The organism is Tamilnaduibacter salinus (assembly GCF_003096655.1).
GTDB classification, from domain to species: domain Bacteria; phylum Pseudomonadota; class Gammaproteobacteria; order Pseudomonadales; family Oleiphilaceae; genus Tamilnaduibacter; species Tamilnaduibacter salinus.
In genome coordinates, this window is the sequence record NZ_QEKQ01000005.1 from 57672 (window position 1) to 113723 (window position 56052).

Consider the following 56052-nt stretch of genomic DNA (forward strand, 5'->3'; position numbering starts at 1 on the left):
CCTTCAACGAACAGGATGAAGCCAACTACATCGCCGATACCATCAGTGCCTGGGTCGATGAAGGCAACCTGCGTCAGGAAAGCGCCATACTCTACCGTTCCAACGCCCAGTCCCGGGTGCTGGAGGAATCGCTGCTGCGCCAGGGCATTCCCTATCGCGTCTACGGTGGTCTGCGGTTCTACGACCGACAGGAAATCCGCAATGCCCTTGGGTACCTGCGACTGGTCCTGTATCCGGACGATGATGCCGCGTTTGAACGGGTGGTGAACATCCCCACCCGGGGCATCGGCGCCAAGAGCCTCGCCGAGATTCGCCGGACGGCCTCGGAAGGGGCGCTGTCACTCTGGCAGGCCTCGCTCCGCATGCTGGAAGCGGGCGCACTCAAGGGGCGCGCGAAGACGGGGTTGCAACAGTTCATGACGCTCATTGAGGCGTTGGACGAGGATCGCGACAAGCTGACGCTGCAGGAGCTGACCCAGCGAGCCGTGCGCGACAGTGGCTTGCGGGATTACCACGCCAGCGAAAAAGGCGAGAAGGGCCAGGCGCGGGTCGAGAACCTGGACGAACTCGTCAACGCCGTGGGTGAATTTGATGTGGACGATGGCATGGACCCATTGACGGAGTTCATCGCCCAGGCGGCTCTGGACGCCGGTGAGGCTCAGGCGGAGGACGATGAGGACAGTGTTCAGCTGATGACGCTGCACTCGGCCAAGGGGCTGGAATTTCCACTGGTGTTCCTGGCGGGCGTCGAGGAAGGTCTGTTCCCGCACAGCATGTCGCTGGAAGAGCCTGGCCGCATGGAAGAGGAGCGGCGGCTCGCCTACGTGGGCATGACGCGGGCCATGAAGCGCCTGGTGATGACCTACGCCGAGTCACGCCGTCTGTACGGCCAGGAGAAGTTCCACGCCCTGTCGCGTTTTGTCCGTGAGATCCCGCCGGACTGCCTCCAGGAGGTGCGCCTGCGCAATACCGTCAGCCGGCCCGCCATGGTCCAGCGCCCGAACGAGGGCATGGGCGGCGGTGATCCGCTGGCGGAGGCGGGCTTCCAGCTGGGCCAGCGTGTCCACCATCGCAAGTTCGGTGAGGGCATCATCATGAACTGTGAGGGCAGCGGTCACCATACGCGCGTCCAGGTGAACTTTGACGAAGGAGCGAAGTGGCTCGTTCTGGCCTATGCTCCTCTGGAACGGCTATAGATTATCCGCGACTTTAGCCGTAGGACCCCCATTCCGCGTGTCCAAACCCGTACACTGACCAACGGGTGCACTGTACAACAATCAAAAAACAGGGAGGCAACATGACAACCCGTCTACTGATGACCTCGTTACTGGTCGGCTCGCTGAGTCTTGGTCTGGCCGGTTGTTCCGGTGGCGCTGACAATGGCGAAACGACCGGCAGCAACCAATCGTCCGAAGACGGCACAACGTCAACGGAGATGGCGTCCGGCGATTCCGGCGAGAAAACCTACGAGTGGAAACTGGTCACCACCTGGCCCAAGAACTTCCCGGGGCTGGGTACCGCGCCCGAGCGCCTGGCCGACAATCTGCGTGAAATGACCGATGGCCAGATCGACATCACCGTCTACGGTGCCGGAGACCTGGTGCCGGCGCTGGAGGTGTTCAGTGCTGTTTCACAGGGCACGGCTGAGATGGGGCACGGCGCCGGTTATTACTGGAAGGGCAAAGTGCCGGCGGCGCAGTTTTTCTCGACCGTTCCTTTCGGCCTGACGGCGCAGGAGTACAATGGCTGGATGTTCTATGGCGGCGGACTGGAGCTCTACCGCGAGGCCTATGAGCCGTTCGGCGTCATCCCCTGGCCGGGTGGTAATACCGGTGTCCAGATGGGAGGCTGGTTCAACAAGGAAATCAACAGCGTTGAGGACCTGAAAGGCCTGAAGATGCGGATTCCGGGGATCGGTGGCGACGTGCTGGAAAAGGCCGGCGGTACGCCGGTGAACCTCCCGGGGGGCGAAATCTTCACGGCGCTTCAGACCGGTACCATCGACGCCACTGAGTGGGTCGGGCCCTATAATGATCTGTCCTTCGGCCTGCACCAGATCGCCGAGTACTACTACTATCCGGGCTGGCATGAGCCGGGTACGGCGCTGGAGTTGATCGTCAACGAGGAGGCCTACAACAGTCTGCCGGATCACCTCCAGAAGACCGTCGATATCGCGGTTCGTGAGATGAACGCCGACATGCTGGCCGAGTACACCGCCCGCAACAACGAGGCACTGAAAGAGCTGGTCGACGAGAAGGGCGTGAAACTGCGCCGCTTCCCGGACGACGCGCTCAAGCGCCTGCGTAACATGTCGGAGGAAGCGGTGAAGGCACTGGCCGAAAAGGATGACATGGCCGCCAAGGCCTACGAGTCCTATAAGTCATTCCGTGACAAGGTGGTGCCGTACACGGAAATTTCCGAGCAGACCTACATCGAGGCCCGCTCAGCGGAGTAAGCGCCGGGACCGGCGGCGGGCTCCTCCTGCCGCCGGTTCAGGTCCGGCTGCTCCGGTCCCCTTTCACTTCCCGGATTCGCCCGTGGTCGTCGATGGCGACATAGACGAACAGGGCTTCGGTGACCTTCCGCATCCGGTCGGCATCCCGGTCCCGCGTCCAGACTTCCACATTGATCTTCATCGAACTGGTTCCGATATCCACCAGTTCGCTGTAGAACGCCACCTGGGACCCCACCCTCAGGGGTGAAAGAAACTCCATCCGGTCGATTGCGACCGTGGCGTTGCGCCCACGGGAAATGCGCTCGGCGGTCGTGGCAGCGGCCATGTCCATCTGCCGGACCAGCCAGCCGGCGTAAAGGTCGCCGTTGGCGTTGGTGTCAGCAGGCATCGGGACCACCTGGAGCGCGAGTTCGCCCCGTGGCCTGGGCTTGTCATCATCGTGCAGGGTCATGATTGCGTTCCCCGGTTAACCGTAAAGCAGATTGGGTAAGTAGGTGGCCAGTTCCGGCAGGAGTGCCAGCAACAGCAGCATGATGAGCTGAATGGCGATGTATGGCATCACACCGCGATAGATCTGGCTGGTCGTGACGCTGGCCGGCGCGACGCCCCGCAGGTAGAACAGCGAGAAGCCAAACGGTGGCGTCAGGAAAGACGTCTGCAGGTTCAGGGCGATCATGATCCCGAGCCACACCGGGTCCAGCCCCATCTGCAGGAGCACCGGGGCGACGATGGGAACCACCACGAACGTGATCTCGATAAAATCCAGGATGAAGCCCAGCAGGAAGATTACAATCATTGTGACAATCATGGCCCCGACCACGCCGCCGGGCATGTCGTTGAAAATGCCGTGAATCAGCTCGTCCCCACCGTAACCCCGGAAAACCAGTGAGAAGATCGTCGCGCCGACGAGAATCAGGAACACCATGCAGGTGACCCGGGTGGTCTGTCGGCAGACATCCCGCAGCACCGGATGCGTCAGTCGACCGCGCATCGCCGCCAGGCCGCAGGCGCCCAGCGCCCCGACACCGGCGGCCTCGGTGGGTGTCGCGATGCCTGTCAGGATGGACCCGAGCACGGCCACAATCAGCACCAGTGGCGGGGCCAGATTCTGCCAGAGCGAGCCCGCGGCATCGGCTTTCTCGGTGTCAGTGCGGTTGTCCGCCGGGGCGGCTTCGGGTTTGAGGAATGCGATGGTGACGATGTAGACCACATACAGAAGCACCAGTATCAGCCCCGGAATGAGGGCGCCAACGAAGAGGTCGCCGACCGATACGGTGTCCGGGCTGAAGATTCCCTGATTGCGCTGGGCCCGCTGATAGGCGCTGGACATGACATCGCCGAGCAGTACCAGGGCAATGGAGGGGGGGATGATCTGGCCCAGGGTGCCGGTGGCGCAGATGGTGCCTGTGGCCAGCGACGGGCTGTAGCCGCGCCGCAGCATGGTGGGCAGTGAAATCAGGCCCATGGTGACCACGGTGGCACCCACGATGCCGGTGCTGGCGGCCAGCAGCATGCCCACCACCGCCACGGAGACGCCGAGCCCACCCCGGACGCGACGGAATACCTCGCCCATGCTCTCCAGCAGACTTTCGGCAATTTTCGATTGCTGGAGCATGCACCCCATGAAGATGAACAGGGGCACGGCGATCAGCGTCTGGTTGGTCATCAGGCCAAACAGGCGGTTGGGGGTGGCGCCCATAAAGGATGCGTCATAGATGCCGAACAGCATGCCGCCGCCGGCAAACGCCAGCGCGGTGCCGGCCAGGGAGAAGGCCACGGGATAGCCGGCCATCAGCACCACGCAGACGACGCCGAACATGATCAGGGGCATGAACTCGATCACGGCGCTCACAGGCGGTCCTCCACGTCACCCGGTTGTTCCTTCCGGCGCCAGCCCAACAGAACGGCACCGTTTCGTAACACCTCCGCTCCCCCTTGAATGAACAGCAGTGCGCACATGACGGGGATCAGTGTCTTCAGGAGAAAGATCGCCGGGATGCCGCTGCTCTCCGGGGAGGTTTCCAGAATGGCCCAGGAATCGAGCACGTACCCCCAACTGGACAGGGCAATGTAGATCACCACCGGCAGCATCAGCAGCAGGGTGCCGAGCAGGTCCACCAGCGCTTTCCCGCGCCCGGGCATGCGCTGGTAGAGAATGTCCACGCGCACGTGGTCGTTGTGTTTGAGGGTGTAGGCACTGGCCAGCATGAACAGCGTGGCATGCAGGTACATCACGCTCTCCTGCAGAAAGATGGAGGACTGATCGAACAGATAGCGCATGATCACGACGGCGAATGTGAGGAGCACCATGGCGACGTTCAGCCAGGCCAGCAGACGTCCGGAATGTTCCGTAAAGGCGTCCAGGCTGTCCAGCAGACGCAACGGGGCAGGGGAGTCGGTTTTCATGGATCGGTATTCTTGTGCTGCGCAGTATGGGGCCCATGGTAGCCCGTTTGGGTGTCTCTGCAAGCCGTTTTAGACGTAATGGGGAGCCGGCCGCGGTTGCGATTCGAAGGGGGCGGACGGGCCGCTCGCGAGCAGCGGTCGGGGAGGAAACGCTATGCTGTCATATAACTGTCATACAGGGTCATTAGCCTGCATGACATCGGCTTATCAGTTGCCGTGCCATGGAGGCGCCACGGGAGGGACATCCTTTCGGTCGCCTTCGGGCGCCGGCGGACACCGGATCGGTGACGCCGGCCGCCTGGACACATCAGTGCATTAGGAGGCTCAACGTGAAAAAACTGAATACAGCTCTTGCCAGCGTCGTTGTCGCTGGCGCCATGACGGCCGTCGCAACGCCGGCAGCCGCGCGGGATACCATCAGTATTGTGGGTTCCTCGACCGTCTACCCTTTCGCAACAGTGGTTGCCGAGCGGTTCGGTCGTAGTTCCGATTTTCCCACCCCGAAGCTGGAATCGACCGGTTCTGGCGGTGGCATGAAACTGTTCTGCCAGGGTGTTGGTACTCAGAACCCGGACATCACCAACGCCTCCCGTCGGATGAAGCCCAGCGAGTTCAAGCTGTGCCAGAACAACGGCGTGGAAGAGATCACGGAATTCCGCATTGGCAGTGATGGCATCGTGATCGCCAGCTCTCAGGACGCCGAGAACCTGGATATCTCCCTTGAACAGCTGTTCCTGGCGCTGGCGGAGAAAGTCCCGAGCGACGATGGTTCTGAGCTGGTTATGAACCCGAATCAGACCTGGAGCGACGTGGATAGCAGTCTTCCGGATGCCAAAATCCGGGTAATGGGTCCGCCCCCGACCTCCGGTACGCGTGACGCGTTCGTCGAGCTCGCCATGCAGGGTGGCTGCGAGGAAATGCCTATCTTCGCGAACATGGAAGAAGAGGCGATGGAAGAAGCCTGCCACAGCATCCGCGAAGATGGTGCATTTGTTGAAGCGGGTGAGAACGACAACCTGATCGTTCAGAAGCTCATGGGCGATACCGAAGCTTACGGCATCTTTGGCTACAGCTTCCTGGAAGAAAACCGTGGCAAGCTGCAGGCGGCTGTGATCAATGGCAAGAAGCCGACGGTCGAGAACATCGCCAAGGATGACTACCCGATTGCCCGTTCACTGTGGTTCTACGTCAAGCAAGCGCACATTGGTGTGGTTCCGGGTATCCAGGAGTATGTGGCCGAGTTCACCAGCGCCGGCGCCATGGGTCCGAACGGCTATCTGAAGGATGTCGGACTGATTGTTCCGACTCGTGACCAGCTCATGGAACTGGCCAAAAAAGCTGAGGCCATGCCGTCCATGACCGGTAACGAGCTCTGATTGCCAGAGCGTGTTGCTGGACGAACAGTGCGCGGGCCATGCCCGCGCTCTGTTTTCGTCTTTTCAAACAGAACACGATACAATCCGCCGCGTTTCTGACGGCAGAAGAGAGTCGCCATGCAACCGGGTAACCTGCTGCTACTCACCGCAGTTCTGATCCTGATCGCCTACGGGTTGGGGTACGCCCGATCCCGTGCTCTTGCCATGCCGCTGGGCGGCATCAAGCATCTCAAATCCCTGCCGGGTTATTACGGCACTCGGGCAGCCATCTGGTGTGGCGTGCCCGCGCTGATTCTACTGGCGTTGTGGGTCACCTTCGAAGGTCGGATTATTCAGTACCTGGTGGTCTCCGGGCTGCCGGCGGAGGTCCGTCCGGATTCGGCCGGCAAAGCCAGCCTCATGCTCACCAAGATCCAGAACGTGGCAAACGGATCGCTGCCGGCGGGCTTTGTGGAAGAACCGATTGCCAAAGCCGCGGAGACGCTGACCCGTCTTCAGGCTCAAAGCAGCTGGCTGAGAACCGCGCTCGTCATCTCGGTGGCGGTGCTGTTCGGTGTCTGGGGCTGGTTCCGCATTCACCCGGCGGCCAATGCCCGGCGCAAGGTGGAAACCACGCTGCGCTGGTTCCTGTTCGGCTGCGCTGCCATCGCCATCCTGACCACCGTCGGCATTGTCTTCTCCGTCGCTGTGGAAACCGTGCGTTTCTTCGACCGGGTGCCGATCACCGATTTCCTGTTCGGCGCTCACTGGAGTCCGCAGACGGCCCTGCGCGAAGACCAGGTCGGAGCGGATGGCTCGTTCGGCGTTATTCCGCTGTTTTTGGGCACGATGCTGATTTCGGCCATTGCCATGCTGGTGGCGGTGCCGGTCGGTCTGTTTTCCGCGATTTACCTGTCCGAATATGCCAGTAAGCGGGTCCGTAGCACGGTCAAGCCCCTGCTGGAGATGCTCGCGGGCGTCCCAACCGTGGTCTATGGCTTTTTTGCGGCGCTCACCGTGGCGCCCTTTATCAGCGATCTGGCCGCTGCCATTGGTCTGGAGGCCTCTTCCGAGAGTGCGCTGGCCGCCGGTCTGGTCATGGGCGTGATGATCATTCCGTTCGTGTCGTCACTCTCGGACGACGTTATCAACGCCGTTCCGCAGACGCTGCGCGACGGATCGCTCGCGATGGGTGCCACCCAGTCCGAGACCATGAGTAAGGTCATCTTTCCGGCCGCGCTGCCGGGCATCATGGGCGGTATTCTTCTGGCCGTCTCCCGGGCGATCGGTGAAACCATGATCGTCGTGATGGCGGCCGGCCTGGCCGCCAACCTGACGGCGAACCCTCTCGATGCCGTGACGACCGTCACGGTGCAGATTGTCACCCTACTGACGGGCGACCAGGAGTTCGACAGTGCCAAGACGCTGGCGGCGTTTGCCCTCGGGGCCCTGCTGTTCCTCGTGACGCTGATGCTGAACGTGGTGGCCCTCAAAATCGTGCGCAAATATCGGGAACAGTATGACTGATCAACCTTCTCAGGCAGAACAGGTCCGTCGCTCGCTCAAGCGGCGGTACCGTAAGGAACGGCGGTTCCGGTCTTACGGCATCGCCGCCATCGCGGTGGCCCTCCTCGCCCTGGCGATCCTGTTCATCGACATCATTGGCAAGGGCTACAGTGGCTTTCTCAAAAGCACTGTGACGCTGGAGGTAACACTCGACAGTGACGTCATGATGCTCGAGGACCCGACCGACAAAACGGCGCGTCGCATGGCTGATTTTGTGGCACCGTTGCAGCAGGCGCTGATGGCGGAGTTGCCCCCGGAGGCGCAGGATCAGCCCCGGGCTGTCCGCGGGCTGATTAACAATTACGCGTCCGACGCGCTGAAAAAGGCGGTGGCCGCCAACCCGGAGTGGATGGGCTCGACCCGGACAATGACGTTCCTCGCCAGTACGGATGTGGACGTCTACATGAAGCACCAGAGCGACGACCGATACTCAATCAAGCTCAGCGAGCAGCAACAGGGCTGGGTGGACGAGCTGGCCGAACGCGGCGTCATCGATCTGAGCTTCAACGACGTCCTGTTCACCAATGGCGACTCGCGTAACCCCTCGCAGGCCGGCGTTCTGGGCGCAATCATGGGGTCGCTGTTCACCATGCTGGTGACGCTGGCGCTGTCGTTCCCGATCGGTGTGGCAGCGGCGATCTATCTGGAGGAATTTGCGCCCCAGAACAAGGTCACTGATTTTATTGAGGTGAACATCAATAATCTGGCCGCCGTGCCATCGATCATATTCGGTCTGCTGGGCCTGGCGGTGTTCATCAACCTGTTTGGTCTGCCGCGCTCGGTCCCGGTCGTGGGTGGCCTGGTGCTGACCCTGATGACCCTGCCGACGATCATTATCTCCAGCCGGGCCGCCATCAAGAGTGTGCCGCCCTCGGTACGGGAGGCGGCTGAAGGCATCGGGGCATCGAAGATGCAGGTCGTGATGCACCACGTGTTGCCCCTGGCCCTGCCGGGTATGATGACCGGTTCGATTATCGGCATGGCCCAGGCGCTGGGGGAAACGGCACCACTGCTGTTGATCGGCATGGTGGCCTTTATCGTGGATGTGCCGGGTGGGTTCCTCGATTCCGCCACGGTTCTGCCGGTACAGGTTTACCTCTGGTCCGGCAGCCCGGAGCTGGCCTTTATTGAACGCGCGTCAGCGGCGATTATGGTGCTGCTGACGTTCCTGATCGGTATGAATGCACTGGCTGTCTGGCTACGCCGTCGCCTTGAGCGCCGGTGGTAAAGGAGTCTCGAATCATGAATACGATGAACGCAACAGGTATCAATGCCGCGACGACGGAGGGTGGCCAAACCGCCGATGCGACGGAAGACCGCCCCTATGGCCCCACACGTGGACAGCCGTTTGCCGATGAAGCGAGGTTCAAGCTCCGGGACGTCAGTGTGTATTATGGCGAGACCGCCGCGATCAAGAAGGTCAGCCTGGACGTCGCCCGCAACGAGGTCATCTCGTTCATTGGCCCGTCCGGGTGTGGCAAGTCCACGTTCCTTCGAACCCTGAATCGCATGAATGACAGCATCGACGGCTGTCGTGTTGAGGGACAGTTGACGCTGGATGGTGAGGATATCTACAGCGACAGCCGCGATGTGGTCGAACTCCGGGCCCGGGTCGGCATGGTGTTCCAGAAGCCGAACCCGTTCCCCAAGTCGATTTATGACAACGTGGCCTACGGGCCGCGCATTCACGGGCTGGCTAATCGGAAGTCCGAATTGGACGATATTGTTGAGCGCAGCCTGCGCGGTTCCGGCCTGTGGGAAGAGGTCAAAGACCGGCTGGACGCGCCGGCCACGGGCTTTTCCGGCGGCCAGCAGCAGCGGCTGTGCATTGCGCGAGCAATTGCCGTGAGCCCGGAAGTGGTGTTGATGGATGAGCCCTGCTCCGCTCTGGACCCCATTGCAACGGCAAAGGTGGAAGAGTTGATTTCCGAGCTCTCCGAGAGCTATACCATTGTTATCGTCACGCACTCGATGCAGCAGGCGGCCCGGGTGTCCGACCGCACGGCCTATTTCCACCTCGGCCATCTGGTTGAGGTGGACGAGACCAACCAGGTCTTCACGTCGCCGCAGCATGAGCTGACGGAATCCTACATCACGGGTCGCTTCGGCTGACCACCCTGCTGGACGGAGAACCACGATGAGTGACCAGGACGATATCTACGGCGATCACATCTCGCATCAGTTCAACGACGAGCTGGCCAGGCTCAAGGAAGATTTTCTGCACATGGGTGGCATGGTCGAGCAGCAGGTGGCCGACGCCATCCAGGCCCTGACGAACGGGGATGGCGAGCTTGCCAGCCAGGTGCGTCAGAAAGACAAGAAAGTGGATCGACTGGAGCTGGAGATCGACGAGGAGGCCACCCGGATCATCGCCCGTCGTCAGCCGACCGCGCGCGACCTGCGCCTGGTGATCTCCGTGATCAAGATGGTCGCGGATCTGGAGCGGATCGGCGATGAAGCGAAGAAAACCGCCAAGCTCGCCATGCGGCTCGCGGAAGAAGGTCAGGCGCCACGCGGCTATGTCGAGGTGCGCAACATCGGCCGTCATGTCGGCCAGATGCTGCACGACGCGCTGGATTCCTTTGCCCGCCTGGACTCGGAACAGGCGCTGGAGATCATCCGCGAGGATGCGCGGGTGGATGAGGAGTATCAGGGCGCCGCACGCACCCTGCTGACGTTCATGATGGAAGATCCACGCAATATCTCTCGCTGCATGTCCGTCATGTGGGTGCTGCGGGCACTGGAGCGTGTCGGGGATCATGCCTGTAACATCGCCGAGCACGTGATTTTCATGGTCAAGGGTGAGGACGTGCGCCATGCCTCCATGGAGGAAGCGGAGCGCGTGGTCGGCGGACCCTGAAAGCCCGTAGAACCGGAAGAGCCCCCGGTGGACGGTCTGCGTCGACCGGGGGCTTTTTCGTGTCAGACTGACTTCGGTGTGTCGGAATAGGGCGGCCACCCCAGCGTCTTACCGGCCAACAGATGCAGATGGATGTGGTAGACGCTCTGCCCCGCCTGCTCGTTGCAGTTCATCACCACCCGATAACCGTCCTCGTCAAAGCCCATCTCCTTCGCCAGCTTGGCGGCCACAACGAAAAGATGGCCGACGGTGTCCTTATCGTCCTCGCCAACGTCATTGATCGTCTCGATGCGGCGCTTGGGGATGATCAGCAGGTGTACCGGTGCCTGGGGGTTAATGTCCTTGAATGCCAGGGACTGCTCATCCTCGTAGACAATGGTGGCCGGGATCTCCCGATTGATGATCTTGTCGAAAATCGTCTCAGACATGACGCGTCCTTTTTTTGGGTGACCGTGTGTCAGTGTGTGCTCAGCCGCTGCCCGGGCAGTTTCTCCAGGGCACGGGCCAGTGGTTCCGGAAGCCGTTCGTCGATCCCCATGGCGTAGCGGGCGACGGTCTGCTTGGCCAAGGGGACCCGATCGGCCAGCGCCAGCCCCAGGTTGCGGGCCAGGTGCAACGGCGGTAACCGGTTGCTGAACGCATGGTAAAACACGTCCATGGCCAGCATCATACGGCGGTTGGCCGGGCGGCGTTCGGCTTCGTAATCATCCAGTATGGCGGTGTCGGCAAGCGACAGACCCTGCCAGCGTGCGTTGATCAGCCGCGACTGCAGGGCTTCGGCATCCTGGAAGCCGAGGTTGACGCCCTGACCGGCCAGCGGGTTGATGGTGTGGGCGGCGTCACCCACCAGCACCACGCCCCGGTGGTGGTACCGTTGGGCATGCTGGCGGGCCAGCGGGAAGCTGCCGCGACCGCCCAGTGCGGTCAACCGTGGAAGCTCGTCCGGAAAGGCGGACTGAACGGCGGCGAGGAACCCCTCGGCGTCCAGCTGCTTCAACCGGCCCAGCGTCTCGGGATGGTCGTACCACACCAGCGAGGCCCAGCTGCCACCGTCCTGGCTGGCATGGAGCGGCAGGAAGGCCCTGGGGCCGGTGGGGTGGAATGCCTGCCAGGTAATGTCCTGCGGTGGACCGTCGTATCGGACGCTGGCAACCAGCGCCTGCTGGGCATACTGGTCTCTATGGGTGGCAATGCCCGCCAGATCCCGGACCCGGGAGCCCGCCCCGTCAGCCCCCACCACGAGTGTTCCCTCAATGGGGCTGCCGTCATCCAGTGTCAGTACGGCGCCCTTGCCGGTCTGCGCCAGGGCGTCTGGTGATACGCCGAAATAGCCGGTGACCCCGGGCGCGTTCATCGCGGCGGATTGCAGAGCCTGCAGGGTGACGGCGTTTTCGACGATGTGGCCCAGATGGGGACGGCCAATATCCCTGGAATCGAACACCGTTTCACCACGGGCCCGCGGCAGCAGTCCCGACAGTGGGTGGCGGGTGTCATCGCGAACGGCAAGGCGCCGATAGGGCGTCAGACGCATGTCGGCCATCGCGGACCAGACGCCCAGCCGGCGCAGGTAGGTTTCGGTACCGGCACTGAGGGCGGAGACCCGAAGATCGGGCGCATCCTCTCCGAGCCAGTCGGAGGGCGGCTGACGGTCCACCAGCGCCACCTCAAAACCGGACTGCCCCAGCCCGGCCGCCAGGGCAGCACCGACCATGCCGGCCCCGACAATGATGACATCCACCTGCTGTGTCATGATTCGCCCCCTGTGTCCTGACCGCTCATCTTACGGTCAGGCACCCGGGGCCGCAAACAGCGCTCAGGATGCCTTGCGCATCCAGGCCGGACGGGCCTGCCCCGGTCTGGAGAAGCCTTCGCGAATCACCATCGGGTGGACGAGGGCCAGAAAATCCTCGGTACGCATGCGGATCGATTCAGTGTGACTGCCCGCCGCGAAGGCAATCTCCTCCTGCAGCGTCAGTGCTTCGCAGCAGTAGACGGTCATGCCGTAGAGGTTACCGAATGGCGGCATCGCGCCGACTTCACACTGCGGAAAGCGGTCCCGGAACTCGTCCTCGTCCGCAAGCTGGACAAAGTCGGTGTCGAGGATGTCACAGAGGCGGTCCCAGCGGATGCGCCGGGTGGCCGGCATGACCAGCATGGCCATGTTGCCGTCCAGCTCCAGAATCACCGTTTTGACCGCCTGATCCCCGGTGATTTTTGCGTGGTGCGCCAACTCCTGCGCGGTGAAGGCGGGTGGATGGGTGAGGCAGGTATAGGCCACACCATGTTTTTCAAGACATTGCTTTAATTGCTTTACCGGCATCGTGACCACCTCCATCCGGCAACACAACCCGGGCTCTTACCCCCTAGGGGCGAGAGCCGCCCGTCTTACCGGGAAGCGTAGTCGAGGTTTGTCGAAGTGGGAAAGTGGGAGGTGGAATTTGCGATGGCCGTCCCGTAAATCCGATGAACGGTCACCTGACAGGGATGACCGGCCGCCCGGAAGAGGGCGGCCGATCTCGCGGCTCACTCGTTGTTGTGGACATGCACATCCCGCTGGGGGAAGGGGATCGTGATGCCCTCTGCGTCAAAGGCCTTCTTGACCTTTTCCTGCATGTCCCAATAGACGGGCCATACATCACCATTCGCCGTCCAGCCCCGCACGATCAGGTTGACGGAATGGTCGCCCAGGCCACCGACGACGACCAGCGGTTCCGGGTCTTTCCGGATCTGTTCATGCTCGTCGACGAGGCGTTGGCAAATGGCCTTGGCCTTGTCGATGTCATCGTGATAGCCGATACCGAAGCTCATGTCGCAACGGCGGATGTCGTAGGCCGTCATGTTGATGAGACTCGAATTGGACAGGTTGCCATTGGGAATCACTACCCGGAGGTTGTCGAATGTGTTCACGACCGTGTAAAGAATCTGGATTTCGTCGACAGTCCCCAGGTAGCCCTGGGCCTCGATGACGTCCCCTACCTTGAACGGCTTGAAGATCAGGATCAGCACACCGCCGGCGAAATTGGCAAGACTGCCCTGAAGCGCCAGGCCCACGGCCAGACCAGCCGCACCCATGATAGCCACGAAGGACGTGGTGGCGATGCCGACCATGGAGGCGACAGAGATGAACAGCAGGATCTTGAGAATAACGCTCACCAGCCCGCCCAGAAATTTGCCGAGGGTCGGGTCTTTTTCGGTGAGTTTGTTGTGGAGCGCTCCCGTGAAGCGGTTAATCAGCCAGAGGCCGATGACCAGAGTGACAATGGCCAGTACGACCTTGGGGGCGTAGGCCACGACCATGCCCATCGCCATATCCATAAGTTCGGCGACCTGACCATCGCCCGAGAAGAGGTTGTCCATAGTGGCTCCTTGCTGTGGAAGTGTGACATCGGTTCGGGCCCGGGCCGGGAGACCCGTTCAGTGGCGCCCCTTTTTATAGCAGATACGGTGTTAGTCGACACAGGGCAGCATGGGCCGCGGTTCGACCGCACGCTCACGACATGGAGTGGGCAACGGTTCGGTCCGCCATCGCCGCCGGTGCTTCGCTGGCAGCCCATTGTCGCAGCCGTTCCGCCGAGTCCTGCGCCAGTATGCGGCCCTCACGCTGACCGAGCTGGTAATCGTACATGGGATCGTAGTAATCCCGCAGCAGGGCAATGATCCAGTCGCGGTGATCACTGACATCCCCCGAGTCCTGCTGACGGTCAAGCGCCCGTTCCATGATCGCCCGCAGAGCCTGGTGACGGGCACCGCCGAGCCGTTTGCGGATCCGGTCCAGAGCGCTCAGCAGATGTTCCCGGAAGTTCATCCAGCCGGCATCGTGGCCATCACGATCCACGAACGCGGTGACCATATCCGTCACATAGTCCTGCAGGATGATACCGACCCGCTCGTCAAGCGGGCGCTCGAGGATCACCATGGGGGCCTGTGCCATGCGCTCGCGGAGCCCGTCCGGCAGGCGGCAGCGGCCGATGAGACCGCTCTCGTCCTCAAGAAATGCCGGCCCCTGACCATGGTGCCAGGCTTTCATCATGGCGACGGTCAGGCGGTTCTCGAAGTCGATCTGACTCGGTTGCGGGGTCAGCGTTCGGCCAAAACTGGAGCCCCGGTGATTGGCCATGCCTTCCAGGTCCACAGGGTTGGGCAGTTCATCGAGTAACCGGGTCTTGCCGGTACCGGTGCGGCCGCTGACCAGGATGATCGGCATCCGCTGACAGATGGCTTCCAGTTCGTCGATCAGAAAGCGGCGCAGGGCCTTATAGCCACCCTTGATCAAGGGGTAGTCCATGCCGGCCTCGGCCATCCACTCCTGGACAATGCGCGAGCGCAGCCCGCCCCGGAAGCAGAACAGGTATCCGTCCGGGTTGCTGTTGGCGAACCGGACCCATTGATTGACCCGCTCCTGCCGGAGGTCATCGCGAACGAGCTGGTGGCCCAGGTCGATGGCCGAGGACTGTCCCTGCTCCTTGTAGCGAATCCCCACCCGGTGTCGCTCCTCATCGTTCATCAACGGCGCGTTGATGGCGAGCGGGAAGGAACCTTTCTGGAATTCGGTCGGGGCCCGGACATCCATCAGCGGCACGTCGTTCAGGAACAGCGCCCGGAAATCATCAGTATCGGCTCGGCGTGTCATAGTCGTTGGGATCGGACATGGATGTGGTCGCCAGTATACAGAAACACCAGCGACCCGGTTAAAATGGGCGCCATGTCGACTCAGCCACCGCCCCTTCTCAATCGCTGCCTGCAGCAGACGCTCCGTCGCGGACGGGTTCACCGCAGTGCGCCCGCCGGCTGCACGGCGATCCCCCTGTGGCTGTTTGATCCGGCGGTGCTGGAGGGCCCGCTGGACCACGATGAGGCCCAGGCCGTTGTGGCCGAACCGGCCTATTGGTCATTCTGCTGGGCGAGTGGGCAGGTGCTGGCACGTTATCTTCTGGCGCATCCGGAGCTGGTGCGGGGCCGGCGCGTGATCGATTTCGGCAGTGGCTCCGGCATCGTTGCCATTGCGGCGGCTCTGGCCGGGGCGCGTGAGGTCGTGGCCTGCGATCTGGACGAGGATGCCCTGATGGCGGTGGAGGCGAATGCGGCGCTGAACGGCGTCCGGGTGAGTCTCTGCCCTGACTGGCGCCGGCGTGAGGGCGTGTTTGATGTGGTGACGGCGGCCGATGTGCTTTACGACCCGGAAAACCGGCCACTGCTTGGCGATTTCAGGGCGACAGCGCCGCGCGTCCTGCTGGCCGATTCCCGGGTCCGGAATCTGGGGGATGATGCGTATCATCTGCAGACGGTCGAGGAGGCCCGGACCTGGCCGGATCTGAATGAATTCGAGGAATTCAATCGGGTGCGGATCTATCAGGCCGAAGAAGACTGAAAACCTGTACTGGGAAGCACATCAAGGGACACTAGTGTCGCGTCTGGTTAATTCGCTGATCGACTGAGCGCCTGAACGCTTTGAGAGCAAGGCGCGGTAGCGACGGTTTGGTGGTTCCAAATCGAGCTGCCGCAACACCGCTATCAAAGCGTTCAGGCGCTCCCGGAGGGCGCACCCCCGACGCCTCTGGACCTGCGTTGCCACCCCTTGATGTGGAACCACCACACCGGCGGGCTGGCGCCTTGGCCAGAGGCGTCAGAGGTGCGCAGTCGATCAACGAATTAACCAGACGAGACACTAGGGAAACGCCACGGTCCGGATTAACGCCACCACCGTCTGCCCCCGTGCCAGTGCCAGCTCGTCACTCGATTTGCGGGTCAGCCGGGCCCGAAGGGGCTGGTCGCCGATGCGCAGCCGGACCTCCACGACCGCCTCCTGACCGGGCAGGGCGGCGATGTCCTCAATGATCGCGGTCAATTGGTTGCGGTAACTCAATTCCATGTGCCGGCGGCGTGCCAGTGCAACGTCACGAACGGGCACCTTGAGGCGGATGTCGGCACCCACCGCCGCCGACACGCGTGGTACCGTCAGTGCCTGGCCGTCCGCCAGTGTGACCCGACTCAGACCGTACGCCTCATCGTGTCCATGCACCCGCCCACGCAGTACTGACAGGGCATTGAACCCGCCCAGTGCGCTGGTGAGGTCAAAGCGCATCAGCAGATCGTCAAGAGGGCCTTGTGCGCGGACCCGGCCATCCTCCAGCAGCACCAGATGGTCCGCCACGGTTGCCAGTTCATCCGGGTCGTGGCTGATGTGCAGGATCGGGATGCTCAGCTCTGACGCCACCCGCCGCAGGTACACGAGCAGGTCCGTCCGACGGTTGCCGTCCAGTCCGGTGAGGGGCTCATCCAGCAGCAGGAGTCTCGGATCGCTCAGCAGGGCCCGGCCGATGGCCACCCGCCGGGCCTCGCCACCGGACAGGGTGGCTGGCAGACGGTCGAGCAGGCCGGTCAGCCCCAGCAACTCTGACAGCGGCTGCAGCCGTTGCTCCATGTGCCGTGGCATGCCATAGGTCAGGTTGCCGCGTACCCGGTAGTGGGGGAAAAGCCGTGCCTCCTGGAATACGACGCCCAGATGACGTCGATGCGGCGGTATCCAGCATCGGTCATCCACCAGCACGTCCGGTCCGATTCGAATCGAGCCATGGTCCGGACGGTCCAGCCCCGCAATCAGGCGAAGCAGGCTGGTCTTGCCGCTGCCGGAGGGGCCGAACAGCGCTGTGACCCCGGTGGCGGGCAACGTCAGGGACGCGTTCAGTTCAAACTGACCCAGTCGGTGGCGGACATCGACGGTCAGCGGATGGCCGTTATCAGTCATCGCGCCCCCTCAGGCGTCGGCGTGCCCGCCGCGCAAGCCATTCCGATCCGATCAGGGCGGCCATGGCGATCAGCACGGCCAGGACGCACAACCGCGCCGCGGCCTCTTCCGCGCCCGGTGTCTGAATCAGTGTGTACAGCGCCAGCGGCAGTGTCCGGGTTTCGCCGGGGATGTTGGCTGCGAAGGTGATGGTGGCGCCGAATTCGGACAGGGCCCGGGCAAATGCCAGCATCGTTCCGGTCAGCAGCCCCGGCAGGATCAGAGGCAGAGTGATGGTCATAAACACCCGCCAACGACCGGCGCCAAGTGTTCGCGCGGCGGCCTCCAGCCCCCGGTCAACGGACTCCAGGGACAGTCGGACCGAGCGCACGAGCAGCGGAAAGGCCATAATACCGGCGGCGATGGCTGCGCCCTGCCAGGTGAACGGCAGCTGGATGCCCAGCGTCTGATCCAGCCACTGACCGATGGCGCCCTGCCGCCCCAGCGCGATCAGCAGCAGGTACCCCACCACAACAGGCGGAAGGACCAGCGGCAAATGGAGCAGTCCGTCCACCAGTGCCTTGCCTGGGAAGGAGCGACGGGCCATCAGCCAGGCGATGGCCACGCCGGGGATGAGAATCCATCCGACCGCCGTGCCCGCGACCCGAAGGCTGATCAGGATGGCGGCCCACTCGACATCAGTCAGCATCCTGATCGGGCTCCGTTGACGGCGTGGCAAAACCAAACGAGCGGAAAACTGACAGCGCGGGCGACGATTGAAGCCACTGGCCAAAGCGCCGTGCCGCCGGAGAGGGCGGGTCGCCGAGGACGGCGATGGGGTACTGGATGGCTGGGTGGCTGGCGGCGGGCAGTAGGCCGATCCGCCGGACCGCCTCGCTGGCCCGCGCGTCGGTGTCGTACACAATCCCCATCGGGGTATCGCCCCTGGCCACCAGGGCGAGTGCGGCCCGAACGTTGTCGGCCCGGGCCAGCCGGGGGCGCAGTGCTCGCCATTCGCCCAACGATTCCAGAGATTGTCGGGCATACAGCCCGGCGGGTACATGGTCCGGGTCACCCACTGCGAGCCGCTCGCGGGGGCCGAGTCGGTTCTGGATGGATCCGCCCGGACCGGGTGTGAAGGGGGTCAGGGTGGAAGCGGCTGGTGCGATCAGGGCGAGGCGATTGCCCAGTAGTCGTTGGCGGTCGTGCAGGGTGACAGATTGCCGGGAGAGCCAGTCCATCCACCGAATGTTGGCGGAGAGAAACAGGTCGGCCGGGGCACCGGCGGCAATCTGGCGGGCGAGGGTGGACGAGGCGGCGAACACGGGGACGACCTCGACGCGGTGGTCCGCCTCATATTGGGCCGCGACCTCGGTCACAGCGTCGGTCAGCGAGGCGGCGGCATACAGGGTGATTCGTGGGCTCGCGGACAGTGTTGCGGGCAGCAGTAAAAGGCTAAGGACTGCCAAAAGGCAACCGCTGCATGTGAAGGCCGTCCTGGAAATCGGGTGCGTCATCGTGTTGCCTGGTTGGGCCGTTACTGACGTTCATCCTTCCACAGCGACGTCTCTGGAACAAAACCGATATAAAAAAAAGGGCAACCAATCGGTTGCCCTTCGTCGGAACAGTGCCAGCATCCGTGCGGCTGCGGCGTCCAGCCGCGACAGTGTCCTCTGCCATCCTGGCGCCAGCTTCCAAGCCAGCGTTTCCCAAGTTCGGTGTCCCTTAAGCGTGACGTCCGTTTACTCCCTGCTTCCCCTCAACTCCTGTGAAGGACCACTCCCTGCGTTCGTCCTTTTCCCTGTCATCCAATGACGGTGTCATTCTAACGCGATTGGTGTGGGTCAATGCTGTGATCATCGTGGACATGAGAGGAGGGCGTCGGTGGACGCAGTGGATCTGCGCCTGAAATCAGTGATCTGGGAGTGGTTGTGACATCTTTTGAATGAACACGTACCGCACAAAACGACAATATCTGACATCAGTGTAAGATATTTCGCACATCCGTTATGGCGATAACCTCACCGTTTGGGCCAGTGGATCAGGCCGAGGGCGATGCCGGTCATATCCGCCGCCAGGTCAAGCAATGAAAACTCCCGGTAAGGCAGTGTGGACTGGACGGCCTCTATCAGGGCGCCGTAACCGGTCAGCGACAGGGCAATAACCGGCAGAGGCAGCCGGGGCCAGCCCAACCGGGTAAGGATGGTCAGCTCCAGAAAGGCAATCAGGTGGTTCGCCTTGTCCCAGCCGGTCGAGGGCACTGACTGGTCCAGGTCGCTGGTGGCCAGCCACAGGATGGCGACGACGGACAACGCCAGTCCAAGGCGCCACAGCCAGTACTGGGCCCGCAGGGTGTGTAGCCAGACAGGGACGGGTGTTGTCATGGTGCGATGCCCTTTTCAATCGCCAACGAAGGAGCGGGACGCGAGACCGGCGCCTGTCAGTGCGACAGGGCCGGGCGCCATGGTATGCTTTCGTCCTCCGACGCACCAGTCTCACGGCGGTGCGTGGTCACCGTGAACGATCGGAGAGGACCGCATGCTGAACGGCCACTTTTTTCGGGGACTGGGGTATCTCGCGGAAGGATTCCGTTTGATTCGTCAGCCCGGCCTGCGTCTGTTCATCGTCATTCCCCTGATTCTGAATATACTCCTGTTTGCACTGCTCTTCTGGGCCATGGGCGAGGGCTTTGCCCTCCTGGTCGCCTGGGCCATGAGCTGGCTGCCGGACTGGGCCTGGCTTCAGGCGCTGGATTGGGTCTTCTGGCTGCTCTACGGCGTGGTCGTGTTGCTGATGCTGGCGTACGGGTTTGTGATGGTGGCCAACCTGATCGGCTCGCCGTTCTATGGGTACCTGTCAGAACTGACCGAAAAACACCTGACCGGTCAGACACCCCAGATTGATGACAGCTGGGGACAGATCCTGCAGGACATTCCACGCGCCCTCTTCCGGGAGGTGCACAAGATCCTCTACTACCTGCCCCGTGCGCTGGTGCTGTTGGTGATTGGCATTATCCCGGTGGTCAACATCGTCGCCGCTCTGCTGTGGTTCCTGTTCAACAGCTGGATGATGACGCTTCAGTATGTCGACTACCCCGCGGACAACCACCGGACCTCGTTTGGCGAGCTGCGCCGGGAACTGGCACGCCGGCGCCTGACGGCCCTTGGGTTCGGGCTGCCAGTGGCCCTGATGGCGATGGTACCGGTGCTGAATCTGGTGTTGGTGCCGGCCGCGGTCTGCGGGGCCTCGGTGTACTGGGTTCGCGAACGGGACACACATTAGTCCAGGGGCTGTTCTGCAGTTCCTGACTCAGACACGCTCAATGGAGGTGGATTTGGAATTTGTTGTCGGGCAGCGCTGGGTCAGCCAGAGCGATGCCGCCCTTGGTCTGGGCATTGTGACCGGGATCGATGACCGTCGGGTCACGCTGGGCTTCCCGGCGGCGGATGAAGAACGGACCTACGCGATGGAAAATGCGCCACTGGCCCGCATCCGCTACCAGCCGGGCGACGCCATCCGGACCTTCGACGACGAGCCGCTGACGGTCCGGGCCGTTGAGGAAGTCGACGGGCTGCTTGTCTACCATGCCGAAGATCAGGGCGGCGACATTCGTGAGGTGCCCGAGGTGCGCCTGACCAGCCATGTGCGTTTCACCGACCCCCGTCAGCGACTGTTTGCGGGCCGGTTTGACCGCAATGCCGCCTTCCGTCTCCGGGTTGCTGCGCGCGATCACGAAGCCCGTCTGCAGGCCTCTCCTGCCCGGGGCCTCATTGGCGCCCGTACCCAGCATCTGACGCACCAGTTGAGTATCGCTGGTGATGTGGCGCGGCGTTATGCGCCTCGCGTCCTGCTGGCGGACGAGGTGGGACTGGGCAAGACCATCGAGGCCGGGCTGATCCTGCACGCCCAGCGCGCGACCGGTCTGGCCTCCCGTATTCTCATTGTGGTGCCTGAGCCGCTGGTGAATCAGTGGTTGGTGGAGATGCTCCGGCGCTTCCAGATGGCCTTTTCCATTGTGGACAGTGCGGCGCAAGCGGAGCTGGCTGAAGCCGAGGAAGAGGCACCAGAGAACCCCTTCGAACAGTCGCAGCTGGTCATCTGCAGCCTTGAAACCCTGACAAACAGTGCGCGATTGCGCGACGAGGTCGGGCAGGCGGAGTGGGACCTGCTGGTGGTGGATGAGGCTCACCACCTGGACGCGTCGGACGAGCGGGACGACGCGCCGTATTCGGTGGTGTCCGGTCTTGCCGAGCGCATTCGGGGCGTGTTGCTGCTGACAGCGACGCCGGAACAGGCGGGCGTGGCCGGGCATTTTGACCGCTTGAGGCTGCTTGATCCGGACCGGTTCAGCGACCGGGCCCGTTTTGAACGGGAACAGGGTCAGTATGCCGAGATCAATGAGCTGATTGAGGCGGTTGCCTCGATGGGGCCGGACCACCCGGATCTGACGCCGAGGCTGCGCCACTGGCTCGGCGACTCCTTTGACGCACTGGTCGCGGAAGACGACCCGGTGCAGGCGGTCAGCGACGCGCTGCTGGATCGCCATGGCACCGGCCGGGTTCTGTTTCGCAACACCCGGGCGTCGGTCTCCGGCTTTCCGGAACGCCGCCTGCACCCGCTGGCGCTGGACTGCCCGTCCCTGTACCGGGACTCGGGCAGCCATCGTGGCGAAGCCGGCCTGACGCCGGAGGCCGGGCACGCCGAAACGGACTGGCTGTCGGAGGACCCGCGCGTGGCCTGGCTGGAACGCACGTTGGCCGGTCTCAAGGGTGAGAAAGCCCTGGTCATTTGCGCCCGGGCCGAGACGGCCGAGGCACTGGAGCGGTATCTTCAGCTCCAGGCCGGCGTTCGCAGTGCGGCGTTCCATGAGGGGCTGAGCCTTGTGGAGCGGGACCGGGCGGCCGCCTATTTCGCGGACACGGAGCAGGGCGCCCGGGCGCTGATCTGCTCGGAAATCGGCAGTGAAGGACGGAACTTCCAGTTCGCCCGCCACCTGATCCTGTTTGATCTGCCGGTGACGCCGGACCGTCTCGAACAACGCATTGGTCGGCTCGACCGGATCGGCCAGGGCGACACCATTGATATCCATATTCCCTACCTGGCGGACTCCGCCCAGGCCATCCAGTACGGGCTCTTTAACGACGGCCTCGATGCCTTCGCACGACCCTGCCCGGCCGGCATGCCGGTGTTTGAGCGGGTACAGTCGGACTGGCTGTCGGCGCTGGACGACCCGTCGCGCTCACCGGATGCGGTGGTCCGAACCGTCCGCGAGCAGTGCGACGCCATGCGACAGGCGCTGGAAGCGGGCCGGGATGCCCTGCTGGAACGCAACGCCTGCCGGCCAGAGCGGGCCCGGTCGCTGATTGAGGCGATTGAGACCGAAGAGCAGTCTCCCGAGTTGCACGCCTTTCTGGCGGAAGCGTTCGATATCTTTGGCGTGGAGACGGACTATCACGGCCCGCACTCAGAGGTTGTCAAGCCGGGTGATCACAGCCCGTTGGGCCCGTTCCCGGAACTGCCGGATGACGGGCTGACCATGACCCTGGACCGGGCCACCGCGGTCGAGCGTGAGGATCTGACGTTCCTGAGCTGGGAGCATCCCATGATTCAGGCCCTGATGGAGCATATGACCGCCACGGAGCTTGGAAACGCCGCGTTCGTCACCCTGAGCGTGAAGGGATTGCAACCGGGTACGGTGCTGCTGGAAACTCTGTTCCGTCTGCACTGTCCGGCTCCGGCCGACCTTCAGTTGCCGTTGAGCCTGCCGGTCACGAGCCGGCGCTGGCTTGTGGATGTGAATGGCCGCGATCTGTCATCGGTGCTCCCCCATGATCGGCTCAACAACCTCAGTCGTAACCTACGGCGTAAGACGGCCCAGGAGGCGCTGCCGCAGGTCCGCCCGGGTGTGGAGACGATGATCGACCATGCCGAGGGCTTTGCGGCGTCCGAACTGACAGCGATTCAGGACGAGGCCCGTCAACGGCTGGAACAGCAGCTCGGTGGTGAAGTGGCCCGGCTGAAGGCGCTTCAGGGCATCAACCCGGCCGTGCGTCAGTCGGAAATCGATTTCTTCGAATCCAGGCTGGCCGCCGGTCAGGAGGCCATTGACCGCGCTGAGCTGGTGCTGGACGGGCTGCGGGTGGTGATTACGGCCTGACCGGCTGGTCCGAGCGCCCGCCATCCATTAAAGTAGCGGCGACAACAACTCGAATACGGAACCTCTGAAAAAGGCTCTGCGCCGGGGCGGGGGCTTTTTCAGAGGTTCCATAACCGGTCCGGGCGTCGTTGCCCGGCCACTCACTCTTCAGACACAGAAGACAGAGACGCCTATGACAACCCTGATCTTTCTCCTGCTCGCAGTGGCAGGACTGTTGATGGTGCTGCGCCGCGAGGCGGGCGCCCCGCCGGCCATCGCCGTGATGGCCGGGTTCGGTATTCTTTCCTGGATCTTTGCCTCCGGCTGGCTTGCTTTCGTACTCCTGGCCGGAGCCGTTGTGACCGCCGTGTGCGGTATGCCCGGCCTGCGGCGCAGCTGGTTGACGCCGCGGATTTTTGCGGCGTTCAAGAAGGCCGCGCCCAAGGTCTCCGAGACCGAGCAGGTGGCTCTGGATGCGGGCACGGTGGGTTGGGACGGTGAAATCTTCACCGGTCAGCCGGACTGGCACAAACTGCTGAGCAACCGCAACACGGGCCTCACTGACGAAGAACAGGCCTTTGTGGATAACCAGGCCGCCAAGGCTGCATCGATGTGCAATGCCTGGGATGTCGCGGTTGAGCGCGCGGACTTGCCACCGGAGCTGTGGGAGTTCATCAAGAAGGAGAAATTCCTCGGGATGATTATCCCGAAGGAATACGGTGGCCTGGAGTTCTCCGCCAAGGCCCAGTCGGCCGTCCTGCAGCGCCTGGCCTCCAATGAGACCCTGATGGTTTCCGTCGGTGTTCCGAACTCCCTCGGCCCGGGCGAGCTGCTGGTCAAGTACGGCACGGAAGAACAGAAGAACCATTACCTGCCGCGCCTGGCCGATGGCCGCGATATTCCGTGCTTCGGCCTGACCGGGCCGCGTGCCGGTTCTGACGCCACGTCCCTGCCGGACACCGGCATCGTCTGTAAGCAGAAAGTGGATGGCAAGGAAGTGGTGGGCCTGCGCCTGAACTTCGAGAAGCGCTGGATTACCCTGGCGCCGATCGCCACGGTGGTTGGCCTCGCCTTCCGGATGTTCGATCCGGACGGGCTGCTGGGTGAGGAAAAGGATCTGGGCATCACCTGTGCCCTGATTCCGCGCAACACCAAGGGCATGGACATCGGTCGCCGGCATTGCCCGGTGGGCAGCCCGTTCATGAACGGGCCGATCATCGGCAAGGATGTGTTTATTCCGCTGGACTACATCATCGGTGGTCCGGAAATGGCCGGCCAGGGCTGGCGCATGCTGGTCGAGTGCCTGTCGGTAGGGCGCTGTATCACGCTGCCGTCCGGTGCGGCGGGTGCCGCAGCCGCCGCCGTCGGCACCGCCGGTGGCTTCACCCGTGTCCGCCGTCAGTTCAACACGCCGGTGGCGGACATGGAGGGCGTTCAGGAGCCGCTGGCGCGGATCGCCGGCCTCTCCTACATCACCCAGGCATCGGTCAACCAGACCGCCAATATGGTCGACAACGGCGAGAAGCCGGCCGTACCGTCGGCGATCCTCAAGAGTCAGCTCACGGAAATGCAGCGTGATGTCCTGACCGATGCGATGGATGTTCACGGCGGTAAGACCGTGACCCTGGGGCCGAGGAACTACCTGGGGATCGGTTATGCGGGCGCGGCCGTGTCCATTACCGTGGAAGGCGCCAACATCATGACCCGGAGCCTGATGATCTTCGGGCAGGGCGCTATCCGTTGCCATCCCTATGTGCTGGATGAGCTGGCCGCGAAGGACAAGGACGATGTGAATGCGTTCGACAAGGCCTTCTTCGGTCACGCCGGTCTGATCTTCGGCAACGCCGCCCGGTCACTGACGCAGGCGTTCGGCGTAGGTCGTCCGGACGTGCCGTTCGACGCGGTCACCCGTCGTCACGCTCAGGCTGTCGCCCGCTTCAGTGCGGCCTTCGGTCTGTGTTCGGATGCGGCGATGACCAGTCTGGGCTCTCAGCTCAAGATGCGGGAACTGATCTCCGCCCGGCTCGGCGACATGCTGGCCAACCTCTACATGGCGTCCATGGTGCTCAAGCAGTGGCACGAGACACAGCCGGTCGAGGGCGAAAAAACGCTGGTTCAGTACACGCTGGACTTCCTGCTCTACCGCACGGAAGTGGCGCTGGACGAGCTCCTGCAGAACCTGCCGAACCGTCCGCTGGCCTGGGCGCTGCGCGCCCTGACGCTGCCGCTGGGTCGGCGCTGGCAGCGCCCTCACGACGACGCCACCCGTGAGGTCGCCCAGGCGATTACCCGGGATACCGCGTTGCGTGCCAAGCTGATGGAGCAGGCCTGGACCGAGCCCGGCGAGGGCGAGTTCCAGAACCCGGTGGCGCGCTACAACGCGCTGCTCAAGGACTACGACCGCGCCGAGTCGCTCTACCGTAAGGTCAATAAGGCCCACGCGAAAGGACAGTTGCCGGCCGAGGCACTGCATCCGGAGCAGAAAGTCGAGGAAGCCCTCAAGGCCGAGCTGATCTCCAAGGAAGACGCCGAGTTCATGCGCGCCTACGAGGCGGAAGTGCTGGACATGCTCCACGTGGATGACTTCCCCTTCGATGCCTTTGCGCGGCAGAAGGACAGCGTGATCGAGCACAACGCGGCCTGACGACCCGTCTGTCGCCGACTCAAAAGCCCGGAGCGGGGAACCGTTCCGGGTTTTTTTGTGCGGAGTCCCTACGAGCCATCCTACGCTTGAGTGGGATGTTGGCCTGTGATGACAGCGTAGATGTGCGAATGGCATTTTACTCATTCTGACCGGACAATGCGGCCCGTTCGGAATGGCATCAGGAGAGGGCGACGCATGGAGTCACCAATGTTGAAAACCGTTCCCCCCGAACTGCTGACAGAGCGCGTGATTCGCGACGTCGAATCCGTGATTGCCCGTGGTGGCCTCTTTCAGCGCGTGCCAGAGATTTTGCGGGCATCGTTCCAGGCCTATCGCCACCGGGATCTCAATCGCTATATCAAGCTGGGTTCGCCGTTTCTGATGGCAATGATCCTGGGAATTATTGCGCTGACGACGCTTCTGCAGTGGCAGGCGCTTCAGAGCCGGGATTTCACGCTATGGCTCGGTGGGTGTGCCATGGTCGCCGGCAGTGTTCTTGTCGGGATTCTGGCCGTCATACCAACGCGGACACAGCACTATTATTCGGCAATCGTCTCGGTTCCTGCCGTGTTAGTGATCGCCAAGCTGGCGGTGATGCCGGGCCTGCTTACGATACCGGAACTGGCGGTGCTTGAGAGCTATTTCTGTTCCTTGGCCATTATCGTGGTCGTGCTTGCGCTCAAGCTATCACTCCGGAACGCGACCCTGATTATAGTCACCAGCCTCACTGCGGTGGTGTTGATCCACTGGTGGGTGTCGCTGGTCAGTATCGATTGGCCCCGCTTTACCTACTATTGCGTCTTTGTCGCATTGGTCTGCCTTTTCATCGCTTGGCAGAACGAGGAACGGGAAAAACGGGCGTTCTTTCAGTCCGTTATGATTGCCTACAATGCAGCACTCAATGACGAACTGACGCAGCGCCTGGAAGTGCAAGCGAATCAGGACCCGCTAACAGGCCTCGCCAATCGGCGCGCCCTTGATCGAGAACTGGCGGTTGAATGGGAGCGGGCCCGTCGCGAGGGCGGTACCGTGGCCCTGTTGTACATCGATGTGGATTATTTCAAGTCGTACAACGACCGCTATGGACACAGCGCCGGCGACGAGTGCCTGGTATCGTTGGCTCGGGGCATCGAGGGCTCCGTGCATCGCCCTGCCGATACCGTCAGCCGATGGGGGGGCGAGGAGTTCGCTGTTCTCATGCCGGGTGTGGACCACGCGGGCGCACGCGTGGTGGCGGACCGGGTGTTAACAAGCATTGATGCGCTGGCGATCCCTCACGACGCCTCCTCAGTCAGCCGCCATGTTACGTTGAGCATTGGCGTCGCGTGTCTCACGCCAGGCCGGGTTGATGGTGTGGATCGACTCATCGCGGCGGCTGATACCGCACTCTACAAGGCCAAGTCCGCCGGCCGCCACCAGATCGCTGTGCAGGCCTCCTGATTGTGGCATCATGCTGATTTGGCAGGGGAACAGACGATGGTGACGCCGACAGCGGTTCTGGCGGTCAGTCTTGGGGCTGTGGTGGGCGCGAACGCCCGATGGGTGCTTGGCCTCTGGCTCAACCAGGGGGGGCAGCTCGTTCCAGTGGGGACGCTCGTCGCCAACCTGGCCGGTGCCTGGTTGGCCGGTCTGGCGATCAGTTACTTCAGCCAGGCCTCGGCCCTCAGCGCCGAATGGCGCCTGTTCGCCGTAACGGGGCTGTGCGGGGCGCTGACAACCTTCTCCACCTTCTCACTGGAAATGGTGGGCGCGCTTCAGGAAGGCCGGTGGGCAGCGGCAGTGGCCGGTATGGCGGTCCATCTGTTCGGGGCGCTGCTGATGACCGGGCTGGGCATCCTCTGCTTTCAGTGGCTCCGAGGGTAGTGCGACAAGCGGGATGCCGGGCCATCCGGTGACGCCGTCGCGCTCAGATGCCGTATTTGTACCTATCTGCGAAAAAGGTGTTGGCTTTTCTGGAAATGGGCGATATAGTCGGAACGTGGAAAGATTCAGTAAAGCATTTCAAAATAAGACGTATCCCTCTGTAGTCTGGAAGACCCGCCGGACCTCATAAGGGTCCATCCCGAGCCTTCCCGGTAAGTAGTGCATCGTCCTGTTTTTGATTACGCGAAATCTGTATTTCCGAAAACCGCCTTCGGGCACTTTTAATTGAATAGCAAGTGAAGACAGGAAAAGAACGTTATGTCTACAGAGACTGGTACCGTCAAGTTTTTCAACGAAACCAAGGGCTTCGGCTTCATCACCCGTGAAGGCGCTGCCGACGTGTTCGTTCACTACAGCGCGATCAACGGCTCAGGTTTCAAGACCCTGGCGGAAGGTCAGCAGGTCGAGTTCACCGTGACTCAGGGTCAGAAAGGCCCGCAAGCGGAGAACGTCACCGCTCTGTGATCTCCCGACGCTTTCGGGAGTGATCGAAAAAGCGACCCTTCGGGGTCGCTTTTTTCGTTATGGGCCACGGGAAACACGGACGGGAAAGACGCGCTGTCCCCGTTCTGTCCGTGCCCTTCCGTGGCTATCTATCCCCTCACGATTCAAACGGCGCGCCGCGTAACCGGTTCAGGGCAGCCATGACTTCCGATACCCGTGGCCGGGCGAGATTGCCCTCGGGGCGTTGGCTCATACGGTGCCATTGCTCATCGTTCAGCCATTCGCCGATCAATGCCGGCAGATCCGTGACCCGTTCTCCCCGACGCGACAGCCTTCCCAGCACCATGCCGATCGCTCGTACCTGAGAGGCATCGACGATCTGCTCGACGGCCCTGAGATCCACATCGGTGCGGCCAAAGATCAGTGTGTCACGGCCTCGCGCCTGAATTTTCGTTTTACCCGGCTTCGCCTCAGGATTCAGTTGGCCGCCCTGGAGGGCCCGGCGGGGGGTGACGTCCAGCGCGTCGACGGCTTCCTCCGTACGCCCCGTGACGTGAGCCTGTGCAATGTCGCGGGCCTCCCGGGTGACGTCGAGCGGCTGGTAGTCCTGCATCTGGATGACGGTATCGGCACAGTCGAAATAGTCACCGGAGCCGCCCATGACCAGCAGCGTGGAGACCGCCAGGTCGTCCCGCAGCTGCCGGATGCGATCGACGAATGGCGTGATCGGTTCGCGCTCTTTGGCGACCAGCGCCTGCATGCGACGGTCCCGGATCATGAAGTTGGTGGCGGAGGTGTCCTCATCCACCAGCAGGGTCCGGGCGCCGCATTCGATCGCCTCCTGAAGTGCTGCGGCCTGGCTGGTGGAGCCGGACGCCAGGTCCGTGGAGAAGCGTTGGGTATCCTTACCGTAGGGCAGATGATTGATGTACGGAGAGAGGTCCAGTTGATGGACCGCCCGGCCGTCTTCCGCCCGGATCTTGGTGGCGTCCGGATCGGTGACGACCCGGTCGCGCCCGTCTCCCGGAATGTGGTCGTAAACGCCTTCCGCAATGGCGCTCAGCAGCGTGGACTTGCCGTGGAAGCCACCCCCGACGATCAATGTAATGCCAGTGGTGATGCCCAGGCCATCGACCGGGCCCGCGTTGGGTGTGTCCAGACGGACGGAGAGGCTCTCAGGCGCCTGGAAGGGGATGGCCTGCTCCAGTGGCCGGTCGTCCACGCCGGAGCGCCGGGGCAGGACCGACTGGTTCGCGACAAAGGCGACCAGCCCGCGCCTGGCCAGCTCCTCGCGCAGGGCAACCTGATCCTCCACGCGGGCCATGTGCGTCTCCAACGCGTCGAGATCCAGACGACGGGACGTGGCGGCGGCCCGGACCACGTCGGGAAGCCGGTCGCACAGGATCGTGCGGGCCTGGCGGCCAAGTATCGTGCGGCCCCGGGCGGGAAGCTGGACAGTGAAGCGCACTTCCACGGCCCCGTCATCCAGCACGGTCGCGGTCCGGTCCAGCACCGTCTGATGACCGGCATCGATCGCCAGGGCCTGGTCAGAGTCTGAGGCGCTCCGGAAGGCTCGCGCGATAAAGTCCCGAGCGGCCCGGCGGCGCGGTTCCGAACGCAATGCCGACGCTGGCAGATCGGCCACCGGGGCATCAATGACGGCCCGACACCGGGATGGCGCGGCAAACGGATCGGCCTGGACGTGGTCGATCATCAGGGAGAAGCCATCGAACCGGTACTCCCCCGCGATGCTCTTATAGGCCTTGTAGCCTCGACCATCGATCCGCTCCAACTGTCTTGTCAGTGCCTCCATTAGTCGTACCCCTGTTTGTCCGGACGCGTCGGGTTGTCAAAATAGCGGGCACACCCTAAAACTGAATGGGGGCCCGAACAAAGCCCCATCATATTCCAGGACGCCCCGGGAGGGATCATGGACATCACCGTCATTGGCGCTGGCGTGGTCGGCGTGACCACGGCCCATGCTCTGGCACGCCGCGGCCATCGGGTGACTGTGATCGAGCGTCTGTCCGGCCCGGCGGAAGAAACCAGCCGGGCCAACGCCGGTCAGCGCTCCTACGGCGTGGTCTACCCCTGGGCGGTGCCGGGCCTGGCCCGCAAGGCGCTGTTCTGGCTGCTGGAACGGGATGGGCCACTCAAGATGACATGGCCGCCCTCTCTGGAAACCCTGCGATTCCTTTTCGCGACGCTGCGTTATGCCAATGCGCCGGGTGTTTATGGCCTGAATCGGCGCGCCATGCTGAGGCTGGGCGAGTACAGCCGCCAGTGTTTCCACGATCTGGAGTCCGCCCATGACCTGACCTTCGATGGCGAGCACGATGGGCTGATGCACCTGGCCAGCACGCCTGAAGCCATGACGGAGTACCTCGCGACCTCCGAGCTGTTGTCAGAGCTGGGCATTGCCCACCGTCTGCTCGGGCCGGAGGATGTCCGGGCCCGGGAACCGGGGATGACCGGCAGCGGCCCGCTGTTCGGCGCGTTGCGATTCGAAACGGACGGAACGGGGGACTGCCATGGCTTTACCCGGGCGCTGGCGGCCTCGGCCGAATCCCTGGGCGTGACCTTCCGTTACGGTACGACGGTCACCGCACTGGAGGGCGATCACCGCCAGATCCGGGGTGTGCGTGTCTCGGAAGAGGGCGGCGGTGACGAGGTGCTCGACTGTGATGCGGTGGTGCTCTGCGCCGGCGCGGCATCGCCGAAGCTGGCCCGTTCGGTCGGACTGTTTCTTCCCATCTACCCGGTCAAGGGCTATTCACTGACGGTCCCGATGGATCATCCCGAGCGCGGCCCGTATTCCACCATCCATGACGACCGCTACAAGGTCGTCAGTACCCGTCTCGGGGACCGGCTGCGGGCAACCGGTTTTGTGGCGCTTTCCGGCTTTGACCGGCGCATCCCCGAGGCGCGTCTTGAGACCATTCGCCGGTCGGTCGCCAGCCGGTTTCCCGGCGCGGCCGACATGAGTGCAGCGACCCCCTGGACGGGGTTCCGGCCCATGACGCCGGACGGCCCGGCCATTATCGGTCGTGGAACCCGGGACAACCTGTACCTCAATACGGGCCACGGCACCTTCGGCTGGACCTTCTCCGCCGGCAGCGCCGAGCTGATCAGCCAGGTCATCGACGGCGAATCACCGGCCCTGAACCTGGACCCGTTCCGGCCGGGCCGGTTTGCGGAGTAGCGGACGGCCAGAGTTCCCGTTCCGCACAGATGTACGCTAGCATTCGGTCTCCGAAGGTTGGCCGACCCTGTGTGGAGGAGCGTCCGGAGGCCATTGCCCGCGCATCGTTTGATGGCCGTCCCGCTCGCTCGTTCGGTCATCACTTCTGTTTCCCGTCCGGGGACGGATCTGGAGGGGGCTGGCGTATGGAACGGAGTGGTTGTCTTGAAGTGGATCAAAAGCATCTGGCTGGTGTTCTGGGGCGTTGCCCTGACCCTGATTCTGTTTCTGCCGATTGTCGTGTGCGCCCTGATGGGGCGTCGTGGCGATGCGGCGTTTCACGGCACCCAGGTCTACGCCTGGGCGATCCTCAAGGTGGCGGGCGTGCGCCTGCGGGTGCGGGGCCGGGAAAACATCCGCCCCGGTCAGCGATATGTCATTCTCAGCAACCACACCTCCTACTTTGATCCCCCGGCGCTGGTGCTGTCGCTGGGCCTTCAGTACCGCTGGGTGATCAAGAAAGAGCTCCGCAAAGTGCCTCTGTTCGGCCTGGCGCTGGCCACATCCCGGAACCTGTTTATTGACCGTTCGAAGGGCAGTGACGCCATGCGCAGCATCCAGGAGGGGGTGGCGCAGCTCCCCGATGGAACGGGCGTACTGCTGTTCCCTGAAGGCACCCGCAGCCGTGACGGCCAGGTGGCCCCGTTCAAGAAGGGGGGCTTCGTGATCGCGAGCGACAGCGGCTTGCCAATCCTGCCCGTGACCATCAACGGGTCCCATGAACGATTGCCGAAAGGCACGGCCGCCTTCCGGCCGGGGGAGATCGAAGTGGTGATTCATCCCCCGGTCGAGACCGCCGGTCGGACCGTTGAAGAGCTGATGTCGACGGTTCACAAACAGGTTGCGGAGGCCCGGCGTACCTTGTAGAAATTGTCTATAGTGAGTGGGGACGGTGTCGTTTTCGCGAGACCGAACCATCCGCCCACAACTGTGGCGCGTAGATTCCAATAACAACTCAGCCATAACACAAGAGAGGCCTGCGATGCTGCTCAGACACGCCTTCGGTATGTTCACGCACCCGGACAGCGAGTGGGATTCCATTCGCCGGGAGCATGAGAAGCCGATTTCGCTCTATATCGGTTACGTACTGACGCTGGCCGCCATTGGTCCGATCTGCGGCTTTATCTCAACCGCCTATTTCGGATGGTCAATTGATGGGGAGCGGGTGATCAAGCTGACCGAAGTCAGTGCCGCGCAGCTGAGCATTCTGTCTTACCTGGCGATCCTCGTCGGGGTGTTCGCGCTGGGATGGGCCATTGACTGGATGGCGAATACCTACGGCGCGCGCAGTGAAGAGGACAAGTCCAACGGCATGGCGCTGGCCGCCTACGCCGCAACGCCGCTATTCCTGTCGGGCTTCGCCCTGCTGTACCCGGTACCCTGGTTCAATGCCTTGATTATGCTCGTGGCCGCCGCTTATGCCGGCTACTTGATCTATGACGGTCTGCCGATCGTTTTGGGAATCCCGAAGGATCAGGCCGTGTTCTATGCCGGTGCCATCCTGACCGTAGCGCTGGTGATTCTGGTGTCCACCCGGGTGGGATCGGTCCTGCTATGGAACGTTGGTTTCGAACCGGTTTTTATTGAGGCCGGGTGACGACACCTCCCGATGGTTTATTGTTCCCGATCGGAGCCGGTCTCGTCCGGCTCCTTTGCTCTCAGGTGTTCCTGCGTGGCATTGGCCATGGCGATCTCCCGCTCCGTGTAATGGCCCACCATCCGGGCCAGGCCCTCCACCAGCTGATCGAAGGTGATCGGTGGGCTTGGGTCCGACAGATGGCGGACCACCGCAAATATCCCCCCGTGGATCATGATGTAGCTCATGGTCGGAATGTCCCGCACCCGCAATGTGTCCGGGTGGTTCATTAGATACTGCGTCACCAGTTCAGACAGCGTCTGTTGCAGTGGGTCGATATAGCGCTCGAAGTCCAGCGTCATGGCGTATTGGATGCAGCTGAGGTAGCGACCATCGTTTTCCTGGAGAAACGTCCGGAAGCTCTCCAGCATGTGGCGGACCGCGTCCCTGATCGGCATCCGAACAAGGGTGGCGATCTGAGGGCGGATCAGCGCCACGGTATCGGCCACGAACCGCTCCGACATGGCGCTGAAGATCGCCTCTTTATTCTCGAAGTACTCGTACAGGGACCCCACACCAACGCCCGCAATATCAGCGATCTGGCGAGTGGTGATCGTGGCGGGTTCGCGCTCGGCCATGGCAATGAATCCTGCCTCGATGATGGCATTGACCGTGGCCTGTGAGCGTTGCTGTTTGGGCTTTCTGGGCATGATTTATCCGAATTGAATCCGAACAAGCGTTCGCTTTATTGTCGATATCAGTGGCACGAACGTCAACGGGATCAATCACTATGTTTGGAATTACCTCGACAAACCGACTCAGCCACGGTGCGAGAGCGGTCGTTACAGGCGCCGGGTCTGGTATTGGCCGGACCTTTGCGCTGGAGCTGGCACGGCGTGGCGGCGCGGTGTTGTGCTCGGATATCAACGAGGAGACGGTCAACGACACGGTCGAAGCCATTCGCCGTGAGGGTGGCGAGGCCTGGGCGACGACCTGCGATGTCAGTCGTTTGACGCAGGTTCAGCAGCTGGCCCGTGAGGCGGAGAAGGTGCTTCCCGGACCGGTTGATCTGGTGGTGAACAATGCGGGGGTTGGCGTTGGGGGCGACACCATCGGCTCGACGCCCATCAAGGACTGGAAATGGACCCTGGGGATTAACCTGTGGGGCGTCATCCACGGTTGCCACGTATTCACGCCCATTCTGCGTGAGAACGGCCGCGGCGGCATTATCAATGTGGCGTCCACGGCGAGCTTCTCCGCCGCACCGCTGATGGGGCCTTACAACGTCAGCAAGGCCGGCGCCCTGGCGCTCAGCGAAACGCTGGCCGCCGAACTGGCGGACACCGACGTGGCCGTGACGGCGCTTTGCCCCACGCTGGTGAAGACCAACATCAAGGCCAACGGCCGCATCACCGGCGATTCCGGGACGCTGTTCGACAAGCTGATGGACCGGTTCGGTATGGCGCCGGAACGGGTCATCCGGGACACGCTCTCGGCGCTGGACCGTGGCGATCTGTATGTGATGCCGCAGATCGACGCCAAGGTCATCTGGCACATCAAACGATGGACGCCGCGCACCTACTCGCTGGCCACGGGTCTTATCCATCGTTTTGCCGTCAGCCGGCTCAACCCGGCCTCAGCCGAGTAACCTGCACCGGCTCCTGACGGGGCCATCCGATCGACGCTGAAGGAGTCCGACATGGCGAACATCGATCTCGACACCATGCTCGACAAGGTCCGCAACACTCAGTGGGCCCTCGCCGATATCGACTGGGACAAACCCGGTGCCGAGCGCATTACGGCCGAACAGTGGCCCAAGCTCAAGGCCTTCATGTCCGACCTGATGTGGATCGAGCACGTCGGCGCCCGGGGCTTTGCAGCCATGGCGCGCAAGGCGGAAAGCGACACCCTCCGGGAGCTCTACACCTGGTTCCATGCCGAGGAGCAGCGCCACGCCAACGCGGAAATGGCCCTGATGCGCCGCTGGGGGATGCTCGAAGGCGACGAGTTGCCGGAGCCGAACATCAATCTGCGCCTGACCATCGAGTGGCTGGATCGCTACAGCGATGACATGCCCCTGGAGGTGCTGGGCTCGGTGATCCCGATGCTGGAGATTGCCCTGGACGGCGCGCTCCTCAAGTTCCTGCTTGAGGAAGTGGACGACCCGCTGTGCCATGAGGTCTTTGAGAAGATCAACGCCGATGAGGCCCGTCACCTTGGCGTGGACTTCCACGTCATGGAGCTGCTGGGCAGGGGTAAACTGCATCAGCTGGCCATCAAGGCCATCGGGACGGTCGGGAATCCCAAGCTGATTCTCGGTGTGCTCGCCTACGCGCCGCTGCTCAACCGCATGCGTGACAACATCGTGGCCATGGGCCTGAAGGAAGAGCGTCTGTACGAGGCCATGAACAAGTACGAGCGCATTGGTGGGCGGACGAAAGAAGGCCGTCGCAACCCCTGGTTCCAGATCATCAGCCAGCACGGCAAGATGGTGGTGAATCGCAATCATCCCTACCACAAGCCGGTGGACGCGCTGGTCAGCCTGAGCAACTACATCCCGGCGAAAGCGCTGGGTCCGGTGCCCACCTGGGTCGAGAAACTCACCTGGCGGCCGACGGCCTGAGGAGGATTGGATGAGCAACACCGACACACCGATCCATCAGGTTCTGATTGTCGGCGCCGGATTCTCCGGACTGGGGACGGCGCTCCGTCTCCAGCAAAACGGCGTTGATGACGTGGTGATTCTTGAGCGTGCCGCCGACATTGGCGGCACCTGGCGGGACAACACCTATCCCGGCGCCGCCTGCGACATCCCGTCGAACCTGTATTCCTTCTCGTTCGCCCAGAACCCGCGCTGGACGCGCAGTTACGCGGGCAGCGACGAGATTCGCGACTACATCCACTGGCTGGCGGAGGAATACGATCTGCGTCGCCTGGTGCGCTTTAACCGGTCGGTGACGGGGCTGAGTTATGACAACGCCTCGGGGGTCTGGACGGCAACGACCGAAGAGGGCGACACCGTGCGGGCCCGCTCGGCGGTGATGGCGCAGGGGCCCCTGTCGAACCCGAGCTTCCCGAACATTCCCGGGCTGGAGCGCTTCCAGGGCAAGACCATTCACAGTGCCGACTGGGATCACGACTACGACTTTGAGGGCAAAGCCGTCGGCGTGATCGGGACCGGTGCCAGCGGGGTGCAGATTGTGCCCGAACTGGCGAAACAGGCGAAAAAGCTTCGGGTGTTCCAGCGCACCCCCTGCTGGATTCTGCCGCGTCTGGATTTCCGTAAGCCGGACTGGCAGAAAGCTGTCTTCCGCAAGCTGCCCGCGGCCCAGTCCGCGGTTCGCAACGGTCTGTTTCTGGCTCATGAGTCCATTGCGACCGGCATCATCTGGGACACACCGGTGAATGGGGCGCTTGAGACGCTGGCGAAGGCACATCTGCGTCACCAGGTGAAGGACAAGTGGCTGCGTCGCCAGCTGACGCCAGACTTCAAGCTCGGCTGCAAGCGGGTGCTGATGTCCAGCGATTTCTACCCGGCGCTGCAGAAGGACAACACGGAACTGATCACCTGGCCGATCGCGAGCATCAGTGAGAATGGGGTCCGGACGGGCGAGGGCATTGAGCACCAGTTTGACTGCCTGGTCTTCGCGACCGGGTTCTCCGTGCCCAACAGCGGCACGCCGTTCCCGGTATACGGCCTCAACGGCCGGGAGCTCGGTCAGGAGTGGCGTCGGGGTGCCCAGGCGTACAAGAGCATCAATGTGTCCGGCTATCCGAACCTGTTCATGATTTTCGGGCCCAATTCCGGTCCAGGTCATAACTCGGCGCTGGTCTATATCGAGTCGCAGATCGAGTACATCGTGAAGGGCGTGACCACCCTGCGGAGTCTCGGCATCAAGGCGCTGGATGTGAAGGACGACGTGCAGGCGACCCACAATCGCCGCCTGCAGAAGCGTCTGGCGAAGACGAACTGGAACTCGGGCTGCAAAAGCTGGTACCTGACTGAGGATGGCTACAACGCCACCATGTATCCGGGATTTGCCAGTCAGTACGCCCGCCAGATGAAACATCTGGAGCTGCGCGATTACCGGTTGCTCAGTGGCTCCGGTGCGCCCCAGTAGAAGCCCTGACCCATGAGACCCGGGAATCGCCGCAGCCAGTCGGCGACTTCCCGGTCTTCCACGCCCTCCACCACCACCTGAAGGCCGAGTGCGTCGGCCAGTTCCACGGCGCTGAAGAAGACCCGCTGGCGGGGTTCGCTGTGGGTGATTCCGGCCAGGAAGCTGCGATCAATCTTCAGTTCATCCAGCTCAAAGCTGGCCAGCGCGCCGAGGGACGAGTAGCCGGTGCCAAAATCATCGAGGGCAATCCGAAAGCCCTCGTCGCTCAGGGCGCTGATGACGGTTCGTGCCCTCGCCTCGTCGGTCATGGCGGCGGTTTCCGTGATTTCGAGGATCAGCGCGCCCGGTGACACGCCGTGACGCCGCACGGTGGCCAAGGCCTGTTCGACGAAACCGGACTCGCCCAGATCATGGGCCGAGATATTGACAGCCACCCGCGTCTGATCGCCGAATCGCTGTTTCAGCGCGGCCAGATCGAAGGCGGCGCGATCCAGCGCCCATAGCGTCACCTGATGAATCGCCCCCAGCTTCTCGGCGACCGGGATCCAGTCCGCCGGTGAGACCGCACCGAAATCGGGGTGCTGCCATCGAATCAGGGCTTCGCAGGCCACCACATCACCATTGCTGATGCGAACCTTGGGCTGATAGTGCATCTCAATATCGCCCGAGTTCAGTGCGTGGTCCAGATCCAGCATCAGCAGTTGCTGGTCATTGTGGCGGTCGGCCGTCGCCGGATCGTAGAACGTCAGAACGTCGGTTGGGTTGAGACTGGCAAACCCGGCCCGGGAGAGGATGTCCGAGGCGATGTGCCCATGCTCCGGGGCCAGGGCGACGCCAATCGACGGATTCCAGCTGAAGACATAGCGGCCGCTGGTGAAATCGGCGTGAAGCCAGTCGGCCAGTGAGTGCCAGAACGTGGCATCCTGGGGAAGGGCGCGAATGGCGAAGGCGTGACTCGACGCGTCCAGCGTTGCGATGGTGGCGTTTTCGATGCGCAGCAGATGGTCGCCCAGCTGTCGCTCCAGAAAGTCGGCGAAGCGCGTTACGTAGGCACGCAACAGTTGTTCGGCATGGCGATAGCCCACGGCCTGTTCAATTTCGTAGTAGCGCCCCAGACGGACCCAGACGACCGCATAGGGCGATTCCTCCGGGTTAAAGGTCGCCAGCACATCCTCGAAAACCGGGCGGTTGGGCAGGCGGGTGACTCGATGGCTTCGCAGCAGTCGTTGATAGTCGTCTTCAAGGCGGTTGCGGAGGGTCTGTTCCTGTCGGGCGGCCCGATGGAACTGGCGGCGTTGCTGTCGCTCCAGAACAAAGCGATGGATGAGCAGTACGGTCAGTACGAGATTGGCGACGACCGCGCCAATGGAAAAGCCGGAGTTGGTCAGTGTGTTGACCGGAAGCCAGCCGATGGTGCGAAGCGACGATACCGCCGCACCGACCATCAGCGTGAGGATGACGATCGCCATGTAGCGGGCGTTGAGATCGTGCCCTGCCCGTTGGGCAGACAGCCCCAGAATCAGCCCGCAGCCGGTGAGGCCGAGGACCAGCATGGACCCCTGGCCGGGAAACGACAGGCCCGCGAGCCGCGCCCCCATGATCACGAGCGCCGCGACGGAAAGCCCGTGCATGAGTGTCGTCGTCGGTCCGCGCAGAGACAGAACATGCCGGCTGAACTGGGAGACCGCAATGAGGCACAGGGGCAGCGTTACGCTGGTCAGCGTGTTGATGCCGGGCCATTGCGGCCAGAGTAACCACAGTCCGAAGCCGCTCAGGACCAGTTCATTGTGGAACGCGCTGAGCAGCAGCACCGTCAGCCAGCTGATTCCCTTCCCCCGGAACAGGAACGTGAACAGCAGGTTCAGCAGCATCGTCAGGACCAGGGAGCCGACGATCAGGCTCTGCCAGGTCAACACCTTGCCGCTAACACCGGCCAGCTCCCATGCACTCTGTATCGAGACGGGAAGCATCAGTGGGCCATTGTTGGTCACCTCGAACAGCAGTGACACGCTGGTCTGGGGCGGCACCGTGACCGGCCAGACCCAGAACGGCAGATCCAGAATGCGATTGCCGCCCGGATACTGGTCGCCCATGGTCCGCATTGGCAGCGGGCGACCATCGCTGTGGTTGATGCGGACCGGCCTAATCTGGTCCAGGAACGGGGCGGGCACCACCACCCAGCGCTGAATCGCATCCTGGCGAGTGTTTCTGAACGTGGTCCGGAACGTGACCGGGCCGGTCAGGTACCCGAGCCCTGACCAGTTGGATGCCGTCCCGGACCAGCCCTCTGACAGGGCACTTCCACCGCTCAGAATTTCCGCGAGCGATTGTTTGCGATATTCTGTCGACTCGTACTGCATCGGCCAGGCGCTCTGATCGGGCGCGGCGGGCAGGACTGTGATGGCATCGGCCGGACCTCTCAGTAACAACGCGCCCGCCACAAGCGAGAGCGCCATGAATAGCAGAGGGCCCCAGATGCTGGCCAGAAACGGAGCGAGTTTCCCCGGCACTCGGCGTGGCGGTTGGGCCGGCGTGTCCTTTGATGGCATGTCGATTCCTTTGGGGGTGGTGCCGCTGTTACGTTCTGGTTACATGCGGAAATGTTATGTAACATGATGATTTCGCTCATATTTTAATTTATTTTTCATTATTTTGCACTTTGCGGCTCCGGCAAACATAACGCCTTGTCATGAAAGGGGCTATGGCCGGGGACCAACAGAACAATGAGGGAGATGAGGGAATGACCGACGACAAACGACGCCGTTATTCGGCGCCCGTCGTGGATGGTGTGGGCAAATCCGCGAGCCGCGCCATGCTCCGGGCCGTGGGCTTTCAGGATGAGGATTTCCAGAAGCCGCAGGTGGGCATCGCGTCGACCTGGAGCATGGTGACCCCGTGCAACATGCACATCGATGGCCTGGCCACCGAGGCGGGCGCCGGTGCGGATGAAGCCGGCGGCAAGAGCGTGATCTTCAACACCATCACGGTGTCCGACGGCATCGCCAATGGTACCGAGGGCATGAAGTACTCGCTTGTTTCCCGGGAAGTGATTGCCGATTCCATCGAGACCACGGCGGGTTGTGAAGGCTTCGACGGGCTGGTGGCGATTGGTGGCTGCGACAAGAATATGCCGGGCTGCATCATGGGGCTGGCGCGTCTCAACCGGCCGTCGGTATTTGTCTACGGGGGCACGATTCAGCCCGGTGAGAACCACACGGACCTGGTGTCGGTGTTTGAAGCCGTCGGCGCGTATGCCAAAGGTGACAAGAACCTGATCGAGGTCAAACAGATCGAGGAAACCGCGATCCCGGGGCCGGGTTCCTGTGGCGGGATGTATACGGCCAACACCATGGCGTCCGCCATTGAAGCAATGGGCATGAGTCTGCCGGGCAGTTCGGCCCAGAACGCGGTCTCGGACACCAAAAAGGCCGATTGTGAGGCGGCCGGTCGCAAAGTGCTGGAGTTGTTGGACAAGGACATCAAGCCGTCGGATGTCATGACCCGGGAGGCCTTTGAGAACGCCATCACCGTTGTGATCGCGCTCGGGGGGTCGACCAATGCCGTCCTGCACCTGATCGCGATGGCCAGCACCATTGGCGTCGAGCTTTCCCTTGATGACTTCGTACGGATCGGCAAGCGGGTACCGGTGCTGGCGGATCTTCGTCCCAGCGGCCACTACATGATGTCCGAGCTGGTGGCGATTGGCGGCATCCAGCCGCTGATGAAGACGCTTCTGGACGCTGGCCTGCTGCACGGGGACTGCCTGACCGTCACTGGTAAGACGCTGGCGGAGAACCTCGCGGATGTCGCCCCCTATCCCGAGAATCAGGACATCATTCACGCGCTGGACAACCCGATCAAGTCGGACAGTCATCTGCGCATTCTGTATGGCAATCTGGCACCGACCGGCGCCGTCGCCAAGATCACCGGCAAGGAAGGCACCTACTTCACCGGCCGGGCGCGGGTGTTTCACTCAGAGGAGGAAGCCCAGGCGCGGATCATGGACGACACGGTCGTTGCCGGCGATGTCATCGTCATCCGGTATGAGGGGCCGAAGGGCGGTCCCGGCATGCGCGAGATGCTCACTCCCACCTCCGCGATCATGGGCAAGGGCCTTGGAAACGACGTGGCGCTGATCACGGACGGGCGCTTCTCGGGTGGCAGTCACGGGTTCGTGGTCGGGCACGTGACCCCGGAGGCCTCGGAAGGCGGTCCCATCGCGCTGGTGGAAGACGGTGATGAGATCACCATTGATGCCGAATCCAACACCATCACCCTGACGATCAGTGAAGAGGAGATGGAAAAGCGCCGGGACCGCTGGCAGCCCCCTGAGCCCAAGTATCGCCGGGGTGTGCTGGCCAAGTACGCACGGTTGGTGAATTCCGCGTCGGAAGGCGCGGTGACGGACGATTTTTAACGGAGTGGACGTATGAGTCTGATGATCGCCCTGCACACGCTGGCGGCCGTCATCTGGGTCGGTGGCATGTTCTTCGCGTATGTGGCCCTGCGTCCGGCGGCGGTTCAGGTTCTGGAACCGGAGCAGCGTGCGCTGCTCTGGTGCCATACGCTGTCGCGATTTTTTCGCTGGGTCTGGGCATCGGTGGCCGTGCTGCTGGTGACCGGTTTCGGGATGATCGGGATGTATTATGGTGGTATGGATCAGGTCGGCTGGTATGTTCACGTCATGCTGGGGCTGGGCATTGTGATGATGCTGCTATTCCTGCACATCTGGTTCGCCCCGTATCGCCGGCTCAAGCAGGCGATCGAGGGTCAGGACACGCCGGAAGCCGGTCGCCGGGTCGGGCAGATCCGGTTGTTCGTGGCCATCAATCTGACGCTGGGGCTGGCGGTGGTGCTGATCGCCTCTGGCGGCCGGTATCTGATGATCGGGTAAGCAGACGATGTGTCAACGATGGATTGAATGTCTGATTCTGCTGTGCGCCATGGCCAATGTGCACGCGGCGCCGGATCCAGAGGGTCTGGAACTGGCCTCGGTGAACGCGGCGGTGGCGCCGCTGGAGGGCGACACAACATGGTACAGCAAGCATCCGGAGCGCTCCGTACCGATCGCCTCCATCACCAAACTGATGACGGCGTTGGTGGTGCTTGAGTCCGGCGAGCCAATGAACGAATGGCTGGAAGTCTACGAACGTCACCGCGAGGCGCCCAACAACGCCTATTCACGCATTCGTATCGGCTCCGAGCTTCAGCGCCGGAATATGCTCCGGCTCGCGTTGATGTCGTCGGAAAACCTGGCGGCCTACACGCTGGCGCGCCATCATCCGGGCGGATTCGAGGCCTTTGTCGCGGCCATGAACGAACAGGCCCGGGCACTGGGGATGGATCAGAGCCATTTTGTCGAGCCGACGGGGCTGTCGCCGCGGAACCGCGCTTCGGCTGACGATCTGGTGGCGCTGGTCCGGGCCATCTGGCAGCATCCGGAACTGCGGGAGCTGACGGCCACCGGTTACTACACGGCGCGTTTCCGGGAGCCCCGTTACAACCTGCGTTACGGTAATACCAACGTGCTCGTCCATCGGGGGCGCTGGGATGTGAAGCTCACCAAGACGGGGTACCTCTCCGAGGCTGGGCGGTGCCTGGTGATGGTGTCGATGATGCAGGGAGAACCGGTCATCACCGTGCTACTGGACTCCTTCGGCACCCGCACGCCGATTGGCGATGCCGGACGGGTGCGTCGCTGGCTCAAGATCGGGCAGGGCGGGGCCATTGCCGATGCAGCGCGACGCTATGAGAAGCAGCGTAACCGGGAATACCAGCAAGTCAGTCGGAGCGACGCGGCGCCGGAGTCATGATGGATCAAACCCCTCTGCTGGTCCTGACGATCGGCGGCACGATTGACAAAATCTATTCCGACGCCCTGAGTGCCTTCACCACCGGCGAGAGCGAGTTCCCGCGTCTGGCAGAGCAGGTCGGGCTGCAGTGCCCCTATCGTCTTGAGTCGGTGTTGAGCAAGGACAGTCTGGAGATGACGGACGACGACCGTGCTCTTCTGCGTGAGCGTGTTGCGGGCGCATCGGAGTCCCGCGTACTGGTGACACATGGCACCGATACCATGACCGATACGGCGCGGGCGCTGGCTCCGTTGCCGGACCGGACCATTGTGCTCACCGGCGCGATGCAGCCCTCGCGCATGCGGGAGTCCGATGCGGCGTTCAATGTCGGCTTCGCGCTTGGCGTTCTTCAGACTCTCCCGCCCGGTGTCTACATCGCCATGCACGGTCGCGTGTTCTCGCCGGACGCGGTTCGTAAGAACCGGGCGGCGGGGCGGTTTGAAGGATCGTCTGAAGGCCATTGACGGGATTGAGGCATTGGAGGCTGGCCAGACGAACCGGGCCGGGGACGGGCTTTGAAGAGACGCGCCACCTGTAGGCTCCACTGCGGCCGTCCGGGCCGCAGAGGGTCTTTCAAAGCCCGTCCCCGGCCCGGTTCTGATCGGGTGTTACCCGTTGCCCGGTTCCGCCAGTCTGTGAACCTCCTCATCCGACAACGCCCGGTGATCTCCCGGCGCCATTCCCGGATCCAGGGCCAGATCGCCGATCCGCTCCCGGTGCAGCGCCACCACCCGGTGACCCACCGCCGCCAGCATCCGTTTCACCTGATGATAGCGCCCTTCGGTGATCGTCAGACGCAGCTGGCTCTCGGCCACGGGCTCCACGGAAGCGGGCACGCTGGGGGCCTTTTCCCCATGCAACAGAACCCCGTCCCGGAGTGTCTGCAGTGCCGCGTTATCGAGCGGGTCGGCCACCGTCACGTGGTAGGTCTTCGGACAATGGAATCGTGGCGACATGACCCGATGGGACCACTGACCATCGGTTGAGAGCAGCAGCAGACCTGTCGTGTTGCGATCCAGCCGGCCGACAATGCGCAGGTCGGCACAGTCCGCCGCAGGTAGCAGATCCAGCACCGTGGGGTGCTCCGAATCCGTGGTCGCGCTCACTACGCCCTCCGGTTTGTGGATCATCAGGTACCGGTGGCCTGGCAGGGCCTGAGGTTCGCCATCCAGTGTGATCCGGGCGTTGGCATCCACGTGGGTGGCGGTCTTCTTCCACCGCTGGCCGGCCATGGTCACGCGCCCGCCACGAATGGCGATCTTGGCCTGTTTGCGGGACAGCCCGGCGCTGCGGGTCAGGAACTGATCCAGTCGCATGGTCAACAGGGCTCCACGTTGCGGACGGCGGCTGGTTGCCCGGCAAGGCACAGGGCGCCGGTATCGCCACCGATGCGGCGAACCAGGCTGGTCAGCTGATCCGGGCGCAGGGCGGGTTCCGGCCGTCGGATGGGCCGCACAGCACGCCAGTGGCCGTCATCGGATCGGCGCGCAATCGTAAACGCGAAGGGGTGATGGCCCGGCACACCCAGTCGGATATCCGTGGCGACCAGCTGGTCGCCATCGACGGACCAGTCAATCACGCCGTCGGTGAACCAGTGCAGGCGCTCGCCATCCGCCGTTGCCAGCGCTGAGGAGGCCAGCGCCGGGTCCCGCAGGTAGGTGGCAATCTGCGGTGGCCCTTCGGAGTCCAGCAGCCCGGTCACCATCTCCAGACGTCGGTCCTCGCCCACCACCGTGACCCGCCAGAGCAGCGTGCTGAGCGGCATGGGCTGAATCAGGCGTGGGGCGTCCGTCAGGCCATTGTCTGCCAGGACCTGCAGCGTTCGGAGGGTAATCACCTGCTGGGCCGCGACACTCCACGCAATGTAGGCCGTGGACAGAACCAGCGACGCCACCACGGGCCTGAGGCGATCCGGTCGCCAGAGGAACAGTCCGATGCCAATCAGTAACGGCACGGTATAGGCCGGATCGATAATGAACAGACTGGCGATCGAGACCGGCTCGCCCCAGGGCCAGAAAATCTGGGTGCCATAGGTGGTGAACGAGTCCAGCAATGGATGGGTGAGCAGCACCAGCCCCGTGCAGGCCCACCATCGCCGGAAGGGTATGGCGGGTCGCCATCGCCAGAGCAGGGCGGCCAGAACGAGACTGAAAGGCAGCAGGATGAACAGCGAGTGGCTGAACCCCCGGTGGCGGGTCATGTCGGCGACGGGGTCGCCATAGTCCACCACAACATCGAGGTCCGGGACGGTGCCCAGCATGGCCCCGACCAGAACGGCTTTGCGCCCAAACGAACGACCGAGCACCGCGCCGCCAATGGCACCGCCCAAAGCGGCCTGTGTGATGGAATCCATAGTGTGTCGACTGTTGGCTGCAGATCAGCAGGCATTATGCCTGCGTTGACAGGGTCGACACTACTGTTCGTCACTGGCCTGGGCGTTTTCCCGGTAGCTCCCGAATTTGTCGAGCACGGCGTCCATCTCGTCGTCGGACAGCAATACCGGCTCGCCTACCGTCAGCGCCTGGGCGTAGCAGCGGGCGAGGTTTTCCACCTCCATGGCGAGATCCAGTGCCGCATCCAGTGAGCCCGCCAGAGCGATCTGGCCATGGTTGGCCATCAGGCAGGCGTCGCGGTCCCGGACGGCGTTGGCGATATGATCGGCCAGTTCATCGGTGCCGAAGGTTGCATAAGGCGTGCAGGGGATGTCTTTGCCGCCGGCCACGGCCACCATGTAGTGAAAGGCGGGGATAGCCCGGCGCAGCGATGCCAGCGTGGTGGCCCAGGGGGAGTGGACATGCACCACCGCCTGGGCATCCGGGCGCTGGCGGTAGATCGCGGCATGGAATGAACGTTCGCTGGAGGGCTTGAGCGGTCCCTGATAGTGACCGTCCAGATCCGTCGCCACCACATGCTCCGGGGTGATCTCATCGAAATGGCAGCCTGAGGCGGTGATCAGCATGCCGTCGCCGTAACGCACACTGACATTGCCCGACCGGCCCTGATTCAGGCCCTTGCGGTTCATGGCACGGGCGGTTTCGACGAACGTGTTTCGGAGCGCATCCGGTGAAATTGAGTGTGAGGCAGTCAAGGCGATCTCCGGTTGTGTCGGTCAGGTCATGACAGGATAGCGGAGTCAGGCCCCTGACTCAGCCTGTCCGGGAACGTTACCGCACGGAGACGCTTTGTAAGCGGTTGTTACGCAAGGCTGCATTGGAGGGGTATCGTGATTATGCTTGCCGCGACTTTCGCGCACGGCCCGTTCTCACGCGGGCTGTGCCGTTTTTTGTGACCCAGAGGTATCCCTATGCGACATGTACTTTTGACCGCGGCCATTGTTATCGGCTCGCTGTTCGCGTCCGCCGGTGTCCAGGCGGAGACCGTTCGTCTCACGTCGCTGGAATGGCCCCCGTATTCCGGCGCTGATCTACCGAACCAGGGTGCGTCCATCGCGGTTGCCAAGGCGGCATTCGAGGCGATGGGCCATGAGCTGACGGTGGATTTCTATCCCTGGTCCCGGGCGGTGGCGCTGGCGAAGCGCGACGATCAGTACGTCGGCTACTTCCCCGAGTATCACTACGAGAGCGATGAGTTTGTGTTCTCGAATGTGATGGGAACCGGTCCGATGGGCTTTGTGGAGCCGAGCGACCAGCCAGTGGCCTGGGAAACACTGTCTGACCTCACCGATGCGCGCCTGGGCGTGGTTCAGGACTACGTGAATACCGCCAAGCTCGACCAGATGATCGACGACGGCCAGATCAATGCCTCGGCGGTCGCGTCCGACCGGCAGAACGTCCTGAAGGTGGCGGCCGGTCGAATCGATTTGGCGGTCATCGACAGCAACGTTCTCACGTACCTGCTGGAAAATGACGAGCGCGTTTCCAGCGTTCGGGACAAGGTGCAGATGAACGACAAGCTGCTGGTGACCAAGAAGCTGTACGTGGCGTTCCGCAACAACGCCGATGGGCGCCGCTGGCAGGACATCTTCAACAAGGGGCTGAAGAAGATCGACGTCAAGGCGATCATGTCCCGCAATATGTAAGTCGTGTGGGGCGGCAGATCATGGCCGCCCCATAGAGATTGGGCCGAGTGTCGGTGAGTGTATGACATCATCCAGGACAGGGTCGCTGTCCCTGCGTTTCAATCTGCTGGCGGTCTCGCTGATCACCGTCCTGCTGGTCATCAGTGGATTCGTGGACTACCGGCTGAGTTCCAGCCAGTGGCGTGCGTCAGTCGACAGTCAGGTGTCCGACCAGGCGGGCTTCCTGTCGTTGTCCCTGCCGGACGCGCTCTGGAACTTCCAGTCCGAGACGGTCCGGAAAATCCTGCGTTCGGTTGTGAACAGCCGGGTTATCGAGGCCGCCTATATTCTTGAAGAGGGCGACCTGACCTATGCGATGCGTCAGGACGGCGATGAGATCCGTCCTGTTGAGGAGATGCCCGAAACAACCGGTATGACGGACATCCCACTCAATCATGATGAAGCCGACGAGACCATCGGCACGGTGTTCATCGACAAGAACGATGCCTACCTGTCCGAGCGTCTGAGCAGCGTCACCAATCTGGCGATTGCGCGAACGCTTGTTCTCGGCCTGGCATTGGCGATGATCCTGTACGTGTTGTTGCTGCTGCTGGTAAAGCGACCAATTGTCACGCTCCGGGAGGCCATGGCCGATATGGCTCAGGGGGAGGGGGATCTGACCCGGCGTCTGTCGGTGGACCAGAACAACGAAATTGGCGAGCTGGTCAGCTACTTCAACGAATTCATGGCGAAGCTGCAGACGTCCATGCAGGCCGTCGGCTCGGTGGCCGAGCGGGCGGGAGCGGCCGTGAGCAGTCTGGAGTCGGCCTTTGAAAGAAGCCGATCCCTGGTTTCCGACCAGGAGCAGGAGGTGGAGTCCATCACCGCCGCCGTGACCGAAAGTTCGACGGCCAGTCAGGAAGTCGCCCAGAACGCCCTGTCCACATCCGGGGCGGCGTCGGATGCCCAGCAGAATGCGGAAAACAGTCGCGATGCGATGGACGGTACGGTTCACAAGATCCAGTCGCTGGCGGCGCAGATCGAGAGCACATCCCGTGCCATGGCCGGTCTGCAGGAGGAAGTGGACAGCATTGGAGAGATCATGACCGTGATCAGTGGCGTCGCCGATCAGACCAACCTGCTGGCACTGAATGCCGCCATTGAGGCCGCGCGGGCCGGAGAACACGGGCGTGGTTTTGCGGTGGTTGCCGATGAGGTTCGCACGCTGGCGGCCCGCACTCAGGAGAGCACCCAGGAAATCGGCGAGAAGATTGAGCGGCTCAAGGCCAGCGCCAGTGACGGGGTTTCAGTCGCACAGCAGGCCAGAAGCCTGAGCGAGGACAGCGTCGCGAGCGTCGGTGAGGCCCAGAACAGTCTATCCGTTGTCTTCGACGCCATCCGTCAGATCAATGACATGTCCACGCAGATTGCGACGGCGGTGGAAGAGCAATCCCAGGTCAGTCATGAGATCAGTCAGAATCTGCATCGGCTGTCAGATCTGTCCCAGCAATCCAGTGAACAGGTGGATCAGGCCTCAGAGACCAGTGCCGAGGTCGGCGAACAGACGCGGGCGCTGAACACCCAGCTCGCCGGATTCCGTTACTGACCGGAGGGTGCCGGGAGCCCGTCGATTTCCGGTAGACTGGGGGTTTTGTTTAGCATGCAAATGGGAGCCTGCCATGTTTGAGTACGAGATCGAGCCGCGCTTTAACGACACCGATGCGTTGGGCCACATCAGCAATACCGCCTTTCCCGTCTGGTTCGAACAGGCCCGGATGCCCATCTTCCGCCTGTTCCATCCTTCTCTCGATGTGGAAAGCTGGCCGCTGATCCTGGCGCGTGTGGAGTTGGACCTGAAAGCGCAGACGTACTGGGGCAGCCCGGTCACGATCCGCTCAGGCATCGGCCGGGTCGGAACGTCGTCCTGCGAGGTGATCCAGGAGGCCTGGCAGAACGGACGCGAGGTGGCCCGGGGGCGCGGGGTGCTGATCCACTTTGACTACGACAGTGAGCAGTCCATCCCCATTCCGGACGATGTCCGGGCACGCCTGGCGGAGCATCCGGTTGATAGTGCCTGAAAAGGGCCGGTCCCATGCACCGTGGTTGCGAGCAAAGACTGGTCGCCCTGGGCGGGCGACTCCGAAGTCGGAGACATCGGCTACATGTTCAACGATGGCCTATTGCAACCCCCTCTCAATGCACGGCTACACTGGGTTTGCAGCGCCCTCTCGATTTCCGGTGACGCCGGTCAGGCACCACGCTCTTTGTGAAGCGCATCCCGCGCCATGTAGAGGGCGGCGATCACCCGCGCCTCGGTCATGTCCTGGCGCTGGACCAGTGAGTCCAGTTCGGACAGGCGCCAGGTCAGTACCTCCAGCGGTTCCGGTTCGTCGCCGGGACGGCTTTCTTCGTAAAGGTCCCGGGCGAGCACGACCTTGATGTGATGGCCCATGTAGCCTGGCGAGAGCGTCATCTGTTTCAGGAAGGTCAGTTCCCGGGCGCCGTAGCCGGCTTCCTCCATCAGCTCCCGGTTGGCCGCTTCGCGCCAGTCTTCGCCATGCTCGTAGGCGCCCTTGGGCAGGGTGATCTGGTATTCCTCGACCCCCGCACCGTACTCCCGGATCAGCACGACCCGGTCGTCATCCAGCATCGGCACACACATGACGCCGGCAATCGGCGGCGTGCGTAATCGCTCGAACTCCCGCTCTTCGCCGTTTGCGAAGCGCAGATGGACCCGCTCAATCCCGAACAGGCGGCTGCGGGTGACCAGTTGGGTGTCCAGGATCTCCGGTTTCGTTTCCATTCAGGCGTCGTCCTCGGCCCTGTTCAAGGCGATATTGAAGGCGTCCAGTACGGTCGGCGACAGGTGTCCGTCGGCAATGTGTCCGTGATCTTTTTGCCAGGCCCGGACAGCACCGCGGGTGGCCGGACCGGGAATCCCGTCCGGTTCACCGGCATCGTATCCGCGTTCGTTCAGGCGGGTCTGCAACGTCACGACCTGATCCCGGCTCAGCCTGGGGCTGTCGTCGGGCGGCGTTTGCTGCAACCGACCGGCGCCGGCAATGCGATCGGCCAGGTGACCGACGGACAGTGCGTAGTACTCGGACTGGTTCCACCCCATGATGACGTGGAAGTTGTCATAGACAAGAAAAGCTGGGCCTCGATGGCCGGAGGGTACCAGCAGGGAGGCCTTGATCTCTGCACGGGGCAGCGGTGTGTCGAAAGCCGTGCGCACCCCCTGGTTTCGCCAGAACGACAACGGTCGCGGTTTGTCGAGCCCGGCGACGCTGTAGTCGAAATCGTCCGGGAGACGCACTTCGCGGCCCCAGCGATAGTCGCCATCCCAGCCCATGGCGGCGAGAAAGTGTCCGGCCGACATCATCGCATCCGGCAGGCTGTGCCACAGATCCCGGCGACCGTCGCCATCGGCGTCCACCGCGTGCTTGAGGAAGACGCTCGGCATGAACTGGACGTGCCCCATGGCGCCCGCCCATGAGCCTTCCATCTCAGACGGCGCAATCGCCCCCTCGTCAATGATCTTGAGTGCCGCCATCAATTCACCGGTGAAATAGTTGGCGCGCCGGCGATCACAGGCGAGCGTGGCCAGCGCGCTCGGCACCGGCATTTTCCCGAAGTAGCTGCCGAAGTGGGTTTCCATGCCCCAGAAGGCGACCAGGTAGGGTGCGGGCACGCCGGTTTCCCGCTCAACCCGCTGTAACAGGCCCCGGTGTTCGGCCAGCAGCTCACGCCCTTTCTCGACCTTGCTGTCGGTGACCCGCCGTCCAAAATACTCGGAGAACGGGGTGGTGAACTCCGGCTGACGCCGGTCCAGCTCGATGACCCGATCCAGCTGCCGGATGTCGCCAAATACGGTGTGTCGTGTGTCGGCGCTGATGCCCTGTTCGCCGGCCTGCGCTTTCAGGTCGGAGAGGCATTGGTCAAAGGCGCGTTCCTGAACATCCGCAGTGGCGGGAAGTGCCAGTGCGCAGAACATGGCAGTCAGGGAATAGCGAAGCCCCAGGAGTCTGCGCGGTAGCCATCGTGCCAGGCGAGATCGTCCCACTGCGAGGCCATTTTGACGGTCGCTTGAGGCGCATAGTGGTTCTTTGTAAGGACAATGAGCGCTCAAAAGGGACCGCGGTGGGGCGGTCGCAGCGGTGCGACTTTCTATCGCGCAGACTCCTTGGGTCACAGTCAGGTCCTCTGTTGGTCTGGATGCCGGCCAGTGGATGGCCGGCGCCGCCGCGTGGCAGTCTTCCGGCATATTAGCCGGTTTTATCGCCCGGAAAACAGGGGGCGACGTCGTCACATTCCCGTCTTGCTATGCGGCTTCCGGCGATTCGGTAATCCGCCGGCGCGGAAAGTGGCAGATAAAGGTGCTCCCTTCGCCGGGATGGCTGGTGATTTCCAGTTGACCATCGTGATTGAGCAGCACGTGTTTGACGATGGCCAGACCGAGACCGGTACCGCCCGTGTCCTGATGACGGCTGGGATCGGCCCGGTAGAACCGTTCCGTCAGACGGGGAATGTGGATGGGATCAATGCCGATACCGCTGTCGGTGACGGACAGGTGCGCGCCGTCCCGGTCGGTCACCCAGTGAACGGTGATGAGGCCGCTGTCCGGGGTGTATTTCACCGCATTGAATACGATGTTGGAGAAGGCACTGCGGAGCTGCCCTTCATCGCCGTAGAGGAAGTGACGGTCGTCGATGGACAGCTCGATCTGGTGTGCGCGGTCGCCGCTCAGCGCGCGCGCGTCCTGACAGATCTGCTCAAGCAGCTTGCGGACGTCGGTGATTTCGTCGTCCATCTGGTGCTCGTCGGTTTCCAGTCGGGAGAGCAGCATCAGGTCTTTGATCAGCGCCTCCATACGACCGGCCTGACGGTTCATTGTCTCCAGTGGTCGGCGCCATTTGGGGGCGACATCATCGACACTGTCGAGGAGCGTTTCCAGATAGCCATTCAGGACCGTCAGCGGGGTGCGCATTTCATGGGATACGTTACTGACGAAGTCCCGTCGCATCTGTTCGAGTTGCGTAAGACGGGTGACGTCCCGGGCCACGATCAGGCGGTCGTCGTCACCGAAGAGGCTGATCTGGATCTGCAGATGGATGTGCGGTTTCGCCGGGGAACGGATCGACAGGGGCTCGCGGTAGTTCCGGTTGTCGAAGTAGGTCTTGAACTCCGGATGGCGAAGAAGGTTGTGCACCGGTTGGCCCAGATCGGTATCGCGGCGGAAACCAAGCAGATACTCCGCTGCGCCATTCCACCATTCCATGGTGCCGTTGGAATCGGTCATCACGACCGCTTCGCGCATGGCGTTGGTGGATTCCTGAACCCGGTTCAGCTGGGTCTGGAGGCGATCGCGCAGACGCAGGTGTTTCTGGTGGAGTCGGTGCAGGCCATCGAACAGGTCGCCCCACAGTCCCACGCTGCCCGGCGCCTCAACATAGTGGTCGGGATTGGAAAGCCAGGTGTGAAGGCGCCGGATCTGCACCAGCGTCCAGCTGAAGTATGCCGCCAATCCCAGTAACAGCCCGACGAGCGGGTACCCCATCCAGGCCCCGAACAGCAAACAGGCAAGGAGAAAAAGGAGAATCAGCCGCAGATAACGAGACCAGCTGTAGTGCATGGCTCCTTCCAATGGTTCGCCCGGGGGAGGTCTGAAACGTCCCTGCTACGGCGAATGTCTTCGTTGTGCGGTGGGCGAGTGCAAACACTCCGCGACGAATCCGGTACGCCCCGCTTTCTGCGCTCCGTACGCCTCGACTGTCACCGCATCAGGGACTGTTTCAGAGGTTCCCTCGTGATCCGTGTCAGGCGGCCTGGGTTGAGAATCGGTAACCCGCGCCCCGAACGGTCTGAATGAGGTGATCGTAGCGCTGTCCCAGTGCCTTGCGCAATCGGCGGATATGGACATCCACCGTGCGCTCCTCGACATAGACGTTGCCGCCCCAGACCTGATCCAGAAGCTGTGCCCGGGTGTAGACCCGTTCCTGGTGCGTCATAAAGAACTGGAGCAGGCGGTACTCCGTTGGGCCCATGTCCACGGGGCCCTCCGGCGTGCTGACCCGGTGGCTGCCGGGGTCAAGATACAGCCCGTCCACTTCCACCGGTGTTTCGACACCGGGTGGCGTGGTCCGTCGCAGAACGGCCTTGAGGCGTGCGACCAGCTCACGGGGCGAGAACGGCTTGGTGATGTAATCATCCGCGCCCGAATCCAGACCCTGGATCTTGTTGTCCTCTTCCACCTTGGCCGTCAGCATGATGATCGGGATCTCGGCGGTCGTCTCGTCCTTCTTGAGACGGCGGGCCAGCTCAATACCGCTGGTACCCGGCAGCATCCAGTCCAGCAGGATCAGGTCCGGCTGGCGGTCCACCACCATGGCGTGAGCCTCACGGGCATCCCGGGCCTCCAGGTAGTCGTAGTCCGCCATCTCCAACGCCACCGCGATCATTTCCCGGATGGCCGGTTCGTCATCGACAATCAGTACGGTTTTTCCGGGCATGGCTCTTTTCCTTTGTCATATCCCCGTTGCTGTCAACATTACACGCCAGGGACATGACAGTAATATGACACGGTCAGGAAGGACACCGTGCCCCCTGAATCAAAGTGCCAGATCCACCACCAGGCCTGCCAGCACCGACGCTCCGGCCCATTGATTGTTGAGAAAGGCGCTGAAGCAGGGCATGCGTTCGCGGTCCCGGATCAGCCATTGCTGGTACGCGAAGCACCCCGCCATGCCAAGCACTCCCAGCAGGAACCAGGCCCCCAGACCCGCGTGGTGCATAACCAGCAGCAGGACCAGGACGACCGTGACCTGCAACAACCCCACGATCAGTCGGTCCGCCTCGCCGAACAGGATGGCGGTGGACTTGACCCCGATCTTCAGGTCGTCGTCCCGGTCGACCATGGCATAGAGGGTGTCGTAGGCCACGGTCCAGAGGACATTGACGATAAACAGCAGCCACGTCAGCCGGGTCAGGTCGTTCGCCTCGGCGGCCCAGGCCATGGGAATGGCCCACGAGAATGCGGCGCCCAGAAACAGCTGGGGCAGGTGAGTGTAGCGCTTCATGAATGGATAGATGAAAGCCAGGACCAGCCCGCCGAACGACAGGTAGAGCGTGAGCGTGTTGGTGAAAAGCACCACCATCAGGAACGACACGAGTGCCAGCCCGAGAAACAGGGCGACGGCCTCGGCGGGGTGAATCCGGCCCGTCGCGAGCGGTCGTTGGGTGGTGCGCTTGACGTGCCCGTCCACCTTTCGGTCGGCAAAGTCATTGATGGCGCAGCCGGCGGCGCGCATGAAGAACACGCCGAGGGTGAATACGATCAGGTTGGTCACCGAGGGAACGCCGCTCGCGGCAAGCCACAGCGCCCACCAGGTGGGCCAGAGCAACAGCAGACTGCCGATGGGGCGGTCAATACGAAGCAGTCGGGCGTAGTCCAGCAGACGGGTCGATAGCGGCGTTGGCAGACGACCGGTGTGTGCCATGGGTAATCGACTCCTGATCCTTTCGTTGACGACTGATTATAGCCGCCGGCACCTTACGGATTGAACCGCTCGTGATGGTGATCGAGCAGTCGGCCATAAAAGAACTCACTGACGAGAATCCGCTCCTCGCCAGCCCGAAAGCAGGAGCGTCGGGCCAGGCGGGGGTCGTGCCGGGGAGTGCCCTGAATAACGCCGGCTTCAAACGGGTCGCGCTGCCAACGTCCGTCACGGAACAGAAACGCCCCCAGGGGTTGGCGTCCCAGGTGCCGGAGCCGTCGCTCCGGGCCGTTCAGCGTTGACAGGGGGAAGACGGTCCGGGCGAGAACCCAGGGGCGGCCGTCGCCGCAGAGCTGGACTTCGCGGACCCAGGCGACCTGCCGTTCGGGCAGATCCAGCCGTCGGCGTTCGTCCCGTGCGGGTGTCTGAAAGCCTTCCGTGATGATATGAACGGCGAACCGCTCGCGGCACCGTTGGCGCAGGGCGCGGGTGAGTGAGCCTTCCAGCGTCAGCCAGAACGTCGCCTCACGGGGTAGTGGTGGCCCGGCGAGCCGGGCGGCTGCCACCGAGGGGTACCAGCGAAGGCCCGGACGGGCGGTTACGCGGTCGGAAACGGGAACAGGCACGTCCGGATCAGAGTCCCTTGACCGCATAGATGCCCGGGGCGTTGCGCCAATAGCCCTTGTAATCCATGCCATAACCGAACAGGAACCGGTCCTCGACTTCCAGGCCGGTGTAATCCGCTTTCAGGCCCGGGCGGGCTTTGCGGTCGTGCTGCTTGTCGATCAGCACGGCGGTGCGCACATCCACGGCGCCGTGGGCGCGGCAGTAATCCGCGATGGCATTGAGCGTCGTGCCCTCATCGAGAATGTCATCCACGATCACCACGGTGCGGTTCTGCATATCGACGTCCGGGCGCAGTTTCCACTCGAGAATGCCTCCCGTGGTCTCCTGACGGTACCGGGTGGCATGCAGGTACTCGGCCTGGAGCGGAAACGGGAGTCGGGGCAGCAGTTGGCCGGTCAGGATCAGGCCGCCGTTCATGACGCAGAACAGCAGCGGGTTCTGGTCGGCGAGGTCGGTGCGCAGGGCGGCTGCCATCCGGTCGATGGCTTCCTGAACTTGGGCCTCGTCGCAAAGGCAGTCGGCTTCGTCGAAGACCTTTTGCAGGTCCTCACGCGTGTGTTCGTGTGGGCTTTGCATCATACCATCCGGTCCGGTTCCCGGAACGCGCCGGG

Annotated in this window: 52 protein-coding genes (1 of these 52 cut by a window edge); 27 read left to right on the forward strand and 25 right to left on the reverse strand. The window is 62.8% G+C overall.

Annotation, left to right across the window (positions count from 1 at the left end; translation table 11 throughout):
* Window positions 1-1196, forward strand: partial view of a DNA helicase II gene (gene uvrD, locus C8D92_RS08550; RefSeq protein WP_095611004.1) — the 3' portion only. Its footprint begins 973 nt before the window's first position; 1196 of the gene's 2169 nt are visible here — the last part of the coding sequence; its start codon lies off the left edge, out of view; its stop codon occupies window positions 1194-1196.
* A gap of 101 nt (window positions 1197-1297) precedes the next feature.
* Window positions 1298-2455 carry a TRAP transporter substrate-binding protein gene (locus C8D92_RS08555; protein ID WP_116919092.1) on the forward strand — a complete coding sequence of 386 codons (1158 nt, stop codon included), beginning with the start codon at window positions 1298-1300 and terminating at the stop codon, window positions 2453-2455.
* A gap of 37 nt (window positions 2456-2492) precedes the next feature.
* On the opposite strand, the gene C8D92_RS08560 is transcribed toward C8D92_RS08555, so the two are convergent.
* The 3 genes from C8D92_RS08560 to C8D92_RS08570 are packed head-to-tail and all read right to left on the reverse strand — an operon-like array spanning window position 2493 to window position 4861.
* Window positions 2493-2906 (reverse strand): acyl-CoA thioesterase, encoded by a 414-nt coding sequence (locus tag C8D92_RS08560; RefSeq protein WP_095611006.1) that lies wholly within the window; start codon window positions 2904-2906, stop codon window positions 2493-2495.
* Window positions 2907-2921: 15 nt separating this feature from the next.
* Window positions 2922-4298, reverse strand: a complete 1377-nt coding sequence (locus C8D92_RS08565) for a TRAP transporter large permease (RefSeq protein WP_116919235.1) — start codon at window positions 4296-4298, stop codon at window positions 2922-2924.
* A 5-nt stretch (window positions 4299-4303) separates the two neighbouring features.
* Window positions 4304-4861: a TRAP transporter small permease subunit gene (locus C8D92_RS08570; protein ID WP_116919093.1), complete on the reverse strand. Its 558-nt coding sequence runs from the start codon at window positions 4859-4861 to the stop codon at window positions 4304-4306.
* Window positions 4862-5190: 329 nt separating this feature from the next.
* On the opposite strand from C8D92_RS08570, the gene C8D92_RS08575 reads away from it, so the two are divergent.
* The 5 genes from C8D92_RS08575 to phoU all read left to right on the forward strand — a co-directional run bounded on the left by C8D92_RS08575 (window position 5191) and on the right by phoU (window position 10642).
* Entirely contained in the window at window positions 5191-6237 is a 1047-nt protein-coding gene (locus C8D92_RS08575) for a substrate-binding domain-containing protein (RefSeq protein WP_116919094.1), read from the forward strand.
* Between the two features lie 117 nt (window positions 6238-6354).
* A complete protein-coding gene (gene pstC / locus C8D92_RS08580; RefSeq protein WP_116919095.1) occupies window positions 6355-7743 on the forward strand; it encodes a phosphate ABC transporter permease subunit PstC in 1389 nt (462 codons plus the stop codon).
* Entirely contained in the window at window positions 7736-9010 is a 1275-nt protein-coding gene (gene pstA / locus C8D92_RS08585) for a phosphate ABC transporter permease PstA (protein WP_095611010.1), read from the forward strand. Before pstC ends, pstA begins: the two co-directional genes overlap by 8 nt.
* 14 nt (window positions 9011-9024) lie before the next feature.
* Window positions 9025-9894 (forward strand): phosphate ABC transporter ATP-binding protein PstB, encoded by an 870-nt coding sequence (gene pstB, locus C8D92_RS08590; RefSeq protein WP_116919096.1) that lies wholly within the window; start codon window positions 9025-9027, stop codon window positions 9892-9894.
* Between the two features lie 25 nt (window positions 9895-9919).
* Window positions 9920-10642, forward strand: coding sequence for a phosphate signaling complex protein PhoU (gene phoU / locus C8D92_RS08595; protein ID WP_116919097.1), 723 nt, complete (start codon window positions 9920-9922; stop codon window positions 10640-10642).
* 62 nt (window positions 10643-10704) lie between these two features.
* Here phoU and C8D92_RS08600 read toward each other — a convergent pair whose 3' ends face one another.
* From C8D92_RS08600 to mnmH, 5 genes are all read right to left on the reverse strand, one after another.
* Entirely contained in the window at window positions 10705-11070 is a 366-nt protein-coding gene (locus tag C8D92_RS08600) for a histidine triad nucleotide-binding protein (protein ID WP_116919098.1), read from the reverse strand.
* 29 nt (window positions 11071-11099) lie between these two features.
* Entirely contained in the window at window positions 11100-12392 is a 1293-nt protein-coding gene (locus C8D92_RS08605) for an FAD-dependent monooxygenase (RefSeq protein WP_116919099.1), read from the reverse strand.
* Window positions 12393-12455: 63 nt separating this feature from the next.
* On the reverse strand, window positions 12456-12962 hold the full coding sequence (locus C8D92_RS08610) for an aminoacyl-tRNA deacylase (RefSeq protein ID WP_095611015.1): 507 nt from the start codon (window positions 12960-12962) through the stop codon (window positions 12456-12458).
* Window positions 12963-13165: 203 nt separating this feature from the next.
* Window positions 13166-13999, reverse strand: a complete 834-nt coding sequence (locus C8D92_RS08615) for a mechanosensitive ion channel family protein (protein ID WP_095611016.1) — start codon at window positions 13997-13999, stop codon at window positions 13166-13168.
* Window positions 14000-14132: 133 nt separating this feature from the next.
* Window positions 14133-15272 carry a tRNA 2-selenouridine(34) synthase MnmH gene (gene mnmH / locus C8D92_RS08620; RefSeq protein ID WP_116919100.1) on the reverse strand — a complete coding sequence of 380 codons (1140 nt, stop codon included), beginning with the start codon at window positions 15270-15272 and terminating at the stop codon, window positions 14133-14135.
* Window positions 15273-15344: 72 nt separating this feature from the next.
* Between mnmH and C8D92_RS08625 the strand changes: the two genes are divergently transcribed.
* Complete coding sequence (locus C8D92_RS08625; RefSeq protein ID WP_116919236.1) at window positions 15345-16010, forward strand: class I SAM-dependent methyltransferase; 666 nt, start codon at window positions 15345-15347, stop codon at window positions 16008-16010.
* A gap of 297 nt (window positions 16011-16307) precedes the next feature.
* On the opposite strand, the gene modC is transcribed toward C8D92_RS08625, so the two are convergent.
* The 4 genes from modC to C8D92_RS08645 form a co-directional block, all read right to left on the reverse strand.
* Entirely contained in the window at window positions 16308-17387 is a 1080-nt protein-coding gene (modC, locus tag C8D92_RS08630) for a molybdenum ABC transporter ATP-binding protein (RefSeq protein WP_116919101.1), read from the reverse strand.
* Window positions 17380-18075, reverse strand: coding sequence for a molybdate ABC transporter permease subunit (gene modB / locus C8D92_RS08635; RefSeq protein ID WP_116919102.1), 696 nt, complete (start codon window positions 18073-18075; stop codon window positions 17380-17382). The genes modC and modB overlap by 8 nt, the downstream gene beginning before the upstream one ends.
* Window positions 18065-18835 (reverse strand): molybdate ABC transporter substrate-binding protein, encoded by a 771-nt coding sequence (gene modA / locus C8D92_RS08640; RefSeq protein ID WP_243402407.1) that lies wholly within the window; start codon window positions 18833-18835, stop codon window positions 18065-18067. The genes modB and modA overlap by 11 nt, the downstream gene beginning before the upstream one ends.
* Before the next feature lie 552 nt (window positions 18836-19387).
* Entirely contained in the window at window positions 19388-19750 is a 363-nt protein-coding gene (locus C8D92_RS08645) for a VanZ family protein (RefSeq protein ID WP_095611386.1), read from the reverse strand.
* Window positions 19751-19904: 154 nt separating this feature from the next.
* Between C8D92_RS08645 and cysZ the strand changes: the two genes are divergently transcribed.
* The 6 genes from cysZ to C8D92_RS08675 all read left to right on the forward strand — a co-directional run bounded on the left by cysZ (window position 19905) and on the right by C8D92_RS08675 (window position 28534).
* Window positions 19905-20648, forward strand: a complete 744-nt coding sequence (gene cysZ, locus C8D92_RS08650; RefSeq protein ID WP_095611387.1) for a sulfate transporter CysZ — start codon at window positions 19905-19907, stop codon at window positions 20646-20648.
* 46 nt (window positions 20649-20694) lie between these two features.
* Complete coding sequence (gene rapA, locus C8D92_RS08655) at window positions 20695-23523, forward strand: RNA polymerase-associated protein RapA (protein WP_341477027.1); 2829 nt, start codon at window positions 20695-20697, stop codon at window positions 23521-23523.
* 172 nt (window positions 23524-23695) lie between these two features.
* Window positions 23696-26146 (forward strand): acyl-CoA dehydrogenase, encoded by a 2451-nt coding sequence (locus C8D92_RS08660; protein WP_095611389.1) that lies wholly within the window; start codon window positions 23696-23698, stop codon window positions 26144-26146.
* A 207-nt stretch (window positions 26147-26353) separates the two neighbouring features.
* Entirely contained in the window at window positions 26354-27586 is a 1233-nt protein-coding gene (locus C8D92_RS08665) for a GGDEF domain-containing protein (RefSeq protein WP_165819259.1), read from the forward strand.
* Between the two features lie 36 nt (window positions 27587-27622).
* Window positions 27623-28009 carry a fluoride efflux transporter CrcB gene (gene crcB / locus C8D92_RS08670; RefSeq protein ID WP_116919106.1) on the forward strand — a complete coding sequence of 129 codons (387 nt, stop codon included), beginning with the start codon at window positions 27623-27625 and terminating at the stop codon, window positions 28007-28009.
* A gap of 318 nt (window positions 28010-28327) precedes the next feature.
* Window positions 28328-28534 carry a cold-shock protein gene (locus C8D92_RS08675; protein ID WP_095611392.1) on the forward strand — a complete coding sequence of 69 codons (207 nt, stop codon included), beginning with the start codon at window positions 28328-28330 and terminating at the stop codon, window positions 28532-28534.
* Between the two features lie 136 nt (window positions 28535-28670).
* Here C8D92_RS08675 and C8D92_RS08680 read toward each other — a convergent pair whose 3' ends face one another.
* The gene (locus C8D92_RS08680) at window positions 28671-30326 is read right to left on the reverse strand and encodes an ABC-ATPase domain-containing protein (protein ID WP_116919107.1); all 1656 of its coding nucleotides are present in this window, start codon (window positions 30324-30326) and stop codon (window positions 28671-28673) included.
* Between the two features lie 117 nt (window positions 30327-30443).
* Here C8D92_RS08680 and C8D92_RS08685 point away from each other — a divergent pair, with 117 nt between their 5' ends.
* From C8D92_RS08685 to C8D92_RS08695, 3 genes are all read left to right on the forward strand, one after another.
* A complete protein-coding gene (locus C8D92_RS08685) occupies window positions 30444-31715 on the forward strand; it encodes a D-amino acid dehydrogenase (protein ID WP_116919108.1) in 1272 nt (423 codons plus the stop codon).
* A gap of 195 nt (window positions 31716-31910) precedes the next feature.
* A complete protein-coding gene (locus tag C8D92_RS08690) occupies window positions 31911-32621 on the forward strand; it encodes a lysophospholipid acyltransferase family protein (RefSeq protein ID WP_243402408.1) in 711 nt (236 codons plus the stop codon).
* A 115-nt stretch (window positions 32622-32736) separates the two neighbouring features.
* Window positions 32737-33351: a Yip1 family protein gene (locus C8D92_RS08695; RefSeq protein WP_095611396.1), complete on the forward strand. Its 615-nt coding sequence runs from the start codon at window positions 32737-32739 to the stop codon at window positions 33349-33351.
* A gap of 17 nt (window positions 33352-33368) precedes the next feature.
* Here the strand turns inward: C8D92_RS08695 and C8D92_RS08700 are convergent, their stop codons facing one another.
* Entirely contained in the window at window positions 33369-34040 is a 672-nt protein-coding gene (locus C8D92_RS08700) for a TetR/AcrR family transcriptional regulator (protein ID WP_116919110.1), read from the reverse strand.
* An 80-nt stretch (window positions 34041-34120) separates the two neighbouring features.
* On the opposite strand from C8D92_RS08700, the gene C8D92_RS08705 reads away from it, so the two are divergent.
* Genes C8D92_RS08705 through C8D92_RS08715 form a run of 3 tightly spaced genes read left to right on the forward strand, consistent with a single transcriptional unit; the run spans window position 34121 to window position 37451 of the window.
* Window positions 34121-34978 carry an SDR family NAD(P)-dependent oxidoreductase gene (locus C8D92_RS08705; RefSeq protein ID WP_116919111.1) on the forward strand — a complete coding sequence of 286 codons (858 nt, stop codon included), beginning with the start codon at window positions 34121-34123 and terminating at the stop codon, window positions 34976-34978.
* 51 nt (window positions 34979-35029) lie between these two features.
* Window positions 35030-35953, forward strand: coding sequence for a ferritin-like domain-containing protein (locus C8D92_RS08710; RefSeq protein WP_116919112.1), 924 nt, complete (start codon window positions 35030-35032; stop codon window positions 35951-35953).
* Between the two features lie 10 nt (window positions 35954-35963).
* Window positions 35964-37451: a flavin-containing monooxygenase gene (locus tag C8D92_RS08715; protein WP_116919113.1), complete on the forward strand. Its 1488-nt coding sequence runs from the start codon at window positions 35964-35966 to the stop codon at window positions 37449-37451.
* On the opposite strand, the gene C8D92_RS08720 is transcribed toward C8D92_RS08715, so the two are convergent.
* A complete protein-coding gene (locus tag C8D92_RS08720) occupies window positions 37415-40000 on the reverse strand; it encodes an EAL domain-containing protein (protein ID WP_116919114.1) in 2586 nt (861 codons plus the stop codon). The two genes, C8D92_RS08715 and C8D92_RS08720, sit on opposite strands and share 37 nt — an antisense overlap.
* A gap of 191 nt (window positions 40001-40191) precedes the next feature.
* Here C8D92_RS08720 and ilvD point away from each other — a divergent pair, with 191 nt between their 5' ends.
* The 4 genes from ilvD to C8D92_RS08740 are packed head-to-tail and all read left to right on the forward strand — an operon-like array spanning window position 40192 to window position 43767.
* A complete protein-coding gene (gene ilvD, locus C8D92_RS08725) occupies window positions 40192-41868 on the forward strand; it encodes a dihydroxy-acid dehydratase (protein ID WP_116919237.1) in 1677 nt (558 codons plus the stop codon).
* 12 nt (window positions 41869-41880) lie between these two features.
* A complete protein-coding gene (locus tag C8D92_RS08730; protein ID WP_116919115.1) occupies window positions 41881-42345 on the forward strand; it encodes a CopD family protein in 465 nt (154 codons plus the stop codon).
* Between the two features lie 7 nt (window positions 42346-42352).
* Window positions 42353-43264: a D-alanyl-D-alanine endopeptidase gene (gene pbpG / locus C8D92_RS08735; protein WP_116919116.1), complete on the forward strand. Its 912-nt coding sequence runs from the start codon at window positions 42353-42355 to the stop codon at window positions 43262-43264.
* On the forward strand, window positions 43261-43767 hold the full coding sequence (locus C8D92_RS08740; RefSeq protein WP_228151202.1) for an asparaginase domain-containing protein: 507 nt from the start codon (window positions 43261-43263) through the stop codon (window positions 43765-43767). Before pbpG ends, C8D92_RS08740 begins: the two co-directional genes overlap by 4 nt.
* 144 nt (window positions 43768-43911) lie before the next feature.
* On the opposite strand, the gene C8D92_RS08745 is transcribed toward C8D92_RS08740, so the two are convergent.
* Genes C8D92_RS08745 through C8D92_RS08755 form a run of 3 tightly spaced genes read right to left on the reverse strand, consistent with a single transcriptional unit; the run spans window position 43912 to window position 46391 of the window.
* On the reverse strand, window positions 43912-44619 hold the full coding sequence (locus C8D92_RS08745) for a pseudouridine synthase (protein ID WP_095611405.1): 708 nt from the start codon (window positions 44617-44619) through the stop codon (window positions 43912-43914).
* Window positions 44620-44621: 2 nt separating this feature from the next.
* On the reverse strand, window positions 44622-45656 hold the full coding sequence (locus C8D92_RS08750) for a metal-dependent hydrolase (protein WP_116919117.1): 1035 nt from the start codon (window positions 45654-45656) through the stop codon (window positions 44622-44624).
* A 60-nt stretch (window positions 45657-45716) separates the two neighbouring features.
* The gene (locus C8D92_RS08755) at window positions 45717-46391 is read right to left on the reverse strand and encodes a class II aldolase/adducin family protein (protein ID WP_243402409.1); all 675 of its coding nucleotides are present in this window, start codon (window positions 46389-46391) and stop codon (window positions 45717-45719) included.
* Window positions 46392-46607: 216 nt separating this feature from the next.
* On the opposite strand from C8D92_RS08755, the gene C8D92_RS08760 reads away from it, so the two are divergent.
* From C8D92_RS08760 to C8D92_RS08770, 3 genes are all read left to right on the forward strand, one after another.
* Window positions 46608-47342 (forward strand): substrate-binding periplasmic protein, encoded by a 735-nt coding sequence (locus C8D92_RS08760; RefSeq protein ID WP_116919118.1) that lies wholly within the window; start codon window positions 46608-46610, stop codon window positions 47340-47342.
* A gap of 61 nt (window positions 47343-47403) precedes the next feature.
* Window positions 47404-48927 (forward strand): methyl-accepting chemotaxis protein, encoded by a 1524-nt coding sequence (locus tag C8D92_RS08765; protein ID WP_116919119.1) that lies wholly within the window; start codon window positions 47404-47406, stop codon window positions 48925-48927.
* 73 nt (window positions 48928-49000) lie between these two features.
* A complete protein-coding gene (locus tag C8D92_RS08770; protein WP_116919120.1) occupies window positions 49001-49399 on the forward strand; it encodes an acyl-CoA thioesterase in 399 nt (132 codons plus the stop codon).
* A gap of 170 nt (window positions 49400-49569) precedes the next feature.
* Here the strand turns inward: C8D92_RS08770 and nudE are convergent, their stop codons facing one another.
* From nudE to C8D92_RS08805, 7 genes are all read right to left on the reverse strand, one after another.
* Window positions 49570-50124 (reverse strand): ADP compounds hydrolase NudE, encoded by a 555-nt coding sequence (gene nudE / locus C8D92_RS08775; protein WP_116919121.1) that lies wholly within the window; start codon window positions 50122-50124, stop codon window positions 49570-49572.
* Window positions 50125-51315 carry a lytic murein transglycosylase gene (locus tag C8D92_RS08780; RefSeq protein WP_116919122.1) on the reverse strand — a complete coding sequence of 397 codons (1191 nt, stop codon included), beginning with the start codon at window positions 51313-51315 and terminating at the stop codon, window positions 50125-50127. It abuts the gene before it with no gap.
* Between the two features lie 327 nt (window positions 51316-51642).
* A complete protein-coding gene (phoR, locus tag C8D92_RS08785) occupies window positions 51643-52953 on the reverse strand; it encodes a phosphate regulon sensor histidine kinase PhoR (protein WP_095611306.1) in 1311 nt (436 codons plus the stop codon).
* 184 nt (window positions 52954-53137) lie between these two features.
* On the reverse strand, window positions 53138-53830 hold the full coding sequence (gene phoB / locus C8D92_RS08790) for a phosphate regulon transcriptional regulator PhoB (protein WP_095611305.1): 693 nt from the start codon (window positions 53828-53830) through the stop codon (window positions 53138-53140).
* Between the two features lie 99 nt (window positions 53831-53929).
* Window positions 53930-54817, reverse strand: coding sequence for a 4-hydroxybenzoate octaprenyltransferase (gene ubiA, locus C8D92_RS08795; RefSeq protein ID WP_116919123.1), 888 nt, complete (start codon window positions 54815-54817; stop codon window positions 53930-53932).
* A 53-nt stretch (window positions 54818-54870) separates the two neighbouring features.
* Window positions 54871-55440 (reverse strand): chorismate--pyruvate lyase family protein, encoded by a 570-nt coding sequence (locus C8D92_RS08800; protein ID WP_228151184.1) that lies wholly within the window; start codon window positions 55438-55440, stop codon window positions 54871-54873.
* A gap of 7 nt (window positions 55441-55447) precedes the next feature.
* A complete protein-coding gene (locus C8D92_RS08805; RefSeq protein WP_095611310.1) occupies window positions 55448-56017 on the reverse strand; it encodes a hypoxanthine-guanine phosphoribosyltransferase in 570 nt (189 codons plus the stop codon).
* Window positions 56018-56052: the final 35 nt, after the last annotated feature.

Excerpts from the sequence above, each read along its gene's own strand:
- cysZ (WP_095611387.1), top strand. The coding sequence starts at position 19,905 with ATGCTGAACGGCCACTTTTTTCGGGGACTGGGGTATCTCGCGGAAGGA.
- phoB (WP_095611305.1), bottom strand. The coding sequence starts at position 53,830 with ATGCCCGGAAAAACCGTACTGATTGTCGATGACGAACCGGCCATCCGG.
- C8D92_RS08600 (WP_116919098.1), bottom strand. The coding sequence starts at position 11,070 with ATGTCTGAGACGATTTTCGACAAGATCATCAATCGGGAGATCCCGGCC.
- pbpG (WP_116919116.1), top strand. The coding sequence starts at position 42,353 with ATGTGTCAACGATGGATTGAATGTCTGATTCTGCTGTGCGCCATGGCC.
- phoR (WP_095611306.1), bottom strand. The coding sequence starts at position 52,953 with ATGCACTACAGCTGGTCTCGTTATCTGCGGCTGATTCTCCTTTTTCTC.
- nudE (WP_116919121.1), bottom strand. The coding sequence starts at position 50,124 with ATGGAAACGAAACCGGAGATCCTGGACACCCAACTGGTCACCCGCAGC.
- C8D92_RS08770 (WP_116919120.1), top strand. The coding sequence starts at position 49,001 with ATGTTTGAGTACGAGATCGAGCCGCGCTTTAACGACACCGATGCGTTG.
- C8D92_RS08750 (WP_116919117.1), bottom strand. The coding sequence starts at position 45,656 with ATGGATTCCATCACACAGGCCGCTTTGGGCGGTGCCATTGGCGGCGCG.
- C8D92_RS08675 (WP_095611392.1), top strand. The coding sequence starts at position 28,328 with ATGTCTACAGAGACTGGTACCGTCAAGTTTTTCAACGAAACCAAGGGC.
- crcB (WP_116919106.1), top strand. The coding sequence starts at position 27,623 with ATGGTGACGCCGACAGCGGTTCTGGCGGTCAGTCTTGGGGCTGTGGTG.
- C8D92_RS08780 (WP_116919122.1), bottom strand. The coding sequence starts at position 51,315 with ATGTTCTGCGCACTGGCACTTCCCGCCACTGCGGATGTTCAGGAACGC.
- C8D92_RS08805 (WP_095611310.1), bottom strand. The coding sequence starts at position 56,017 with ATGCAAAGCCCACACGAACACACGCGTGAGGACCTGCAAAAGGTCTTC.
- pstB (WP_116919096.1), top strand. The coding sequence starts at position 9,025 with ATGAATACGATGAACGCAACAGGTATCAATGCCGCGACGACGGAGGGT.
- C8D92_RS08615 (WP_095611016.1), bottom strand. The coding sequence starts at position 13,999 with ATGGACAACCTCTTCTCGGGCGATGGTCAGGTCGCCGAACTTATGGAT.
- pstA (WP_095611010.1), top strand. The coding sequence starts at position 7,736 with ATGACTGATCAACCTTCTCAGGCAGAACAGGTCCGTCGCTCGCTCAAG.
- C8D92_RS08660 (WP_095611389.1), top strand. The coding sequence starts at position 23,696 with ATGACAACCCTGATCTTTCTCCTGCTCGCAGTGGCAGGACTGTTGATG.
- C8D92_RS08720 (WP_116919114.1), bottom strand. The coding sequence starts at position 40,000 with ATGCCATCAAAGGACACGCCGGCCCAACCGCCACGCCGAGTGCCGGGG.
- C8D92_RS08680 (WP_116919107.1), bottom strand. The coding sequence starts at position 30,326 with ATGGAGGCACTGACAAGACAGTTGGAGCGGATCGATGGTCGAGGCTAC.
- mnmH (WP_116919100.1), bottom strand. The coding sequence starts at position 15,272 with ATGACACGCCGAGCCGATACTGATGATTTCCGGGCGCTGTTCCTGAAC.
- C8D92_RS08560 (WP_095611006.1), bottom strand. The coding sequence starts at position 2,906 with ATGACCCTGCACGATGATGACAAGCCCAGGCCACGGGGCGAACTCGCG.
- C8D92_RS08665 (WP_165819259.1), top strand. The coding sequence starts at position 26,354 with ATGTTGAAAACCGTTCCCCCCGAACTGCTGACAGAGCGCGTGATTCGC.
- C8D92_RS08760 (WP_116919118.1), top strand. The coding sequence starts at position 46,608 with ATGCGACATGTACTTTTGACCGCGGCCATTGTTATCGGCTCGCTGTTC.
- C8D92_RS08625 (WP_116919236.1), top strand. The coding sequence starts at position 15,345 with ATGTCGACTCAGCCACCGCCCCTTCTCAATCGCTGCCTGCAGCAGACG.
- ilvD (WP_116919237.1), top strand. The coding sequence starts at position 40,192 with ATGACCGACGACAAACGACGCCGTTATTCGGCGCCCGTCGTGGATGGT.
- C8D92_RS08610 (WP_095611015.1), bottom strand. The coding sequence starts at position 12,962 with ATGCCGGTAAAGCAATTAAAGCAATGTCTTGAAAAACATGGTGTGGCC.
- phoU (WP_116919097.1), top strand. The coding sequence starts at position 9,920 with ATGAGTGACCAGGACGATATCTACGGCGATCACATCTCGCATCAGTTC.
- C8D92_RS08570 (WP_116919093.1), bottom strand. The coding sequence starts at position 4,861 with ATGAAAACCGACTCCCCTGCCCCGTTGCGTCTGCTGGACAGCCTGGAC.
- pstC (WP_116919095.1), top strand. The coding sequence starts at position 6,355 with ATGCAACCGGGTAACCTGCTGCTACTCACCGCAGTTCTGATCCTGATC.
- C8D92_RS08605 (WP_116919099.1), bottom strand. The coding sequence starts at position 12,392 with ATGACACAGCAGGTGGATGTCATCATTGTCGGGGCCGGCATGGTCGGT.
- C8D92_RS08730 (WP_116919115.1), top strand. The coding sequence starts at position 41,881 with ATGAGTCTGATGATCGCCCTGCACACGCTGGCGGCCGTCATCTGGGTC.
- C8D92_RS08715 (WP_116919113.1), top strand. The coding sequence starts at position 35,964 with ATGAGCAACACCGACACACCGATCCATCAGGTTCTGATTGTCGGCGCC.
- C8D92_RS08555 (WP_116919092.1), top strand. The coding sequence starts at position 1,298 with ATGACAACCCGTCTACTGATGACCTCGTTACTGGTCGGCTCGCTGAGT.
- C8D92_RS08695 (WP_095611396.1), top strand. The coding sequence starts at position 32,737 with ATGCTGCTCAGACACGCCTTCGGTATGTTCACGCACCCGGACAGCGAG.
- modC (WP_116919101.1), bottom strand. The coding sequence starts at position 17,387 with ATGACTGATAACGGCCATCCGCTGACCGTCGATGTCCGCCACCGACTG.
- C8D92_RS08710 (WP_116919112.1), top strand. The coding sequence starts at position 35,030 with ATGGCGAACATCGATCTCGACACCATGCTCGACAAGGTCCGCAACACT.
- C8D92_RS08685 (WP_116919108.1), top strand. The coding sequence starts at position 30,444 with ATGGACATCACCGTCATTGGCGCTGGCGTGGTCGGCGTGACCACGGCC.
- C8D92_RS08700 (WP_116919110.1), bottom strand. The coding sequence starts at position 34,040 with ATGCCCAGAAAGCCCAAACAGCAACGCTCACAGGCCACGGTCAATGCC.
- C8D92_RS08645 (WP_095611386.1), bottom strand. The coding sequence starts at position 19,750 with ATGACAACACCCGTCCCTGTCTGGCTACACACCCTGCGGGCCCAGTAC.
- modB (WP_116919102.1), bottom strand. The coding sequence starts at position 18,075 with ATGCTGACTGATGTCGAGTGGGCCGCCATCCTGATCAGCCTTCGGGTC.
- C8D92_RS08740 (WP_228151202.1), top strand. The coding sequence starts at position 43,261 with ATGATGGATCAAACCCCTCTGCTGGTCCTGACGATCGGCGGCACGATT.
- ubiA (WP_116919123.1), bottom strand. The coding sequence starts at position 54,817 with ATGGCACACACCGGTCGTCTGCCAACGCCGCTATCGACCCGTCTGCTG.
- C8D92_RS08745 (WP_095611405.1), bottom strand. The coding sequence starts at position 44,619 with ATGCGACTGGATCAGTTCCTGACCCGCAGCGCCGGGCTGTCCCGCAAA.
- C8D92_RS08705 (WP_116919111.1), top strand. The coding sequence starts at position 34,121 with ATGTTTGGAATTACCTCGACAAACCGACTCAGCCACGGTGCGAGAGCG.
- C8D92_RS08765 (WP_116919119.1), top strand. The coding sequence starts at position 47,404 with ATGACATCATCCAGGACAGGGTCGCTGTCCCTGCGTTTCAATCTGCTG.